This window comes from uncultured Veillonella sp. (assembly GCF_934230905.1).
In the GTDB taxonomy this organism is placed as follows: Bacteria; Bacillota; Negativicutes; order Veillonellales; family Veillonellaceae; genus Veillonella.
This window is the reverse complement of record NZ_CAKQFJ010000015.1, coordinates 1-54,034: the sequence shown is the minus strand read 5'-3', so window position 1 is coordinate 54,034 and position 54,034 is coordinate 1. Positions and strand designations below refer to the sequence as shown.

Genomic DNA, 54,034 nt, shown 5'->3' with positions numbered 1-54,034 from the left:
CATCAAATTGTACATAATGGTATTTCTTTAGTACCAGAAGGACGTCAAATTCTTCAAGATATGAGCGTTTATGAAAATCTTGAAATGGGTGCTTATATACGTAATGATAATGAGATTGAAGCGGATATTAAAAAGGTATTTAAACGCTTCCCAATTCTTGATGAACGTAGTTATCAATTAGGTGGTACATTATCTGGTGGTCAACAACAAATGCTTGCTATTGGTCGTGCTCTTATGGCACGCCCTAAGTTATTGTTATTAGATGAACCATCTATGGGTCTTGCACCATTAGTGGTTAATGAAATTTTTGAAACTATTAAAGAAATTAGTGCAGAAGGTACTACCGTTCTTTTGGTAGAACAAAATGTTCGTCAAGCTTTGAAAATTGCTGATTATGCATACGTATTAGAAACAGGCAAAATGGTATTGTCTGGACCAGCAGATGAAGTACGCCATGATCCTCGTGTTATGGAAGCTTATTTGGGTGGCCGTGTAGAATAATAAATAATATAAACTATAAATTTATTTGGATGTATATATCTGTTAGCTAATGGATATATACATCTATTTTTTTGTAATGATTTAATAAATTAAGCGATTCATCTTTTATATACGTGATCATATTATAATTACAGTGAAAATATGTGTAGAAAAATACACATAATAAATATGTTAATAAATATAGATGTTTTCAGTGGTTTTAGCACTTCATGAAATTTATATAAATAAGATTCATCTTGAATATATAGTAGTTATATTGAAACAATGATAAAATATATGTATAATAATTAATTAAATATTAAATTTATTTAAATATCGGTAGTATATATTTTTATAGAAATAATTTATGTGAGGTGTCTTTATGAAACGGAAATGGATTGCTTTATCTCTTGTTATAGGAACAATAGCAACTACAGGCTTAGCAAAAGATAGTTCACCTGTAGCAATTACAACTAACCTTATGGATACATCAGCTTCAACTGTTAGTTCCGATCAAGTGTATCGATTACGACAAGGAGATGAACTTACAATTGATGTAGTGCAACAAGCGGACTTGGGTGCTAATAAAACATTCACTATTCGACCAGATGGGTATGTATCGTTTCCTATGGTTGGTAATATCAGAGCTGATGGTATGACCGTAGAGGAATTTGCACAAAGCTTATCTAATTCGCTAGCTACTTACATTATAAATCCTGATGTGTCAGTTAATGTTACAAAATTAGGTGGTGTTCGTGTTTATGTATTTGGTGAAATTAATAAACCTGGTGCTTATACATTAACCAAATCAAGTACTGTTATTGATGCCATTGGCGCTGCGGGAAGTTTCAACTGGGATACAGCTAAGAAAAAAATATTCTTAATTCATCAAAATAATCCTACAAAACCTATTGAAATTAATTTAAATAATATTTTGAAAACAGGTGATATGTCACAAAATTATATTATGCGTGAAGGGGATATCTTGTACTTAACTAAAAATAGTAAAATTAATTTTTCGAGAGATATTGCTCCTATTTTGACAGGTGCCTACATGGTATCTCGTATAGGTAAAGACTAATTATAAGCTAGTAGTATCATATGTGATTCCTATAAGGGGGGGCTTTCATTGCGTTCTTATTTATTACCGGGCCTATTACTTATTGTAGACGTTATCACTATCATTGGGGTGGCATTAATTAGTTTACTTATTCGATTTGATGGTTATATAACTCCACAGTATATGCATCAGATTATAGACGCATTACCTATAATGGTTGTTTCCTATATTGTTATGCTATTATCTATGCATTTATATACTCGTATATGGCGTTATGCAGGCATGAGAGAAATGGTTGCCGTATTGATTGCCACAACATTAGGTGCAGGTTTATTTTATACAGGTATGTATGTATTTGATAAATCTTTACCTAGATCTATTTATTTAATTAGTTGGTTACTTAGTACTGGTGTTATTGGAATTGGTAGGATGGCATTACATTATGTTGCGATGCGTTATGGCGGAAAACAAAGTGATGACACTGATAAAATAAATACCTTGATTATTGGTGCTGGGGATGCGGGTGCGACAATTGCTCGTGAGATTGAAAGATACCATAAACGTTCACGTAAAGTAATTGGCTTTGTTGATGATGATGAATCAAAATTTAATCATTTAATGGGTGGTATTCGTATACTTGGTAATCGTCATGATATTCCTAGTATTGTTAACGAAAATAGGGTAGAAGAGATTATTATTGCTATGCCCTCTGTTAGACGTAATGAAATTAGAAACATAATGGAAATTTGTTCACCTCTTAAATGTAAGGTGAATACATTACCTGGTATGTATCAATTATTAGATGATGAGGTACTTGTCTCTCATTTGCATCCTGTATCTATAGAAGATTTATTAGAACGAGATGAGGTTCGCCTCGATATGGATATTGTAGAGCATTATATTCATGATAAGGTCGTTCTTGTAACTGGTGCCGGAGGGTCTATCGGCTCTGAAATTTGTCGACAGATTATGAGAGTGGGGCCGAAAAAGCTTTTATTATTAGGACATGGTGAAAATAGTATATATCTTATTAATCAGGAGTTAAAACACTTATATAAAAATAATAGTATTGTTCCTATTATTGCCGATATTAGAGATCGACAACAGTTGAATCAAATTTTTTCACAATATAAGCCTCAAGTAGTATTTCATGCGGCAGCTCATAAGCATGTACCACTAATGGAGATACAACCGATGGCTGCTGTTTTAAATAATATTTATGGCACAAGAAATGTGGCCGACGTAGCTGGTATTCATGGTGTAGAACGTTTTGTTATGATTTCTACTGATAAAGCTGTAAATCCGACTAGTGTGATGGGTGCCACTAAACGTGTAGCAGAGAAGGTCATCATATCTATGAACGATACATATGATACGAAATATATTACAGTTCGGTTTGGTAATGTACTTGGTAGTCGTGGTTCTGTGATTCCATTATTCAAAAAACAAATTGAAGCTGGTGGTCCAGTGACTGTTACAGATCCAGAAATGACACGTTACTTTATGACTATACCAGAGGCTAGTCAACTTGTATTACAGGCTGGTGCCATGGGTAAAGGGGGAGAAGTATTTTTGCTTGATATGGGGGAACCTGTAAAAATTATTGAATTGGCAAGAAATATGATTCGTCTATCTGGATTGGAACCAGATAAAGATATTCATATTAAGATTACAGGCCTTAGACCTGGTGAGAAGAAATATGAAGAATTACTTACCTCTGAAGAAGGGACTAATCGAACAAACCATACAAAGATTTTTGAAGCTGCATTAGATACAGTTGATCGTGATTGGTTGATGGAAAAAATTGGTTCTTTTGATTCATGTAAAACAGATATGGATGTGATTAGAGTATTACAGGATATTATTCCGACATATACACCTAATCATAATATATAAACGGAAAGAGAGACCGTGGTGTTGTATGCCTATTGAAAGGGGTATTGGGATGGAACAAATTATAGATATAAAAGATATTGCTAAGATTCTTATCAGAAAACGGCGAACTATTATAAATGTTACAGGTATTTGTATTCTTTTAGGTGGTGCGTATCTAGTTGTTACACCATCTACTTATCAATCGACAGCAGTGTTGCGAATTAAACAGACACAGGGTTTAGGAAATTCTGTACTATCTACTGATCCTGGATATTCAGATACGATGGCTCGTCAATTAATGAATACAGATGCGGAGATTTTAAAAAGTCGTAATGTTGTAGAACCAGTTATCAATGAAATTAATGGAGATAGTGGTAAATCACCAACGTACGAAGAGTTTGTTAAAAATCGTATTGAAACGAAACCATATAAAGAAACTCAGTTATTACAAGTGAGTGTCATCGGTAATTCACCTGAAGAAGCACAAGAAGCAAATCAGTTATTAATTGATACATTTTTGAAACGGCTAACAGAATTATCACAAGTTGAACAAAAAGCAACTCGCGAGTTCCTACAAAAAAGAGTAGTAACAGCAAAATCTGAGCTATCTGAAGCAGAACAAAAGTTACAACAGTTTCAAGTAGATAATAAAATTTACTCTACTAATGATCAAATGAAGGGCCTTACTGATAAGATTACTTTAATTGATCGTGAAAAAGCACAAAATAAACTCGATTTGGAAACTGCTCAAGCCGCATTAGGAAGTATTAATGCTGATTTAGGTTCTGCAGGTGCTAGTATTGCTGATAGTTCAACAGTTCAAGCTTATAAATCTCAATTGGCTGATTTAGAAGCTCGTAAGGCTAGTTATGCAGGTAAATATACAGATTCCCATCCTGCAATGAAGGAAGTAAATGATCAGATTACTAAAGCACAAGCTGGTTTGCAGCAGGAAATTAATGCTATTGTTTCACAACAAGCACCATCTAGTAATTCTGCTCAACAAGGTTTATTGGCTGATAAGTTTAAAAACGAAGCTGCATTAGCAGTAGCTCAAAGTAAAGAAGCTGCATTGGCTAACTTGGATAAGGATAACGAAGAGGCTATGAAAGCACTTCCTGAAAAAGAACGGGGCTATATTCAAGCTAAGCGGGATGTAGATGTAGCACAAGATATTTATGAAATGCTTTCCAAACGGTTAGAGGAAGCTAAGGTTGCAGAAGTAATGGTACCGAATGAGGTACAAATCGTCGATGCTCCTACGTTACCAGAAAAATCAATAGCACCACGACGTGTACTTGTTATGGTTGCTAGTGCGATTATCGGTTTAATTTTGGGCTGTTTGTATACATTAGTTCAATCCTTGCGAAATCGTAGAGTACAAACTGCAAAAGATGTTGAAGATATGTTACAGGTGCCAATGTTAGGTGTTATTCCTAATCACAGCAAATTAGTAACAGAAGAGCCTAAGAATAAGCTGTTGCGTTGGTTATATAAGATAAGAGGTTAAGATGGATACGATACGATTAATTTCAAATGAATGTGGTGATACTCCTCTTGTAGAATCATATCGAACATTGCGTAGTAATTTACAATATCGTTGTAATGCAGAGAACAGAAAGGTACTTTGTGTGACATCTACCACGACTGGAGAAGGTGTATCAGAGGTAGCTGCTAATTTAGCTATTTCATTATCTAAAAATAATGATAAGGTTTTGCTCATTGATGGTAATTTGCGAGAACCAGTGCTACATATATTATTTGATGTAACAAATCAAGGATTAACTAATCATATTATTATGGATGAAGACTTGACAATTCATCGTCATGTGATGCCTCATTTAGATTTAATTACTAGTGGAACTGCAGTGGAATCTCCATCGGAGGCTGTTGATTCTCATCGATTATCAACAGTTTTTGAATATATCCGAGATGAGTACGATGTAATCATCGTGGATACACCATCAGTGCTAAGTGTTACTGATGCTTTAGTTATAGCGGAGAAAACAGATGGTGTACTATTTGTTGTAAAAGGTAATTATGTACAGCATGATGATATGGCTTTAGCTAAACAACGATTAGAACAAATTGGAGTACCTATTATCGGATCAGTCTTTATTGATATGGAATAAATGGAAAGTATAGGTGAAAGCTATGAAAATTAATTTCTCTCCTCCAGATATTACAGAATTAGAAATTAATGAGGTGGTAGAAGCATTAAAAAGTGGTTGGATTACGACTGGACCACGAACTAAGGAGTTAGAACGACGTATTGCCATCTATTTAGGCACGCCAAAGGCTGTGTGTTTAAATTCAGCGACTGCAGCTCTAGAAATGATTCTGCGCATATTAGGTATTGGACCAGGTGATGAAGTTATAACTAGTGCTTACTCCTATACGGCTAGTGCAAGTCCCGTAGTTCATGTAGGGGCAAAGCTGGTATTAGTTGATACTGCTCCTGATTCTTATGAAATGGATTATGATAAGGTAGCTGCTGCTATAACAGATAAGACAAAGGCAATTATTCCTGTCGATATCGGTGGCGTACCTTGTAATTATGATCGTTTATTTACCATTGTAAATAATGCTAAATTTTTGTTTACACCAAGCAATGATATACAACGTGCGTTGGGGAGAATTCCAATTGTTGCAGACTGTGCTCATTCATTTGGAGCAACCTATAAAGGGCGGCATACAGGAGATATAGCTGATTTTAGTAGTTTTTCCTTTCATGCAGTAAAAAATTTTACTACTGCTGAGGGCGGTTGTGCTACGTGGAAAGCTATACCTGGCATTGATGATGAAGTTTTGTATAAACAATTCCAATTGCTATCTCTTCATGGTCAGGATAAAGATGCGCTGGCCAAAACTAAGATGGGGGCCTGGGAATATGATATTAAAGGTACCTATTATAAATGTAATATGACAGATATTATGGCGGCTATTGGGTTAGCGCAATTAGAACGATATCCTAGCTTGCTAGAACGGCGTAAAGATATTATTAATCGATATAATAAAGCCTTCGAAGATAGTCCAGTATCTGTAGTATCTCATTATACGGATGAGCATACGAGTAGTGGCCATTTATATTTAGTCCGTATCAATGATGCAACCTTAGAACAACGAAATGAATTAATTGAACGAATGGCTGAAAAAGGTGTTGCTACAAACGTGCACTATAAGCCGATTCCAATGCATACTGCCTATAAGAATTTGGGCTTTTCTATCGACGATTATCCCAATGCGTACAATCAATTTAAGAATGAAATAACATTGCCACTTCATACTAATTTAACAGATGAAGAGGTGGAATATGTCATCGCTACCTTTAAAGAATGTTTAGGTGCATTATGATTTGGAAAGCATGGCATGATTTGCCCAATGATATGCGCTGTGAATCAGTTCGTCCTTATTATGAAATCTTAGCATCTAAGCGCAGTGATTTACTAATTAAGTTTATATTTGATCGCTTAATGGCAATCATTCTACTATTTGCTTTAAGCCCTATCTTTCTAGTGTTAGCAGTATGGATAAAGGTTGATAGTGACGGACCTGTATTCTTTAGACAAGAACGGGTTACTCAGTATGGTAAAACTTTTAAAATTTATAAGTTTAGAACTATGGTACAAAATGCAGAACAGATTGGTGCTCAGGTTACATCTAAAGGTGATATGCGTGTCACGACCGTGGGGAAAGCTCTACGTAAGTGCCGGCTTGATGAATTGCCTCAATTAATCAATATATTGGAAGGTACTATGAGTTTTGTAGGTACTCGTCCAGAAGTTCCTAAATATGTGGCATCTTATACAGATGAAATGAAAGCAACGTTATTACTTCCTGCAGGTGTAACGAGTATAGCTAGCATTCAGTATAAGGATGAGGATACTTTATTAGACGCAGCAGATGATGTGGATAAATGTTATGTTCAGAATGTTTTACCTGCAAAAATGGAGTGGAATTTACGTAGTATTGTAGAATTTTCATTTTTTAGAGAGTTGAAAGTTATGGTGGAAACGGTATTGGCCGTTATACGTTAGAAAGGTAGTATGGCAGAAACAACAGCTCATGATATACAAGCTAAAGAATTGAATATGCTATTAATATTTAAAGAATTTTGTGATGCTCATAATCTACGATTCTATTTATGTGGTGGTGGTCTAATTGGTGCTATTCGACATAAGGGCTTTATTCCTTGGGATGATGATTTAGATATTTTTATGCCTCGTCCTGACTATGAAAGGTTGGCTGATCTCTGGCCTATATATGGTGATAAACGTTATACCTATTGCCGGACAACGAGAGATAAGATTTATCATGATGCGGGAGCATCTATTCGAGATGAAGAAACGACTTTCATCAATCGACATAGTGTGAATGAAGATATTTGTCATGGATTAGCCCTAGAAATTATGCCCATCGATGGTTGCCCAAAGGGTACTGTTAAACGATTCTTTCAATTAATATGGGCCATGACCTTTGCCTTGTTTAATGCGCAACGATTGCCTGATAACAAGGGCAAGGTGTTTCGCATGTTGGCAGGGTGCATTTATAAGGTGATTTCAAAACCATCCTGGCGATATTACATGTGGCGCTTTGCAGAAAAGCAAATGAGTCAATATGATTTTGAAACATCTGATGAAGTAACGGAACTGATTGGTAGCTTAAAAGGTATGAAGCTACGTCATCCGCGCCAAGATTTTGATCACGTTGTATATAAGGAATTTGAAGGCTATCAAATTCCCGTTATGGCTGGTTATGAACGATATTTACGTTTGATTTGGGGCGATTATATGCAATTGCCACCAGTGGAACAGCGTGTAGCGAAGCATGATGCCGTATATATCGATATGGATCGTAGTTATACTAATTATAGGGGCATACATTACTTAGTAAATAGTAAATAAACATTGTTAAACGTTAAGGGAGGTTCTATGAAAAGAATAGCAGTTATCTTTGCTGGTGGCGTAGGATCCCGTATGAAAAATGATAAAATGCCAAAGCAATTCCTTGAATGGAACGGCAAGCCTATACTGATACAAACATTATCTATCTTTGAAGAAGAACCATTTATCGATGGCATCGTGTTAGTATGTAAGGCGGACTGGATGGATTATGCAAAGGCATTGATTGCAAAGGAAGGCCTTCAAAAAATTGTATCCATTGTTTCTGGTGGCGAAACTGCATTAGACTCTCAATATAATGGTTTGCTTGAAGTGAAACGATTATATGGTGTTGATGATATAACAGTACTTATCCATGATGGTGTCCGACCTTTGGTTGATCGGTCTACCATTGTTAGAAATATACGATCTGTTGAAACAAAGGGAAGTGCTATTACGGTAACACCTGCTATTGAAACGGTTATGGTTACTGATGATGGAGAAATCAAAACGATTTTAAATCGCCAACAATGTCTGATGGCAAAAGCTCCACAAAGCTTTAGGCTTGTTGATATTCTTTCTGTCCATGATACATCCATAGCAGAGGGCATTCATAATTTTATCGATTCTGCGTCGATGATGATGCATTATGGGTATCCTTTATATCCCGTATGGGGGGAACCTGAAAATATTAAGATTACGACTCCATCAGATTATTATATGTTCACAGGTATATTAAAAAATAGAGAAAGTGGAGGTGAGGGCAATTAATACGGTTGTTGAACGAGACATACAAGAAATTATAGGTGATTCTCATATATTTAAGGATTTTCGAGGTAAGACAATACTTGTAACAGGTGCTACAGGTTTGATCGGATCCATGGTGGCTCGTTCATTAGTAGCCGCCAATGAAGCCTACCATCTTTCATTACATGTCATATGCCATGTGCGTAATATAGAAAAGGCACATCATATGTTTGGGGATATTTTAACTTCAGATGCAATCACATTTGTTGATGTGCCATTAGAATCTTTAGATATAGCCTGTGATTATATTATGCATGGTGCAGCTCCTACGAAATCAAAATATTTTGTGGAACATCCTGTGGATACAATTCGTACATCAATTCATGGTACAGAGCGTATGTTAGAACTTGGAAAAGAGCAGCATATTATAGGTATGGTATATCTTTCTAGTATGGAACAATATGGAGTGCCTTATGAATCGGGACAAGTTATGACAGAGGATTGCATAGGTATCTTAGATCATCTTAATGTTCGGAGTTCTTATTCTGAAAGTAAGCGTTTATGTGAGTGTTACTGTAAATCTTATGCTGTGGAATTTGGCGTTCCTGTAAAAATTGCACGGTTAGCTCAAACCTTTGGTGCTGGTGTACCATTAGATGATAATCGCGTTTTTATGCAGTTCACACAAAACGCCTTAGAAAAAAACGATATAATCCTTCATACGAAGGGGGATTCTATGTCTAATTTCTGTTATATTACTGATGCAGTAAGAGCCATCCTTATTTTGATGAGTCAAGGTGAAGCAGGTGAAGCTTATAATGTGTGCCACGATGAGGAAACTCGCAGTATTGCTAGTATTGCTAATTTAGTAGCATGCCATGTGGGGGGCGATAAAATTTCTGTCGTTTTTGACATACCTGACAATGTGTCCTCCTATGGTTATGCACCTACAGTTCATATGTTTTTGAATTCTAGGAAGATGCGCAATCTATTGTGGGAACCACAGGTAACTATGAAAGAAGCTTATATACGACTGTCTGAATATATTAAAGAGGAGCGCCATCATGAGTAAAGAAATTATTATTGTTACTATCTCTTTGGGCAATGATGGTGCTGAACGTATTCTGACTGAATTGGCTCGACAATGGTATCATGATGGTCATAAGATTACTGTTATTCAAACGAGTCCTAATCGGTATGGTACAGAATATACTTTGCCTGAAGGTATAGAGCAAATTCAAATACATACGACTAGCTCAAATAAGATTCTTAGGTTTTTACAAGAAATCAAAGCACTTATTGGCATATTGAAGCAACGGCCGAATGCAACGTGTTTATCATTTTTGAGCGCTTCTAGTTTTATATTAGCTATCAGTTCGTGGTTTGTAAAAAATCGTATGGTGTTTTCTGAACGAAATAATCCCCGTAAGGTGCCTGTCGGCAAACATCAACAAATGCTTCGAGACTTTGCATTTCGATTTGCTGACGCCATTGTATTTCAAACGGAGGATGCAAAATCATATTTTTCTAAGTCCATACAAAGTCGAGGGCATATCATTCCCAATCCGATTAATGGTAATTTACCAGAACCTTACGAAGGAGAACGTCAAAAAATTATTGTAACCGCTTGTCGGTTACACCCACAAAAAAATTTATCTATGATGATCAATGCATTTAGCATGCTGGCTAATGAGTTTAAAGAGTATAAGCTTGTCATATATGGACAAGGTGTTTTAGAAAATGAGTTACGACAACACATAGCTAGCTTGGGATTAACAGATCGCATTCTTTTGCCAGGTTTTGCATCTAATATTTTAGAGAAGGAATGGCCTTGTGCTATGTTTGTTTCGTCATCTGACTTTGAAGGAATATCTAACTCCATGTTAGAAGCTATGGGAATGGGGTTGCCTGTTGTTGTTACAGATTGCCCTGTAGGTGGAGCACGAATGGTTATTCAAGATGGAATTAATGGTCTGCTTGTTCCAGTAGGCGATACAAAAACTATGTATGAAAAAATGAAATCCATCTTAGTAAATCCAGAATTAGCTAAACGAATATCTAAAGAAGCTATTAAGGTGAGAGATACTTTCCCACTCAGTAAAATTGCTAAGCGTTGGATTGATATCTTTTAGTATAAGCTTGTGTTGTGATTACATATATTGAGAGAAGAGGGACAGTATTGAAAATAAATATTACGGCCATATCTGATCGTCTTATATGGTTTATAACATTAGTTTTTCTTGTACTTTCATTGACCATATCATTCGCTCTTGGTGATGCAGATTATGGTGCGTATGTGTTGTTCGTATGTTTGTTTGGATTAATAGTATGTTATCTCGTAAGAGACCAAGGACGAATTACACTGTCATTTACATGGATGCATATGTATATGCTTCTATTCATAGGCGTTTGCTATCTCAGTTCTCTGAATGCTCTTGATCCATCTGTAGCGCTGAGCCGAAGTTTTGATATTGTAAAAATATTTTGTATGCTCATAGTTTTGTATATGTGTTTTCAGCGAGAAAAATCAGTTGATTCCTTATTGAAAATCGGTATGTGGACAGGGTATATTGTCTGTTTCTATACGGTGTATTACTATGGGCTCGATTATTTTATTAATGTTCTTTCATCATCGGCTCGTATAGCCAATGACGCATTAAATGCTAATACAGTAGGACTATTAGGTGCTAATGCTATCGTTATGACTGTGTACTATATGATGTACAAAAAACCACAATGGTGGAATCTTATAGCGTTACCAACATTAGGTATTTTAGCAGCTACAGGTAGTCGAAAGGCCTTGGTATTCGTTGTTATAGGTATCGTTTTATTATTCGTATTCAAAAGTTTTCGCAGTAAAAACATTGTTAATTCCTTAGCTAAATTGGCAGTATATTTAGGTATAGTCATCATCACTTTTATTGGTATTTTACAATTACCTATCTTTAGTGAAGTGCTAGAACGTATGAGTTCCATGGTAGATGCTTTTACAGGAACTGGTGGCGATTCATCAGCTATTATTCGTATGGCTTTAGTTGATATTGGATGGGATTTGTTTCATCAATCGCCTCTTATTGGTGTAGGTATTAATAATCCATCAGTATATACATATTCTATTTTTGGTCGTGAAAATTATTATCTTCATAATAACTATATTGAATTGTTAGCTGGTACTGGAATTGTTGGAGTAATCACGTATTATTCTATGTATGTATATCTTGTGTATAACATGATTCGATATCATGACTTTCATAGCAATGAATATGTCATGGTATTTATATTGCTTATATCACAATTAGTTATGGATATGGGCTTAGTTTCCTATGAAAGTAAAAGTACTTATTTTTATATGATGTTATTCTTTATGGAAACTAAGATTTTACGTACTAAAAGGGGGACATTACATGAACATACAGACAGTATTGAACAAAGGGAAACGGTTCATCTCTGACCCTCTATATCGCCTACGCGTGATGATAAAAATGGGTGCCTATAATTCTTTAAGTGATGAAGCATTTTTAAAAAAAATGTTTCCTAAATACATGGGGTACGCGTTGAATTTAGATAATCCACAAACTTTTAGTGAAAAGTTACAATGGATGAAATTATATGATCGGAAGCCTATATATACTAATATAGTGGATAAATATCAGGCTAAACAGTTTTTAGCAGATAAAATAGATTCTAAGTATATTATTCCTAATTTAGGTGTTTGGGACAACTTTGATGAAATTGATTTTGACACACTACCCAATCAGTTTGTATTGAAATGCACACATGATAGTGGTGGAATTGTAATTTGTAAAGATAAATCTGCATTTGATAAAGAAAGTGCACGTCGGATTATTAATAGGTCATTAAAACGTGATTATTACCTGATAGCTCGTGAGTGGCCATATAAAAATGTACCACGTCGTATTCTAGCAGAAGAGTATATAGATGAGTTAGGTAGTATAGATTTATTAGATTATAAAATGTATTCCTTTCATGGAGAACCAAAATTAACTGTAGTTTGTTCTAATCGGTTTTCTATGGGTGGAACACGAATGGATTATTATGATCTAGACTGGAATTTTATAAATATTTCTATCTTGCATTATAAGCCGTCCAATAAACATTACGTAAAACCACCTCATTATGATGAAATGAAAATGTTATGCAAGCAGTTATCTAAAGACTTCCCCTTTTTACGGGTTGATTTTTACGATGTAAATAATCATTTATATGTTGGAGAACTAACATTGTATCCTGGTGCAGGATTTATAAAGATAGAACCAAGTGAATTTGATTACAAAATGGGAGAGTGGTTACGTCTTGAAAGTGTACATCGGAGCTGATTTTGTTCCTACGGACATAAATCGCATTTTATTTGAAAATGGTGATATAGAATCTATAATTGGAACTCAACTTTATAAAATGTTATGTGAGGCTGATTTAAATGTGTTTAATTTAGAGGTTCCTTTAACAGATACTAATACAGCAATAGATAAATTTGGACATAATTTAAAATCTCCTACGAAAACAATTAATGGATTTAAAGCAATCCCATCTTTATTACTTGGATTAGCTAACAATCATTCCTATGATCAAGGTAATGAAGGTTTACGCTCCACCATGAATGTTCTAACACAAGCTAATATAGCGTATAGTGGTGCTGGTAATACTGTTAACGAAGCAAGAAAACCATATATCTTTACTAAAGATGGAATACGTTTAGGTATTTATATGTGTACAGAACATGAGTTTTCTTGTGCGACTATACATCATGCAGGGGCTAATCCTTTTGATGTGCTAGAAAGTTTTGATCATGTACAAGCATTAAAAAAACAATGTGATCATGTGATTGTCCTTTATCATGGGGGAAAGGAATTTTATCGCTATCCTTCTCCGATGTTGCAACGGTACTGTCGTAAGTTCGTTGAAAAAGGGGCTTCCTTGGTACTTTGTCAACATAGTCATTGTATTGGTGCACGAGAGGATTACAAACAAGGTACTATTATTTATGGACAAGGTAGTTTTGTATTTCATACCGAATATTTTGATAATTTACAAGATATAGTTGCCGATTCTATAGTAATAAAAGTAGATATTGATACTGATGGTTTTCACGTTCATGAAGTTCCCATTACTCGTACAAATGTAGGGATTACATTACCATCGGTAGAACATGCTCAAATTATTATAGATAAGTATAATCAATTGAGTGAAGATATTAAAGATCCTCATTTTGTACATGAAAGTTATAAAAACTTTGCTAATACACATATTAATCGTTATTTACGTGAGTTTTTAGGGCGTATATGGGCTGTGAAAGCATTCAATCTTTTGTGTAATAGAAAGTTAATTCGATTGTTATTAGGAAAGACAAGTTATTTAGCAATACAAAATTATCTATCATGTGAAGCTCATCATGAATTATTTCTACAAGGTTTAAAGAATATTAATCGGAAGTAAGTGGATATCAATTTCTATGGATACTAAAGTTGTAGCTGCTGCTAAGTGGTCTCTTATAACAGAGGTTTTAGCAAAGCTTATTACACCAATTACAAATATCATATTGGCACATATATTGGCACCTACAGCATTTGGTATTTTAGCTACTATAATGATGGTTATCTCCTTTGCGGAAATGCTAGCAGATGCAGGATTTCAAAAATTTCTTGTTCAATATGAATTTGAAAATGAAGAGGATAAACAGAGGAGTGTTAGTGTTGCTTTTATTTCTAATATAGTTTTGGCAAGTTTACTATGGTTTTCTATCATTATCTGGCGTGACGATTTAGCATCCTTGGTTGGTAATGAAGGATTAGGTATTCCTTTAGCCGTCATGGGAGGTATGTTGCCTTTAAGTGCATTTAGTAGTATTCAAATGGCTATGTATAGGCGAAGTTTTAATTTTAAATTTCTCTTGAGCATACGAATGATCACTATTATTACTCCTTTGTTTGTATCTATACCCATGGCATTATTGGGATTTGATTATTGGTCTTTAATATCAGGTTTATTAGTAGCACAACTATTTACGGCGATTGCATTATGTGTGCGGCAAAAAAAATTTATATCAATTTATTTTTCTTATCGTGTGTTTCGTAATATGTTTAGCTTTAGTGCTTGGTCTTTAGCGGAAGCTTTCTCTATATGGCTTACTGCATGGGTAGATACGTTTATTATTAGCCATTTTTTGAATGCATATTATCTTGGTGTTTATAAAATGCCAACAGCTATAGTAACCACTGTTATGGCTATTGCTACATCTTCGATGGCTCCAGTTTTATTCTCTGCTTTATCACGGCATCAACATAATAAGGTTGAATTTGAAAGAACCTTTTTAATCTTTCAAAGATATATGGCTTTATTCCTTGTACCTTTGGGGGTGGGAATGTTTGTATACCAAGATTTTATTGTACAAATTTTATTGGGCCCTCAGTGGCAGTTAGCGGGGATAGTGCTGGGATCATGGGCATTAAGCTCATCGCTTGTGACTGCTATATCTTATTTAATTTCTGAAGCATTTCGCGCTAAGGGATTGCCTAATATTTCATTTCTTGCACAGATGTTACATCTCATCGTACTAATACCGGTCATATATATATGTGTTCAATATGATTTCACTACATTTGTATATGCTCGATCTATTGTGCGCGTTCAGATGATTGCTGTACTTTTAATTCTTTTATCTATACATGTTGATATGAATGCATGGCATGTTATTCGAAATATAAAATCCTATATCATTGCTTCGGCTATAGTGGGTACGGGTTCATATGTTTTATTACATTTACATAATAGTATGATTTGGACGATTTTTTGTATATGTATCAGTCTTATTTCGTATCTTGTGGTGTTGTATCTATTTCCAACGGAGAGAGTTGTACTTACTAAAATATGGGAAAGCGCCTTGGTTAGACTAAGACGATCCTAAAGGAAAGGACAAAGTATGCTTTTACAAAATGTATCATTACATAACAAGGTAATTATAGTTACTGGAGCTGCCGGATTTGTGGGGGCCAATCTTGTTATATCTCTTCTAAAAACAATAAAAGGTAGTCATATTATTGGCATTGACTCTGTAAATGATTATTATGATGTAAGTTTAAAGGAGTATAGACTGAAACAAATTAATTTGTCAATTGGACACGGTAATCAATGGAGTTTTAAAAAAGGGAATATAGCTGATAAGGAATTTCTACAAGCTATTTTTGATGAGTATAAACCTGATATCGTTGTAAACCTTGCTGCACAGGCTGGAGTACGTTACTCTATTACAAACCCAGATGCTTACATAGAATCAAATATTATTGGGTTTTACAACATATTAGAATGTTGTCGTCATTCTTATGATAAGGGGGCAAAGGGGGTTGAACATCTTGTATATGCATCCTCATCTTCTGTTTATGGATCTAATAAAAAGATTCCTTATTCAACAGATGATCAAGTAGATAATCCTGTGTCTCTATATGCAGCTACAAAGAAATCTAATGAATTATTAGCCTATTCTTATGCGAAGTTATACAACATTCCATGTACAGGTCTCCGTTTCTTTACTGTATATGGTCCGGCAGGACGTCCTGATATGGCGTACTTTGGCTTTACTAATACATTGCGTAAGGGTGAAGTTATTAAAATATTTAATTATGGAAATTGTAAGCGAGATTTTACCTATATAGATGATATTGTTGAAGGTGTCTATAAAGTTATGCAAGTAGCTCCTGAACGAAGAAATGGTGCAGATGGACTGCCAGTACCTCCGTATGCTATTTACAACATTGGCAATAATAGTCCTGAGAATTTATTAGATTTTGTGACCATTTTAGGTGAAGAATTAATAGCTGCAGGCGTGTTACCAGCTGACTTTAACATGGAGCGTCATAAGGAACTCGTACCGATGCAACCTGGCGATGTACCGATTACGTATGCTGACACATCTGCTTTGGAAGATGATTTTGGATTTAAACCAAGTACAACCCTTAGAGAAGGGTTACAACATTTTGCAACATGGTATAAAGATTTCTATATGAAGGATGGTAAATAAATGAAGATAGCAATAGCTGGTACAGGTTACGTAGGACTTTCAAATGGTGTATTATTAGCACAACATAATGAAGTAGTTGCTTTAGATATCATTCCTGAAAAGGTTGATATGATTAATCGAAAAGAATCTCCTATTGTTGATGCAGAATTATCAGATTATTTAAAAAATAAATCATTAAATTTTCGTGCTACATTAGATCCTAAAGAAGCTTTTATAGATGCTAATTATATTATTATTTCTACACCAACAAATTATGATCCACAAAAGAATTTCTTTGATACATCATCTGTAGAGATTGTTGTTAAAACAGTTTTAGATATTAATCCTGATGCGGTTATGATTGTTAAATCAACGGTTCCTGTAGGTTATACAGAACAGATGCGAGAACAGTTTAATACGAAGAATATAATCTTCTCTCCTGAGTTTTTGCGTGAAGGAAAAGCGTTATATGATAATTTGTATCCTTCTCGTATTGTAGTTGGTGAAGATTCCGAGCGAGCTCATACATTTGCTCACTTATTAGCAGAGGGGGCTCTTAAGAAAGATATACCTTTGTGTTTTACTGGTTCTACGGAGGCAGAGGCAATTAAATTGTTTGCTAATACTTATTTAGCATTGCGTGTAGCTTATTTTAATGAATTAGATTCCTATGCAGAGGTACGTGGATTAAATACAAGCGAGATTATTCATGGTGTATGTCTAGATCCTCGTATTGGGGATTTCTATAATAATCCTTCCTTTGGATATGGTGGTTATTGTTTGCCAAAGGATACAAAGCAGCTACTTGCAAATTACAATGATGTACCACAAAACCTCATATCTGCCATTGTTGATGCGAATCGGACCCGAAAAGATCACATTGCGGATGCCATCATTGGAAAAGATCCTAAGATTGTTGGTATTTATCGATTGACAATGAAAACAAATTCCGATAATTTTAGAGCTTCTGCGGTACAAGGTATTATGAAGCGTATAAAGGCAAAGGGGATTGCCGTTGTTGTTTATGAACCAACACTAGATGCTGATGATTTTTTCCATTCACCAGTCATTAGAAACTTCGATGATTTTAAACGGGTTAGTGATGTGATTGTAGCCAATCGTTGGGATGAATCACTAGCTGATGTAAAAGATAAAGTTTACACTAGAGATATTTTTGACCGAGATTAGTGGCGGTGATAATAGATGTTAAAGAAACACTGGATAAGTTTTATATTAGTAATTCTTGTTATTTTCTTTATATGGGATAATTCACTACAAAATGACATTTCTTCAGATAGTTTGAGTTTAATGATAACTCAACAAGTAAGTCCTATTCTTTATAAATTAGGTATTACAGGTGATATATGGTCATTAAATCGCATCGTTCGTAAAATGGCTCATGTATTTGAATTTGCCATACTAGGTGGATGTTTATACGTGGCATTACATCAATTTAATCGAGAATATGCTGGACTTAAAGTAATCGCTATAGGATTTTTTATTGCATTTTTTGATGAATGTTTACAATTAACTAGTATTGGGCGAAATGCTTCGATACGGGATGTAGCAATTGATACAGCTGGCGTTATTATTGGTGTTGCCATAGTTCAAGTGATTTTATCTATTTATCGATGTATCCGTCATAAGTGATAAAATGATTTAGTTACTAATATTATAAATAATTATATATAATAAGTGGTACATAATAAGACTTCTATGAGTAATTTCTAGAAGTCTTATTTTTATGAATGTTAAATGAAAATATAAAATAACCTTTAATTTTAAACAATCGAATGTTATCAAAAGTTTAGGTATATGTACTTTTCAAGACATCAAATTATTGCTATAATATGAATATAAAATGAACTTGAGAAATTAAGAGATTTATATCGAGGTAAGGGGCGATATAATGATTAGAATGGGGAAGAACATGAAACGTTTATTAGATTTGCATGCATATATTTTGCCAGCTATGGAAGAGGGAAAAGGACCTCAAACAATGGCAGAATCAGTACAAATGGTCAAGGATTTAGTTGAATCTGGTATTACAGATGTTTTTTGTACACCTAAAGTGACTGAACAGAATGTTTATTCACTCGTTGAGTCGATGAATGTGCAGTTAGAAAGCATAAAATATGCTGTATATGAACAAGATGTAAAGGTTACATTACATAGTGGTGCAGTTGTTGAGTTGAGTGATACTATGATTGAGTATATTCGTACTCATAAAGAGCTACTTGTATTAGGTAACAGCCATTTTATGTTAGTGACAATACCCGAAAATTGTAAGTTATATCATGTAGATGCATGGTTAAATACTTTGTGTAATTTAGGTATTATACCTATTATAAGTGAAGTAGAACGTTATAGCCTTTTCTTTGACGAACCAGAGCAATTGTTAGAGTGGGTAGATAAAGGCATTTTACTTGAATGTAATATTATGTCTTTTAAGCATCATTCTAAGCATTATATGAGGGCCATTGAACTATATACCAATGGTTTAGTACATTTCTTTGGTACCGGTTATGATGTGATGCCTCACAAATATGAAAGTTATGTAGAAATAATTTCTAAATTAGATGTAGAGTATAAGAAGGATTTGCTTAGTGATGTCCGTTTAAATGAGCGCGATTTATTAGCAGATCGAGTGTTTTATCCAACTGTACCAGATCATTGGGCTGGAAAAAGACCTAATTTTTGGACTCGTCTTTTATCATTTGCTTTATAAAATAAGGAGTTCTTTTGGTATGCTATTTTTGCATAGTAAAAGAACTCTTTTTCACATCATGTTGTATTGATTGTTGCAAACGAGCACAAGATATAGTATACTATGAAAGCAATATAATATATTCAAGTATGGGTATTCCATACTTTTTTATACGTAAGGAATGAGGATTGAAAACGGGGGCTCGTGATGTTGCAGGTCATTAAACGGGATGGTACAAAGGTACCTTTCGATAAACATAAAATTGCAGTAGCTATTGAAAAGGCAGAACATAGTAGTACGGGGTTATATGAATCTGGTTTGGCTGAACGCATTGCCGATGAAATAGAAGCATATGCTATCAAACTTCAAAAAGATATGACAATCTATGCCATTGAAGATCAAGTATACTATAAGTTGATTGAGTATCATAATCCTGCAACTGCTCGTGCCTACGAAGGTTATAAAGCAGTACAAGCTTTTAAACGTCGTCAAAACACAACTGACGAAGATGTAATCGGTTTATTGGATCGTAGTAATGTGAGTGTTCTTGACGAGAACTCTAATAAGGATGCCGCCATTGTATCTACACAACGTGATCTGATTGCTGGTGAAGTGTCTAAGGATATTGCTCGTCGTAAATTAATTCCTACAGATATTCTTGAGGCCCATGATAGTGGAGCTATTCATTTCCATGATATGGATTATATTATTCAACCAATGTTTAACTGTTGTTTGATTAATTTAGAGGATATGTTAACAAATGGTACAGTTATCAATGGCAAGCGTATTGATACGCCAAAATCCTTTCAAGTAGCATGTACTGTAACTACTCAAATTATTGCTCAAGTTGCATCTGGCCAATATGGCGGTCAAAGCATTAATGGTATCGACCGTATTTTGGCACCATTCGTGCGTAAATCCTACGAAAAGATTCTCAACAATGTAATTGAAGAACAAGTTGAGATTTATGGTATGGAACCAAATATGGAAAAAGCTCGTGAAATTGCTTGGAAGCGTACGCGCAAAGAGGTAAAGGATGGTATTCAAACCATTCAATACCAAATCAATACATTGATGACTACAAATGGTCAATCTCCATTTGTTACATTGTTTATGTATTTTCAACCTGATTATGAGTATGCTAAAGAAGCAGCTCTTATTACAGAGGAAATTTTACGCCAACGTATCAAAGGTGTTAAAAATGAAGCCGATGTATATATTACACCAGCGTTCCCAAAACTTATTTATGTACTTGATGAGCATAATGTAACACCTGATAGCCCTTATTACTATCTCACTGAATTAGCTGCACAATGTACGGCTAAGCGCATGTATCCTGATTATATTTCTGCGAAGAAAATGAAGGAAAACTATGAAGGTAATGTATTCAGTCCTATGGGATGTCGTTCCTTCTTATCCCCTTGGAAGGATGCAGAAGGCAATTATAAATTTGATGGCCGATTTAATATGGGCGTAGTTAGTTTGAATTTGCCACAAATTGGTATTTTAGCACGCGGTAGTGAAGAGAAGTATTTTGAAATCTTAGATAAGCGTCTTGAGTTGGCTGAAAAGGCATTAATGTTACGATACAATCTATTAAAGGATGTAGTCAGTGATGTATCTCCAATCCATTGGCAACATGGTGCCATTGCTCGTCTAAAAAAAGGTGAAAAAATCGCTCCATTCTTAACTGGTGGATATGCTACAATTTCTCTTGGTTATATTGGTATTTATGAAGCGTGTCGCTTGATTACTGGTGAATCTAATACAGGGGAACATGGCCGTGTATTTGCCATGAAAATTATGGATCGTTTAAACCAGGCTATTAATGAATGGCGTGAAAAACATAATTTAGGTTTTGGTCTTTATGGTACACCTGCTGAAAGTTTAACCAATCGTTTCTCTTCTTTGGATCGAGCTCGTTTTGGTATTATAGAAGATGTAACAGATAAAGGTTACTATACGAATAGTTACCATGTTAGCGTTCGTGAAGAAATTAACGTATTCGATAAATTTGCCTTTGAATCTGAATTTCAAAAGAAATCAACTGGCGGGTGCATTTCCTATGCGGAAATTCCGAATATGACAAATAATATTCCTGCTGTTTTAACTATGATTAAATATATTTATGACAATATTTCTTATGCTGAGTTCAATACTAAATCTGACTATTGTCATGAATGTGGATTTGATGGTGAAATCAAGGTTAATGAGGACAATCAATGGGAGTGTCCACGCTGCCATAATACAAATCGCGATAAATTAACAGTTATCCGTCGTACGTGTGGATATCTTGGTGAAAACTTCTGGAATGAAGGTCGTACAAAAGAAATTAAAGATCGTGTAATGCATATTTAATTTTATTAATTGTAAACATGTTAAAAGCTGTGCCTATGGCACAGCTTTTACTATATACATAATAAATAGAAATATATCTATATGTTTGAACAGGTTAAAGTTAATCAGAGTCAAATATGGGGGTTCTTATGAGATATGGACAGATTCGACAATATGATATCGCCAATGGGGAAGGTATACGCACATCTATATTTGTAACTGGTTGTACCCATTGCTGTTATAATTGTTTTAATGAGGAGTATCAGGATTTTAATGCTGGTCAAGAGTGGACTGATAAAGAAACACAGTTGGTAGTGTCTTATGTGAAAAATCCTAATTGTGCAGGCCTTACCTTGCTAGGTGGTGAACCATTTCAAAATATTGATGGTATGCTGGCTATAGTAAAAGCTGTGCGTGAAGCAGCGCCTGAAAAATCTATTTGGGCTTACTCTGGCTATGTGTGGGATGATATTATATCTGATCTATCTCGTCGAAGCTTAGTGGAACAAATCGATATTCTAGTTGATGGTCGATTTGTAGATGAGCTAAAAGATCCATCCTTACGATTTAGAGGATCCTCTAATCAACGAATTATTGATGTACAATCTTCGTTGAAACAGGGGGAAGTAGTACTGGCTATGGAGTGATATAGAAAGTATGTTAGATAAACGTTTACTTGGTTTAGTTATAATCGTTGGCCTGGTGGCGGGCTTAATCGGTTCTTTTTATACCTATTTGTTACATTATATCCAGCATTTTATATATGCTTATTCTACATCAGAGGGTTTATCATTTGGCCAAGCCGTAGCCCGTGTATCGCCTGAACATCGATTGTTAGCTTTGCTGGCCTGTGGTCTAGTTGGTGGTATAGGTTGGGTTCTTATTCATCGATATGGAGAGCCGCTTATTGATATTAAAAAGGTGGTTCAAGATTCTACGAAAGAAATGCCTCCATTGACGACGTTTATTCATGCCACATTACAAATCATAACTGTTGGCATGGGTTCTCCTTTAGGCCGAGAAGTGGCACCGCGTGAAGCTAGTGCTGGTATTATGACTGGGCTATTGCGTTATGTTGATATGCGTCCAGAAGATAAGTCCTTAATTATTGCATGTGCCGCTGGTGCAGGTTTAGCCGCTGTATATAATTCTCCTTTGTCAGCAGCAATTTTTACGTTAGAAACATTGCTCATTACATGGAATGTGCGTTCCATGAGTGCAGCTCTTTTATCATGTGGACTAGCCACACTAGTTGTACGGCATGCAGGAATCGGGGATCTTGTTCAGTATACAATGCCACAACCACCGTTATATGGTAGTTATCAAGAATTTGCCATTGTACTTGGCGCTGTTATTGCTATAGGCGTTTTATTGTTTGATAAAACGCAATCCTTATTACCTAAATTTGATAGAAAAAGTCCTAAAATGATTATAGTCGCTCTTTTGTCATTTTTTATTATTGGTGGTATGGCTATGTATTTCCCAGAAATTCTTGGTAATGGCAAGGCTGGGAATCAGTTGACCTTTACGGATTTGGTAGGGTGGGATTATGCACTAGGCCTATTAGGCACTAAATGGATTGCTGTATTACTTGCTTTGATGGCTGGTGCTTATGGTGGTCGCATTACGCCATCCATGATGCTGGGGAGTACATTGGCATTAGCCTTTGCAGCCTTATGGAGCATTATGGTTAGCCCTGTTCATTTAGGTTTTGCTGCATTTATAGGGGCCGTCATATTCCTAGGTCTAGCACAAAAGATGCCTCTTACATCCTGCGTATTTATGTTAGAGCTTTCACGGTTTTCCGTAGAAATGTATTTTCCGATGGCCTTGGCTATGGGGTCTGCATTAATAACACAACAGATTGTTAAAGCTAGATTCCAAATACAATAAACTAAATACTGTATTAGAACATGTTTTGATGATAAAGAAAATAGCGACTAGTTGATATTTAATAATCAACTAGTCGCTATTTTGTGTATTAAGGTTTCTTTAGAAGTCCTAATTTTATATATTATGGTTATACAATTTTAGCGTTTTTATCGTATTCTTCTCCACCACAATCTGGTAACATACCATATTCAACGGTCCACAAATGTTTATATTTCAATGCTTGATTATGGATTCGTTCAACTTGAGATTCGTCGGTACGTACAATATGAGCAGGGATACCAACAACTAAAGAATAGGGTGGAATTGTAGTATTTTCTTTTACTACGGCACCGGCTGCAATGATAGAACCAGTGCCAATATGACAACCACTAAGTACGATAGCACCCATGCCTACGAGTACATTATCTTCGATAGTAGAAGCGTGTACGATAGCGCCATGTCCGATAGTTACATAGTCACCAAGTATGCAAGCCTCATCATCATCAACGTGTAGTACAGAATTGTCTTGTACGTTGGAATAACGGCCTACAACGATTTTGTTAACATCGCCACGAAGTGCGCAATTTTGCCAGATGGAGGCAAACTCTTTTAGCTCTACATCACCGGCTAGTTCGGCACCAGGCATGACACAAGATTTTGGATCTAATTTTGGATATTTTCCATGATAAGGTAACATAAGACCCTCCTATTAAATTACTTCAATTAAACGTTGGGCTTTACGAATAGCCATAATAGCTTCGTTAATAACAGAATGTACGATTGTTTGGGCTGGCTCAATTTGGTTAAGTCTATTAAGAGCTTGTCCTACTTGTACAGCACCATTGACCACATCACCATCAATAGCAGCTAATTTATTAGTGCCTTGGGACATTTTGCTGCGTTCTTCTTTTGTTGTAACACCATCAGCTTCAGCTGCAATATAACGATCTGTAAAGTCACTACGTAAGCTACGCACACCACCGTGACCAGAGAGAAGACCTGTTACAACAGAATCAGTATCAGTTGCTTTAATAATAGCTTCTTTCATATTCTGATGAGCTTTACATTCTTCTGCAAGTAAGAAACGAGATCCCATTTGAACACCTTCAGCACCCATAAGCAATGCAGCAGCCAAGCCACGGCCATCAACAATAGAACCTGCTACAATAACAGGAATATTGATTTCAGGCAAAATATTTTCCATTAAGGACATGGTTGTTTGAGAACCAATGTGACCACCAGCTTCCATACCTTCTACCACAATAGCATCAGCACCTGCATCTTCGATCCGTTTTGCCAATTTTAAGGAAGGCACAACTGGGATAACTTTGATGCCTGCTTCTTGGAACGGTTTTATATATGGTGTAGGATTACCGGCGCCAAGTGTAACAAATGCAGGTTTTTCATCGATAATAACATCTACTAATTCATCCTTGTTGGGTGCCATAAGCATTAAATTAACACCAAAAGGTTTATCTGTTAACTGTTTACATGCACGAATCTCGTTGCGAGTCCATTCTGCATCGCGTCCGCCTAAGGCGATTACACCTGTAGCACCAGCATTAGCAACTGCAGCAACAAGTGTTGCTTCAGATACCCAGGCCATAGCACCTTGAATAATAGGATATTCAATATTTAATAGTTCAGTTAATTTTGTTCTCATGGAACCTCCTATAATATAGTTATATAAAAGATAGATTAAAATCTATATTATGGTGAACTAATTATAGATATCACCATTCCATCTAGATAATAGTATAACATAAAAATTTAATTGATAATATATTTCATTAAAATAATTACTTATAAACGTAATCATAATGGGGGTAATAATATATTGAAAAATTTATAAAAAAATGGAAAATGAGTATTGAAAAGTTTCGATGCCTTTGCTATACTATATTACAGATAAAGTATCTTAATGATATGAACACACTAATATAATCTCAAGTGAAGGAGGAAATAGACATGGAAAAATACGTATGCGTAGTATGCGGTTGGGTTTATGATGAAGCTGTAGAAGGCGTTAAATTTGAAGATCAACCAGCTGATTATGTTTGCCCAATCTGTGGTGTTGGTAAAGATCAATTCGAAAAAATGTAATTGATACATTCAAAAGGCTATCTTAAGCATTATTGAGATAGCCTTTTTTATTTGACAAAGCACACTCTCATGTTTATAATATTATAAGTCGAGGTAAGATTATGAAACTGCAAGTAGAGCAAGCAAAAGAACATATAGGAAAGAAATTTCCTTATAGCTATACGATGCCGAGTGAAGAACTTGGTAGTGACGTAGTTGCTTTTCCTTGGAGCCGTCATGATATAACTATTAGTGGTGAGTTTTGGTTTGATGGTCAAAACTACATTGTTCAAGGTTCGATTCAATCTAAAGGTGATTACGATTGTTCGCGTTGTCTTACAACTACAGAATATGAGCGTAATGATTCCTTTGAGGAAATCTTTAGTGATTCTCGTGATACCGATGAAGATGTGATTCCTTTCGATGGAGAGGAAATTGACTTGACCGAACTGATTCGGGATACATTAATCATCAATGAGCCCTCTCAAGTGTTATGTCAGGATGATTGCAAAGGATTGTGCGTTCATTGCGGAGCAAATTTGAATGTTTCACCGTGTTCTTGTGAATCCTTTGTGGTGGATCCTCGATTTGCAGAGTTACGTGCTTTGCTTGATGAGAAAGATGATAGATTATCCTAATGATTGTACTAAGGAGGTGCAGATAATGGCAGTACCTAAGCGTAGATTATCCAAATGTCGTCGCGATCGTCGTCGTGCGAATTGGAAATTAGAAGCTCCTGGTTATGTAGCATGTCCACAATGCCACGAACCTATGATGCCTCATCGTGTTTGCCCTACATGTGGTCACTATAAAGGTGAACAAGTAGTTGCAAAAGCCTAATTGAGCGTGTGAAACACCTACACTATGTGTAGGTGTTTTTTACTATGTAAAATAAGCTAATGCAATGACTTGATGTTTAATATAAGAATTAACAAATTTTAAAATAAAAACAATATTTAGTATATTATCGTAAAATATAGCACTATATATATGAAAAACCTTGCCAATACGGGGATTATTTTATATACTTGAGATGTAATATTAATACTAGGTCATAAAAGGTGGTCCCATGAGTAGGTTGAAGAAGCAAGAAAGACAAAAACAGTTAACTGAAAAACTGAATATTACGCCTTTTCTTACTGATGAAGAGTTGGCATCCCATTTTGGTGTCAGTGTACCTACAATTCGACTTGATCGATTAGAGTTGGGAATTCCTGAATTGCGTGAACGAATTAAAGCTATGGCTACAGAACATGCGCAGGATGAACAGCCGGAACCAATACAACATGAAATTGTAGGTGAACTTATAGATGTAACGGAAGGGAAACAGGCTTTGTCTATGTTACATACAACGCCAGATATGGAAGATCGGTTTGGTTATATTGATCCACAGTATTTGTATGCTCAAGCAAATTCCTTAGCGAAGCTTGTAATGGGTACAACAGTTTGCTCTGCGGAGATAGGGAATATTAAATATAAAAATCCAGTAGAGTCTGGTACTAATTTGGTGGCGAAAGCAGAAATTGTTCGTCGTCGTGGAGATAAATACTTTATTTGGGTTATAATTAGAGATAAAATAAAAGAAGTATTTAGAGCTAAATTTATCATGGAGTCTGTGGAGAATCGGGTGTAGTATATGAAAATTGCAATTGACGCCATGGGTGGTGACTTTGCTCCCTTGGAAATCGTCTTAGGCGCCTTGGAAGCAGTGCGAGAAACCAAGCATATAGATGTTGTTCTCGTAGGCGATAAAACTCAAATATTCAAAATTTTAGAAGACAATAATGAAACGAATAATCCTCGCATATCTGTGTATCATGCGAGTGAAGTAATCGGAATGGACGAACATCCTGGTCAAGCATTACGTAAGAAGAAGGATGCTTCCGTTGTTGTAGCTACATCTTTAGTTAGAAGTAAAGAGTGTGAAGCAGTTATTGCACCTGGTAGTACAGGGGCGGCTGTTGCAGCAGCATTGTTCGGATTAGGACGTATTAAAGGTATTGATAGACCCGTTATTGCTACGCCAATGCCAACTGTAAATGGTATTACCGTTATGTTGGATTCTGGTGCGAATTCTAATAGCAAGCCAAAACATCTTGTACAAGGTGCTTTGATGGGATCTGAATATGCAAAGCTTTTACTCGGTAAAGAGAATCCTACCGTAGGACTTCTTAATATTGGTGAAGAAGCGACTAAGGGAAATGAAGTTGTGCTTGCTACATATCCTATTTTAGAAAAGATGAAAACTATTAATTTTAAGGGAAATGTAGAAGGTCGAGATATTCCTAAAGGGGCCGTAGATGTTGTTGTTTGTGATGGCTTTGTAGGCAATGTTATTCTTAAGTTTGCAGAAGGCTTGGTAACTGGATTAACACAACTTATAAAGGATAGCATTATGAATGGCGGCCTTTTAGCTAAAATTGGTGCTTTACTTATAAAGCCAGCATTGAAGCCAATGGCTAAGAAAGTTGATCATACCGAAAATGGTGGTGCTCCATTACTTGGTGTAAATGGAGTATTTATGATTGCTCATGGTAGTTCAAAAGCTAAAGAAATAAAGACTGCTATTACTATTGCAGCTGATTTAGTGGAACGTAAAATTATTGAACATATTCGAGAAACAATGGAAATTGAAGGAGCCGTAAAATATGAGTATGATGAATAAACCTGTCGGTATTATTGGTACAGGTAGCTTCCTTCCTGATAATGTAGTAACAAACGTTGATTTAGAAAAAATGGTCGATACAAGCGACCAATGGATTAGAGAACGTACAGGCATTGAAGAAAGACGAATTGCTCCAGAAGGCATGAATACATCTTATATGGCTACTGAAGCAGCCAAAAAAGCACTTCAAATGGCTAAACTAAAAGCTGAAGATATTGATATGATTATTTTTGCTACATTAACACCGGATATGGTGATTCCTTCAGCGGCATGTATGTTACAAGCAAATCTTGGTGCTAAAAATGCGGCTGCTTATGACTTACAAGCGGCATGCTCAGGTTTTGTATATGCTTTAATTACTGCGCAAAGTTATGTCGCATCAGGATTATGTAAAAATGTTCTCGTAGTAGGCGCAGAAATTTTATCTCGTCGCGTTAACTGGAAAGATCGTGGTACTTGTATTCTTTTTGGCGATGGTGCTGGGGCAGCTATTGTTTCCGAAGTTCCTGAAGGCTATGGTATTAAGGGTGTTGATTTAGGTGCCGATGGTACAGGTGGATCTGCCTTGTGTATACCGGCTGGTGGTACAGCTGTTGTTGCTAATGATCAACGCATTGAAGAAGGTTTGACGTTTATACATATGGATGGACCAGAGGTATATAAATTTGCTGTTAAAACAATGGGGAAAACAGCGTTGAAATCTTTAGAACGCGCTAATATGAACTTAGAGGAGTTAGATTATTTTATTCCTCATCAAGCTAATATTCGCATTATTGATTCGGCGGCTAAAAGGTTGCATATGCCAAAAGAGAAGGTATTTGTAAATTTGCATAAGTATGGTAATACATCTGCTGCATCGGTCGCAATTGCGTTGGACGAAGCAAACAGGGAAGGTTGTTTAAAACGTGGTGATAATGTAGCACTTGCAGGATTTGGAGCTGGTCTTACTTGGGCTAGTCTTGTCTTGAAATGGTATTAAGGAGGAAACATCAAGATGATTAAGACTGATATTTGTGATTTGTTACAGATTGAATATCCTATCTTTCAAGGTGGTATGGCTTGGTTAGGAACAGCAGAACTTGCATCGGCTGTATCTGAGGCTGGTGGCCTTGGCATTATTGGTGCTGGTCATATGCCACCAGATGTTTTCCGTAATGAAATTCATAAAGTCAAAGAACGAACTAATAAACCATTTGGCTGTAATATTATGTTAATGTCTCCTTTTGTTAAAGAAGTTATGGAAGTTGTTGTTGAAGAACGCGTTCCTGTCATTACAACTGGTGCAGGTAATCCGGGTATATATATTCCGGCTTTAAAAGAGATAGGAACAAAGGTTATTCCTGTTGTTGCATCTGTTCTTTTAGCGAAACGTTTACTTCGTGGTGGTATTGATGCGATTATTGCAGAAGGTACAGAATCAGGTGGCCATGTTGGGGATATTACAACAATGTCCTTGTTACCACAAGTTGTAGATGCAGTAAACGTACCTGTAATTGCCGCTGGTGGTATTGCTGATGGCCGTGGCGTAGTGGCTGCTTTTGCATTAGGTGCACATGCTGTACAAATGGGGACACGTTTTGTATTATCTGAAGAATGTATTGCTCATGAAAATTATAAAAATGCTGTTTTGAAAGCAAAAGATCGTTCTACAGTTATGACTGGTCTTACAACAGGGCATCCAGTTCGCATTATCGATAATCAACTAGCACATAAATATAAGAATCTTGAATTCAGTGGTGGCTCTAAGGAAGAGTTGGAAAATCTTGGTGCAGGTACACTTCGTAAAGCCGCTATTGACGGTGATGTAAAAGAAGGTTCCGTTATGATTGGTCAAATCGCAGGTATGCTACACGATGTGAAACCTTGTAAAGAAATCATTACAGACATTATGACAGAAGCTGAAACAGTGATTAAAAATCTACAAACTTTTGGTAAATAAGGAGGCCATCCTATGAAAACTGCATTCGTATTTCCAGGTCAAGGATCCCAAAAAGTAGGCATGTTACAAGATTTGTATAATGCATACCCAATCGTTAAACAACGTTTTGAAGAAGCTGATGAAGCATTGGGCTATTCTATTTCTAAATTATGCTTCGAAGGCCCTGATACAGAATTGGTTAAGACTGCTAATACACAACCGGCTATTTTAACTGCTTCCGTAGCTTGCTATGAAGTGTTGAAAGAACAAGGCTTTACACCAGATATCGTAGGTGGTCATAGCTTAGGTGAATATAGTGCGTTAGTCGCTGCCGGTGTTCTTGATTTTAAGGATGCTGTGTATGTAGTTCATAAACGTGGTGAATATATGCAAGAAGCTGTACCATTGGGCAAGGGTGCTATGGCGGCTATTCTAGCATTGCCAAGAGAACAAGTTGTTGAAATTTGCCAACAAGTTAATGATACAGTTGGTTCTGTACAAGCTGTAAACTTTAACTGCCCTGGTCAAATCGTAATCGCTGGTGAAACAGCTGCCGTAGAAACAGCAGCTGAAAAAATGAAAGAAGCCGGTGCAAAACGTGCAGTAATGCTTCCTGTAAGTGCTCCATTCCATAGTCGTCTTATGGAACCTGCAGCGCTTCGTTTAAAAGAAGAATTAGATAAGATCCAAGTTAACGATGCTAAGATTCCAGTAGTAGCTAATGTAACTGGCAAAATTTTGACAAATGCTAGTGACATTAAAGAATCTTTAGTAACACAAGCAGCTAATCCTGTATTGTGGGAAGATTGTGTTGTAGAAATGGTTAATTTTGGCGTAACAAGATTTGTTGAAGTTGGCCCAGGTAAAGTTTTAACAGGTTTCACTAAAAAAATTAACAAAGAAATGGAATTAGCTAATGTAGAAGACATTCCATCCTTAGAGAAAACGCTTGAATTTTTAAAGGGGGTTCGATAAAATGCACTTAGAGGGTAAAGTAGCTCTCGTAACTGGCGCCTCTCGTGGTATCGGTCGCGCCGTTGCTATTCAGCTTGCACAATCTGGTGCTGATGTTGCTGTTAACTATAGTGGCAGTGAAGCTGCTGCTCAAGAAACAGTGGACGCTATCTTAGCATTGGGGCGCAAAGCGATTAAAATTAAAGCTAATGTTGCAAATGCTGAAGAAGTTGCAGCAATGGTTGAAGAAACGCATAAAACATTTGGTCACATCGATATCTTGGTAAATAATGCAGGTATCACACGTGATGGTTTACTTATGCGTATGAAAGATGAAGACTTTGATGCCGTTATCGATATCAACCTCAAAGGTGTATATTTGGTAACAAAAGCAGTATCCAAAATCATGATGAAACAACGTGCTGGTCATATTATTAACATGACTTCTGTTGTGGGTTTGATGGGTAATGCTGGTCAAGCTAACTATGCAGCTTCTAAAGCTGGTGTAATCGGTTTTACTAAATCTTGTGCAAAAGAGTTAGCTAGCCGTGGTATCACAGTTAATGCAATCGCACCTGGTTTTATCAATACTGATATGACAGATGTATTGCCTGAAAAGGTAAAAGAAGCTATGGTAACACAAATTCCGTTGGGCCGTATGGCTAAAGCTGAAGAAGTGGCTGCCGTAACAACATTCCTTGCTAGTGATTTTGCTAGCTATATTACAGGTCAAGTCATCAATGTAGATGGTGGCATGGTAATGTAGTTACAAAATTAGACTATATATAAATCTCATTTGAAAGGAGGTGAACCACTAATGAGCACTTTCGATAAAGTTAAAGCAATCGTTGTGGAACAATTAGGCGTTGATGAAGCTGAAGTTACCATTGATTCTACATTCATCGACGACTTAGGCGCTGACTCCTTGGATATCGTTGAATTGATCATGGCATTTGAAGAAGAATTCAATGTTGAAATCCCTGACGACGTTGCAGAAAAAATCAAAACCGTTAAGGATACAGTAGAATATATTGATTCTGCTAAATAAGCTGTATAGCTGACAATTCAGCCGTGCGGGGAGCCGAGTGGCTCCCCAAAGCGGTTTTGTTTACAGGAGGAATTGATAGTGAAGCTCCCTGAACTTCGCATTGGGAATCTAGTGGCCAAAGTACCTATTATTCAAGGTGGTATGGCGATTAGATTGTCTACAGCTCGGTTGGCATCAGCCGTTGCAAATGAAGGCGGTATTGGTCTTATTGCAGCATCTGGATTGCCTTTTGATGAATTAAGATATGAAATACAATTAGCTAGAAAATTATCACCTACGGGTATTATTGGTATAAATGCGATGGTTGCGGCTACGCAATTCGCGGGTCTTGTTAAAACAGCCATCGAAGAAGGCATTGATCTTGTTGTGGCAGGTGCCGGTTTCTCAAGAGATATGTTCGCAATGGGTAAGGAGTCTGGTACTCCTATCGTACCTATTGTTTCATCTGCAAAATTAGCTCGAATTTCTGAAAGCTTGGGTGCCGCTGCGGTTATCGTAGAAGGTAGTGAGGCGGGTGGTCACTTGGGAACAGATCGTTCTGCTCGTGACATTGTACCAGAAGTAGTAGCAGCCGTAAAAAATATCCCAGTTATTGGTGCTGGTGGTGTATTGGATGGTAAAGATATTGTAGATATGTTTAAATTAGGTGCTAGTGGTGTTCAAATGGGCAGCCGTTTTGCTGCATCTGATGAATGTAATGCATCTGATGAATTAAAAAAAATGTACGTACGTGCTACAAAGACAGAAGATATTGTTCTAATTGATAGTCCGGTAGGATTACCGGGGCAAGCAATTAAAAATAAATTTGCTGAATCTGTTCTAGATGGTACGGTAGCACCGCCAACAGAATGTGACAATTGTTTAAAACATTGCTCCCATAAATTCTGCCTTATTAAAGCTCTTTGTAGGGCTCAACAAGGTGATGTGGAAACGGGGTTAGTATTCTCTGGCAATAATATGAAAAAAGTCGATAAGATTATGCCAGTTAAAGATATTTTTGCACAGTTAAAACAACAAGTAGCAGAAATCGATTAATTTAAGGAGCTATATAGCTATAAGAGGTGGAATAATTGGAAAAACGTGTAGTAATTACTGGCTTAGGAGCGATTACTCCGGTAGGTATCGGTAAAGAGAATTTCTACAATGCGTTGTTAGAGGGTAAATCTGGTATTGGCCCAATTACACGCTTTGATGCATCTGACTATGCAACACGCATTGCAGGGGAAGTAAAAGATTTTGATGTAACTCAATATGGCGTAGATAAAAAAGAAGCTCGTCGTATGGACCGTTCCGTTGAATTTGCTATTGGTGCAGCTGTTTTGGCAGCTGATGATGCAAAATTAGCACTTGATGAAGAAGATTTAGATCGTTGTGGTACTGTTGTTGGTACTGGTATTGGCGGTATTGATTCTATTCATGATGTATATACAACATTATTTGACAAAGGTCCTGGTCGTGTAAGTCCGTTTGCGGTGCCTATGATGATTGCAAATATGTCTTCTGCACGTGTATCTATTCGCCTTGGCTTAAAAGGTCCTGTTATTACAGACGTAACAGCATGTACATCTGGTACCAATGCGATTGGTGATGCATTCCGTATTATCCAACGTGGCGATGCAGATATTATGTTTGCTGGTGGTACTGAGGCAGCTGTTTCTCCTGCTGCTGTAGCTGGTTTTGCTGCTATGAAAGCTATGTCTACACGTAATGATGAACCTACGAAAGCTTCTCGCCCATTTGATAAAGACCGTGATGGTTTTGTAATGGGTGAAGGTGCAGGGATTGTTGTACTTGAAGAATTAGAACATGCTAAAGCTCGTGGTGCTCATATCTATGCTGAAGTTGTAGGTTATGGTACTAATGGTGATGCTTATCACATCACAGCTCCAGCTCCTGGTGGTGTACAAGCTCGTAAATGTATGGAATTAGCAATTAAAGATGCAGGTATTAATCCTAAAGATATTAACTACATCAATGCTCATGGTACATCTACAGGTTTAAATGATAAAAATGAAACTTTGGCTATTAAAGAGCTGTTTGGTGAGCATGCAAAAGATATCGCTGTTAACTCTACAAAATCTATGACAGGTCACTTGTTGGGTGCTGCTGGTGCTATTGAAACTATTGTAATGGCAATGGCTATTGAAACGGGTAAAGTTCATCCAACTATTAACTGTGATAATCCAGATGAAGGTTTAGATCTTGATTATGTACGTGAAGGTGCTCGTGATTTACATATTACGGCTGCTCTTTCCAATTCCTTTGGCTTTGGTGGTCATAACGGTACACTTTGTGTTCGCCGTTATGAAGACTAATGGGGCGTCACGTATCGCATAAGAATACTATAATGACACAAGCTCGTGAAGATTCTCTTCATGAGCTTGTTAGTCGTTTACATATACCGAATATTGATATTTCAATTTTAGATTGTGCTTTTACTCATACATCTTATGCGAATGAACATAAATCTAAGCATATTCATCATAATCAACGCTTAGAATTCCTAGGTGATGCTGTATTGGACTTAATTATTGGCGAATATTTATTTAAAACACATCCAGAGATGTCAGAAGGTAATTTAACTAAGATTAAGGCGGCAACAGTTTGCGAGGATTCATTAGCTACAGTTAGTCGTACATTGCATTTAGGTGACTATTTATTACTGGGCCATGGAGAAAAGTCCTCTGGTGGTAGTGATAGAAAATCTATATTGGCTGACACCTTTGAATCCTTAATTGGTGCATTATATATTACAACAGACTATACAACAGTAATGGAATTTGTTTTACATTATTTAGCCCCTAATCTTAAACAAGCATTAGAAGGTAAGCGTGGAAAAGATTATAAGACATTGTTACAAGAATTTGTACAACGTGATGGTGACAAACATATTGTATATAATCTTATTAGCGAATCGGGACCTGATCATGCTAAAACATTTATGATGGAAGTATCCATTGATGGTGTAACCTATGAGGCAGGTACTGGTAAAAGTAAAAAAATTGCAGAACAACATGCGGCACAATTGACATTAGAACGGTTAATGGCTGCTATATAATAAGCGCCGAAAGGCGCTTTTTATATAGGAACTATTAATATGAAGCGTTTTAAATACGATACCATGAAACGTAAAGCGTAGAGTAGTAATAGGAGGGAGGTATATTTATGAAATATGGCATGATTCCATTTTTTATTCCTCATGTAGGCTGTCCTCATGTGTGTACATTTTGCAATCAGTCTAGGATTACAGAAGTATCAGGAATAGGATATTTAACTCCAGAGTATATTACATCTACTATAAAAGATTATGTAGACGCGTTTAGAGATGATAAATATTGGGAGGTTTGTTTTTATGGTGGATCTTTCTCGGCTATTAATCCAAATTTACAAAGACAATTACTATTACCCGCTTATGAAGCTCTACAAGAGGGGCTTATAGATAGTATTCGATGTTCTACGAGACCTGATGCCGTAAATGATGCACAATTAGAGCTACTACGGTCATTTGGTGTGAAAACAATAGAGCTCGGTGTACAATCAATGGATGATATTGTGCTATCCTTAGCTAAACGCGGTCATACCTCTAATGATGTAACATTAGCTGTTAAGCAATTAAGAAAGTTTGGATTTACTGTAGGCCTACAACTATTACCAGGACTTTTAGGGGAGTCTTGGCATACGATTATAAAAACAGCAGTCGAAATTTCTAGATTACAGCCTGATTTTGTGCGTATTTATCCGGTTCTTGTTATAGAAAATACAGAACTAGCAGAACAATATAAAGCGGGGATATATGAGCCCTTATCGTTGAATCGTGCTTTGCAATATTGTTCATTTTTAAAGACTTGGTTTGAATCTCATCATATCACTGTTATTCGCACCGGTCTACAAAGTACAGAAGAACTTGATACAGGACATAGTGTATTGGCTGGTCCTTATGAACCCGCCATGGGGGAATTGGTGACAAATGGACAATGGAGACAACGTATAGAACATTGCGTAGATGAGCATACAGAGTACTTCAATAATGCTATACACTCCATTGTTATCGATTACCCACGGAATCTTACGTCTAAGGTAAGAGGCTTGAAAAAATGCAATATAAGATATTTTGAAAAAATATACAACGATATAACTTTTACATGGCGAGAAAATAATGATATTGCTACAGTACAATGCAGTATAGATGGTATGGTATATGTGGTATAATTAAAGATATGATTTAATGGGGTTATACTAAGAAAGGAGGCAGTCATGCAATTACTGCGGTTAGAATTGAAAGGATTTAAATCCTTTGCTGATAAAACAGTTGTAAAATTCTCCCCAGGGATGACTGCCGTTATTGGTCCTAACGGGAGTGGTAAAAGTAATATTACGGATGCTATGAAATGGGTTTTAGGGGAATCCAATGTGCGTAATTTACGTGGACAACGTGCGGAGGATATCATTTTCTCTGGTACAGAAAAGCGAAAACCGATGAGTGCTGCTGAGGTTACTCTCGTATTTGATAATGCAGATGGTCAACTTGATGTGGATATGCAAGAAGTAGCCATTACACGTCGTATTTATCGGACCGGTGAAAGTGAGTTTCTTATCAATAAACGGACATGCCGATTAAAGGATATTCATTTATTGCTTGCTGACACAGGCCTTGGCAAAGACTCAATGGCTATTATTGGGCAAAATCGTATTGATGCAATTCTTAATAGTAAACCTGAAGAACGTCGACTTATTTTTGAAGATGTGGCCGGTATTTCTCGCTTTAAAATTAATAAAGAAGATGCATTGCGACGTATTGCTAGTACAGATCGTAATATGGAACGTATTCGTGATATTATGGCAACCATTGAGGAACAATTAGAACCTCTTGCAGAAAAAGCGGAAACAACAAAAAAATATATGGCACTAAGTCGTAGTAAACGCGAATATGATGGTGTTATTGGCTTTCATAATTATAAGACGGCTGATCGTTTATTAACTCGTGCCGAGAATGATAATATTGCGTTGAAGGATGAGGATATTGAGTTACAAACTCAATTATCTACATTGGATGCTCGTCGTCATACATTACAGGCTGAAAATACTAAGGATCAAGAACAATTAAAATCTTGGGAAGCACAGTTTAGCGAAAAACAGAGGGAAGAAGAACGTATCAATGGTACTGTAACACTTCTAGAAGAACAGCTGCGTACAACTAAGCGTGAAGTAGAGGATACTTCATTTCGTATTAGTGAAGCAGAGGCATCTAAAAAGGGCGAAGAGCAACAGTTGCTCATTTTAGAACGTCTTATTGAGGATGAAATAGCACAATTAGAATCTGAACGTACTCAATTTATAACCTTAGAAGATAATTACAATCAAGCGGTTATTCAATTAGATGCAGAACAATCATCATGGAAGTCCTTAGAGAACGATAGACAAGCGTATCAACAACGCCAATTAGATTTAGTGGCAAACATTGAAACGGCTAAGGCCACATTAAGAAATTTAGAGGGGCGTAAGTCAGAAGCTACTAATCAAGTTCAAACTTTAGAAGTGGAAATTAAAGAGGTTCAATCTAATTTAGCAGTAGCAAAATCTGAATATGAATCATTAGAGGCTCAATTTAATGAGTTATCTAATAAACGGAAGTCCTTAGTTGATGAAGAGCGCTCTGCATTAGAGCAATTGCGAGAAGCACGGAAATCCTTGAACCGTATGAGTAGTGATGCACAGAAGGCTCAGGGTCGATTAGAGTTATTGACACAATGGGCAGAGCAGCATGAAGGTTATTTAGAAGGTACTAAAAATATCCTTAATGGTAAGGGTCCTTGGCGTGAAGCAATTAAAGGGGCGGTAGGTGATTTATTTACTGTAGATAATCGCTTTACTGTTGCTATTGAAATCGCATTAGGTGGTAGTGTTAACCATGTTGTGACAACGACAGCTAAAGCCGCATCAGAAGGCGTTCAATTCCTTAAATCAATTCAAGGAGGACGTGTTACTTTCTTACCTATGGATTCTGTAAAAGGTCGTCCTTATGATACGCCTGCATTGTCGGAAGATGGTGTCATTGGTACAGCTGTCAATTGTATTGAATTTGATGCTGCTTACAATCATATCTTTCAATATTTGTTGGGCCGTACATTAATTGTAGAAACAATGGAACGGGCTATTGCGTTACAAAAGAAATATAATCAGCAGTTGCGTATCGTTACATTGACAGGTGAACAATTCCAACCAGGTGGTTCTTTAACTGGTGGTGCAACGAAGAAAAAACGGAGTTCTTTGTTAAGTCGTCGTGAAGAGGCGGCTCGTTTAGAAGCCGAATTAGCCTCTGTGGAAGAGCGTACAGCCAATCTTGAACAACAGATTAAGGATGAAGAAAATCGTATTGAACGGGCGCAACAAGAGAGAAGTGCATTGGATGAACATTATCAACATACCAATCTTTTGTTCTCCGCAAGTCAAACGAAGATTCAGAATATTGAAAACCAATTAGAACGTAAAAAGCGTGTGCTTCATGATGAACAGGAACGTATCATTCAAATTGATGTAGACATGGGGCAAACGAAACATGTGCTTTCACAATCTGAATCCGAATTGGCAGCGTTACATAATTCACCTGAACAACAAGGTGATCAATCGGCGATTATGGAACGATTAAATGTGTTGCAAAAGGCGCAGCAAGAGGCATATGAAGCATTTACTGCATCTAGATTGCTTTGTGAACGATTAGAAAGCACCATAGAAGAACGTAAGGTACAACAAGAGCAACGAAAGCAAAATTTGGAAACTATAGCATCTCGCTTACATCCTCTCATGGAGTTATTACATTCTAGTGAAGAGCGTTTGAATGGTGTGATTCCTGAACAAATTCGAGTTGCTAACGAGTCGCTTGCAGTGATTCGTGGAGAGGTGGAAAAACTTCGCGCTTTACGCGATGAAGCGTATCAATCGACTGCTGGTGCACGAGAAGAGATTGAATCAATTTTAGCTGAACAAGATCGACTCAATCAGAGATACAAGGTGGTTCAAAATCGTCTAGTGGAAGCAGAAGGTAAATTGACGCGTTATCGCATGGATTGTGATCGTGCTGTAGAGGATTTGAATACATTAGGTTATTCATTAGAGGATGCACAACATATTAATATTGCCGGTTCTGTGAATGATTGGAAAATGGAACAAGCTCGTTTAATGGCGGACATTGCTGAACTTGGTTCTGTTAATCCTAACGCTATTGAAGAATATGAAGAGACAAAAAATCGGTATGAGTTCTTATCAAATCAATTAACAGATCTCGATACGGCAAAAGAACAACTACAGGCGGTTATCGCTGAAATGGATAAGGCCATGAGCACGCAACTCTACGATGTATTAGAGGTGGTTGGTAAGCAGTTCCAACATGTATTCAGTCAATTATTTGGTGGTGGTACGGCTCAAATCGTACTTACCGACCCAGAAAATATCTTGACTGGTGGTATTGATTTTTACATCCAACCACCAGGGAAAAAGCGTCAGCAATTGACGTTACTATCTGGTGGAGAACGAGCACTCACAGTTATTGCCTTATTGTTCTCGTTCCTCGACTATCGTCCGGCTCCATTCTGTGTGCTTGACGAAGTTGATGCTGCTTTGGATGAAGCAAATGTAGAGCGATTTAGTTCTTATTTGAATCGGGTAAATAAGGAAACACAGTTTATCGTCGTATCACATCGTAAGAAAACGATGGAAGCTGCCGAAGTATTACAAGGGGTTACCATGGTGGAACGCGGTGTATCTCGATTGTTAACGGTTTCATTTGAAGATGTGAAGGAGGATCTAGCATAATGGCATTTGGATTCTTTAATAAAATTAAAGAGGGCTTAGAAAAAACTCGTAAGTCCTTTGTAAAAAATGTAGAAACAGTGATCATTGGTTATGCAGAAATCGATGATGATTTTCTTGATGATTTAGAAGCGGTCATGCTCACTAGCGATTTAGGTCCTAAGACTACAGAGTATTTGATGAAGGAAATCCGCCGTGGTGTTACGGAAGGTATTATTAACAATACTGGTGATGTAATGCCATTCATGGAAGACCGCATCACAGAAATGTTAGTTGACCAAGAGGATGAAATCACACTTCACCACCCAGAGGTTATTCTGGTTGTTGGTGTTAATGGTGTGGGTAAGACTACAACTATTGCTAAATTGGCAAACTACTATACTAAAGAAGGTAAAAAGGTTATCATCGCTGCTGGAGATACATTCCGTGCGGCGGCGGCTGACCAATTATCTATCTGGGCTGATCGTGTAGGTGTGCCTATTGTTAAACATAAAGAAGGGGCCGACCCTGCAGCTGTTGTATACGATGCAATGGAAGCAGCAAAGGCTCGTAATGCAGATATGGTGATTGTTGATACGGCTGGTCGCCTTCATACAAAGGTGAATCTTATGGAAGAACTTAAAAAGATGGGCCGTGTAGCAAATAATCATGTTGAAGGCGCTCCACATCAAACATTGCTTGTTCTAGATGGTACTACAGGTCAAAACGCAGTAAGTCAAGCTAAACTATTTGGTCAAGCAGTACCAGTAAATGGTATTGTTGTAACTAAACTTGATGGTACAGCAAAAGGTGGCGTAGTTATTTCTATTAAAGAAGAACTAGGCGTACCTGTACGCTGGATTGGCGTTGGTGAAGGTATGGATGACTTGCGTCCATTTAATGCGAAAGAATTTGCTAATGCACTATTTAATAAAGGAATGATTCAAGGTGACAAATAAATATAACCGGGAATTCTTACTTGAGTATGTAGAATCTGAAAATAAAAAAAATGAATGTAATGTTAGCCTAGAAAATATGGAAAAGATTGTTAGTTTAATCGAGTATTTTGGCATTGAGTTATATCGTCCTATTACAAGATTACTACTTTCAAATTGGGAAGAAATTACTGAACGTATTAATAACTATACTGAATTAGATTGGATGATGGCTGATGAAATTCAAAAGACAACGCCCACATTAGATCGCTTTTCTATTGCTATGCTTATCGAAGTATTAGAAGGTGAGGATACATTGAACCAAGCAGAAAATGCAGGCCGCCGTCTTTCAGAGGAAGAACTTAAGGCTATCCGCAAACATCAGGATGAACAGTAATGAAACATAATACATATAATTATGAAGGGGGTCAACCATTTAAAGTGGAGGCGCCCTTTACACCTACAGGGGACCAACCAAATGCAATTCAATCCTTAACAGAGGGGGTTGAACGTGGTGAATGGGCTCAAGTCTTGCTTGGTGCTACTGGTACAGGTAAGACTTTTACAATGGCTAAGGTTATCGAAGCGGTTCAAAAACCGACGTTGATTATTGCTCACAATAAGACATTGGCTGCACAATTATGTAGTGAGTTTAAAAGTTTTTTCCCTAATAATGCAGTCGAATACTTTGTATCTTACTATGATTTCTATCAACCCGAGGCGTATATCCCTTCTAGTGATACGTACATCGAAAAGGATGCTTCCATTAATGATGAAATTGATAAGTTACGCCATAGTGCTACTATGAGTCTCTTTGAGCGTCGCGATGTTATCATCGTTGCCTCTGTTAGCTGTATTTACGGCTTAGGTGACCCTGAGGATTACTCTGAACTCGTATTATCGTTGCGCTTAGGTCAGACGAAATCTCGTGATGAAATTCTATCTAAACTTGTAGATATTCAGTATACGAGAAATGATATGAACTTTATCCGCGGTACATTCCGTGTGCAAGGTGATACCATAGAAATTTTCCCTGCTGCCTATAGTGAAAGAGCTATTCGGGTAGAACTCTTCGGTGATGAAATTGATCGGCTTGTAGAGGTGGATGCTTTGACGGGCGAAGTCATTGCCGAGCGTAAGCACGTTGCAGTATATCCGGCATCTCACTATGTCACAACGAAAGAAAAGATGAAAGTTGCGGTAGAACGAATTGAAGCCGAATTAGATGAACAGTTAGCTAAGTTAAAAGCTGCTGACCGTTTACTTGAGGCGCAACGACTTGAACAGCGCACTCGTTACGATATAGAAATGATGCAAGAAATGGGCTACTGCTCAGGTATCGAAAACTACTCACGCCATATGTCTGAACGTAAGGCGGGAGAGGCTCCGTATACATTAATAGACTATTTCCCAGATGATTTTCTTATTATGGTGGACGAGTCTCATGTAACGATACCCCAAGTACGTGCCATGTACAATGGTGACCGTGCTCGTAAGGAATCCCTTATTGAATATGGGTTCCGGCTGCCTTCTGCACTTGATAATAGACCGCTTCAATTTGATGAATTCGTGGAACGTATCAATCAAATCGTGTATGTTTCGGCAACACCTGGTCCTTATGAAATGGAAGTAGAAACGAATATTGCAGAGCAAATTATTCGTCCTACAGGTCTATTGGATCCATCTATTGAAATTCGCCCTATTAAGGGACAAATGGATGACCTGCTTGGTGAAATACATAAGCGTGCTGCTAAGAATGAGCGTGTCCTCGTTACGACCTTAACAAAGAAAATGGCGGAGGACTTAACAGAATTCTTGAAAAAAATGGGCGTCCGTGTTCGTTACCTTCATTCGGATATTGTCACCATCGAGCGTGCTGAAATCATTCGCGATTTGCGAGCTGGTGTATTCGATGTACTGGTGGGGATAAACTTGCTTCGTGAAGGCCTCGATATGCCAGAGGTTTCTCTCGTAGCAATATTAGATGCAGATAAGGAAGGTTTTTTACGTTCCGATACAGCCATGATACAAACAATTGGTCGTGCCGCACGAAACGTGAATGGTCATGTTATCATGTACGCAGATCGTGTGACAGGATCTATGCAACGTGCCATTGATGAAACAGATCGTCGCCGTGCTGTGCAAGAAACGTATAATATTGAACACCATATTACGCCAAAATCTGTATCTAAAGATGTGAAAGAGCTTATTGAGCTCACCAAAATCGAAGAAGATATGGTGACCGATGGCAAGGGGCTTTCACCAAAGAAGGGAAAAAAGAAATCCTCTTCATCTGGCATGGACCATGGACACGAACCATATACTCAAGATGTATCTACACCTAAGGTGGCAGATATAACTCCAGAAGAGTTGTTTAATAAGATTGAAGAGCTTGATCGTCAAATGAAGGCCTCTGCAAAGCAACTTGAATTTGAAAAGGCGGCGAAGCTGCGTGATCAATTGGGCGTATTACGTCAACAATGGTCCGATATGCATAGCGCAGGTGAAAGCAAATTAAAAAAAACTGCATCATCTAAAGGTAGAAAGCGGACTAGTCCAAAGAGTAAATAGATTGTAAGAAAACACATAGATTATACAGAGTCGTTTTGAGAAGCTCTTATTGAGTATTAGTGTGGGACTGTTGGATAATAGTACTATTTACGGTTACAATATTTAGTTTTGAAAAGATATGGTGCCTAGAGGGTATCATTTTTTATATAGGTACATAGATGAAAGATCAATTGATTGTAAAGGGTGCGCGTCAGCATAACCTTAAAAATATAGATATTTCACTACCGCGAGACAAGTTTATTGTCTTAACTGGTTTAAGTGGATCCGGTAAATCGTCTCTTGCATTCGATACGATTTACGCAGAAGGGCAACGTCGCTATGTAGAGTCTTTATCTGCTTATGCACGTCAATTCTTGGGACAAATGGATAAGCCTGATGTAGATTATATTGAAGGTTTATCTCCAGCTATTTCTATCGATCAAAAGACCACAAGCCGTAACCCTCGTTCTACAGTTGGTACTGTAACGGAGATTTACGATTACTTGCGTCTATTATTTGCTCGCGTAGGTCATGCTCATTGTCCAGACTGTGGTAAGCCTATTACACAGCAAACCATACAACAAATGACAGATGACGTAATGAGTTTCCCAGAAGGTACTAAGATTTTAGTATTAGCGCCTATGATTCAAGGGAAAAAAGGGGAACATAAATCCGTCTTTGAACAACTTCGCAAGGAAGGTTTTGTTCGTGCTCGCGTAGATGGCGTTGTATGTACATTGGATGAAGATATTGTATTAGAGAAAAATAAAAAGCATTCCATTGATATCGTAGTTGACCGCCTTGTAGTCAAAGAAGGTATTGAATCCCGGTTAGCTGATTCCATGGAAACTGCTTCCAAATGGGCAGAAGGCATTGTTATTGTTCAAGAAGTAGATGGCCCAGAGCATATGTATAGTCAAAACTTTGCTTGCCCTGATTGTCATATTTCATTGCCTAAAATTGAGCCACGAATGTTTTCTTTTAACAGTCCATTTGGTGCATGCCCTTCATGTTTAGGTATTGGCTCTACTATGGAGGTTGATGAGGAGAGAGTGATTCCTGATGGCTCTATTAGTTTTGCCGATGGTTGCGTGCAAGCGTTGAGTTCTAATCCTAACGCGTGGTTTATGCGTCAGTTAGAAGGTCTATTGAAAGCCAATGGATACTCCTTAGATTCTACCTATGATGAATTGCCAAAAGCATTACAGAAGAAGGTCATGTATGGTACAACAGATAAGGTGGCTTTCACCTATGAAAATATGCGTGGTGAAGAAAAGGAATTTTTTACCGAGTATGAAGGCATTTTGCCGATGGTGAAACGTCGCCATAGTGAAGCATCTACCGATTCTATGCGTGAAGAATTTGAAAAATTTATGTCCATCAAACCATGTACTACATGTCATGGGGCTCGTTTAAAACCTGAGGTATTAGCGATTACTGTAGGGGATAAGAATATTAATGAAGTAACCCAATTAACGATTAAAGAAGCGTTAGATTTTTTTAGCAGTTTACAGTTAACCGAACGGGAAGAAGTAATTGGAGCTCAAATTTTAAAAGAAATTAATGCTCGTCTTGGATTTCTTAATAATGTAGGCTTAGACTATCTAACAATGAACCGAAGTGCAGGCACATTATCTGGTGGTGAAGCACAGCGTATTCGGTTAGCAACGCAAATAGGCTCTGGCCTTGTGGGTGTATTATACATTCTTGATGAACCATCTATCGGTTTACATCAACGGGATAATGATCGACTCATTGATACTCTAAAAGGGTTACGTGATTTAGGTAATACTTTACTTGTCGTAGAACATGATGAAGATACGATGCGCGCTGCAGATTACCTTGTAGATATCGGTCCTGGTGCGGGTGAACATGGTGGTCAAATTATTGCAGCTGGCACAGTCGGTGAGGTTATGCAGGTGAAAGAGTCCATTACAGGGCAATATTTGAGTGGACGCAAGTTTATAGCTCTTCCTGAAGAGCGCCGTAAACCTGGTAAGAACTGTATTGAAATACGTGGTGCTAAAGAAAATAACTTACAAAATATTAATGTAAAATTTCCAATAGGCTTGTTTACCGTAGTTACAGGTGTCAGCGGTTCCGGTAAGTCTACCTTGATAAATGAAATCCTTTATAAAGGATTGGCAAATCAATTGTATCGTTCGTATCATAAGGTGGGAGCTCATAAAGAAATTCGGGGCCTAGAGTATGTAGATAAAATTATTAATATTGATCAAAGTCCGATAGGTCGAACACCACGTTCTAATCCTGCTACGTATACCGGTGTTTTTGATGCGATTCGTGAACTATATAGCCAAACACCAGAGGCTAAGATGCGCGGATATAAACAAGGTCGCTTTAGCTTTAATGTAAAAGGCGGCCGATGTGAAGCTTGTCGTGGTGATGGTATCATCAAAATTGAGATGCATTTTTTACCGGATGTGTACGTACCTTGTGAAGTCTGCAAAGGGGAACGCTATAATCGCGAAACATTGGAGGTTAAATACAAGGGCAAATCTATTGCAGATGTTCTAGATATGACCGTAGATGATGCGGTAGAATTCTTTAGTGCTATTCCTAAAATTTATAAAAAAATGGTAACGTTGCAAGAGGTAGGTCTTGGCTATATTCGTTTAGGCCAAGCGGCTACTACATTATCTGGTGGTGAAGCACAACGTGTTAAATTGGCTACAGAACTAGCGCGTCGTAGTACAGGTAAAACATTATATATTCTTGATGAGCCCACAACTGGACTTCATGCTGAAGATATTCGTAAACTGTTAGATGTACTACAGAAACTTGTAGATGGTGGCGACACAGTTATCGTTATTGAACATAATCTCGATGTTATCAAAGTGGCGGATCATATTATAGATCTCGGTCCTGAAGGTGGTAATCGAGGTGGTACCATCGTGGCTACCGGTACACCGGAACAGATTGCAAAGGTGAAAGAAAGCTATACTGGAAAATTCTTAGGTCCTGTATTAGAACAGACTAAGAAATTCATGAATGCTGCAAAGAAAAAGAAATAATTTGTATCGCATTGCCTTGCATGGTTTCGACGATGAAATATTAATCTAATAGTATGGAGAATCAATAAAGAAAGGAGGCTATATGGCGTCTGAAGAGTTATTAGAAAAGGTTAGCCATTTACCGACCACACCGGGGGTCTACTTATGGCGTGATCAATATAACCGCATCATCTATGTGGGGAAAGCAATTAACTTACGCAATCGCGTGCGGTCCTATGTGCGTAATGATGCGAATCGAGCGCCTAAGGTAACGGCGATGATGAAGCGTGCCGTTGATGTAGAGATTATTCAAACAAAGACGGAAATGGAAGCCCTTATATTAGAAAATACACTTATCAAAGAACATAAGCCGAAATACAATATTTCCCTTAAGGACGATAAGACGTATCCTTATGTTAAAATCTCTGTTCAAGAAGACTATCCTCGCGTATATATGACACGTCGCCTTGAGCGTGATGGGGCTAAATATTTTGGGCCCTTTACCGATGTGACAGCCGTTCATATAGTCCTCAAGTTGATTCGTCAGTATTTTCCATTGCGTACCTGTAAATCTATGAAGGTAGAACGCCCTTGTTTGCAGTATCATATGCACTATTGTGAAGCGCCATGCTTTCATAAGATATCAGTACCGGATTATCGTAAATATATCGATGAAATTATAGAACTCTTTGAGGGAAAACCAATCCCATTGCTTAAAGAAATTAAGGAAAAGATGGAAGAAGCTGCGGAAGAGCTTCGATTTGAAGATGCAGCACGCTATCGAGATCAATTGACGAGCATTGAGAAAATTCAAGAAAAACAGCGGATGGTAACGCAACGTGGTGATCTAGATGTACTGGGGATAGCTGTAGATGGTCAATTGGCATGTGTACAATTACTCTTTATTCGAGGTGGCCGTCTATTAGGCCGAGAAAATTACTTTGTGCAAAATGAAGGTGACTCGGAAGAAACCATTATGACTGATTTCATTAAGCAGTATTATGGGGATACTACCTTTATTCCTAAAGAGTTATTATTGCCTATGGAAAGCTCGGAGCAACATCTATTTAAGGATTGGTTTAGTGAAATGAAGGGCCAACAGGTAGACGTTCTCGTGCCTCAGCGGGGCTATAAGATGGACATGATTAAAATGGCTCATGAAAATGCTGAAACATTTCTTGAAGAACGTCGTCGCCAATGGCAATACCAAATCGATAAGAGTGGCGGTGCCGTCAAGAAATTGGCGGAGGTCCTAGACTTGCCAAGATTACCAGAGCGTATGGAGTGTTTCGATATCTCCCATACACAAGGCTCTGAAACAGTCGCCTCTATGGTTGTCTTTGAAGGTGGTAAGCCGGCTAAGAAGGAATACCGTCGGTTTAAATTAAAGACCACACAGGGCAAGCCCGATGACTTTAAATCGATGGCAGAAATTATGGAACGCCGTTATGGTAATGAAACGGATTGGCCTATGCCAGATCTCATCATTATCGATGGTGGTAAGGGGCAGCTCAATGCATCCATACCGCTTATACGCGCTGTAGGTGTTACAGATGTGCCTGTTATATCCTTGGCAAAACGGATAGAAGAGGTCTTTGTAGAGGGACAATCTGAAAGTATTATTTTGAGTCATCATTCACCAGAGTTGCAATTATTGCAACAAATTCGTGATGAAGCCCATCGATTTGCTATTACTTATCATCGTAAATTACGGGGCAAACGTAATTTAGAATCCGTGCTCGATCACATTGATGGCATTGGTCCTAAACGACGTAAGGCTTTATGGGCTCATTTCAATAGCTTAGAAGCTATGAAACAAGCCAGTATAGATGAATTGGCTAAGGTGGATTCTATGAACTATAAGACGGCGGAAACCTTATATAATTTTTTTCGCATGTCCAAGGTCGAAAAACAAGATGTATTACAAGGAAATAAAATGTAATACGAATATAATTAGTTGCACCTTATACTAGAAAAGCAGCACTGCTGAGTATGACTCGCAGTGCTGCTTTTGTACGTTATGCTTTAATAGGTACTTGTTTGTGTTGAATATACCATGTTCGAATGGTGAATAGTATGCCTGCTACAATTACGCTAGATAATAGGCCTATCCATACACCAAATGGACCGTAGTCGGGATTATTGGCGAGAATGTACGCGATAGGGAAGCAAACACCCCAATAGGAAATGAGCGAAATGTAGAACACAATCTTTACATCCTTGTAGCCACGTAGAATACCTTGTAACGGTGTACCGATGGCATCGACGGCAGAAAAGAAAACGCCATATCCAAGGAATCTATAAATAAGATTATATACCTCTTCATCATTTGTAAATAATGCGGATATGCTTTCCATATGAGTAAATGTGAAAGCACAAATTAAAACCGCAATGACAATGGCTAGAACACGGGAAATATAGGAGTACTGAATAGCTTCCTTATGTCGATCTGCACCAACTTCATAGCCTACGGCAATGGTAGATGCCATGGCAATACTAAGTGGTAAGCAATAGAACACGTTGGTAAAGGAAATGACCGATTGGTGAGCCGCTACAACAGCGGAACCAAAGTGTACCATCAATAGACCGGCAATACTGAAAATGCTGGCTTCGAAAAAGATGGAGGAACCGATTGGCAAGCCGATTTGCAATTGCTCACGTATGTATTGCCATTTTGGGCCCACCCAATCTTTATAGATACGATATCCTTTTAATTTAGGATGGAAGAGCACCATCGCACTAAATAAAATAAAGTTTGTCCAACAGGCTCCGGCAATGCCAAAACCAGCACCTACACCGCCGATTTCAGGCAATCCGAAGTGACCAAAAATCAAGGAGTAATTTAAGAATACATTCACTACAAAGCTTGTTACCACAATGGCCATAGAATAGTGTGTTAAACCGTGAGAATCAACGGTGTTACGCAATGTATTAACCCATAATAGAGGGAATAGGCCAAGTGCGAAAGCTTTCAAATAATTGATACAAACTGCTGTAGCAGCAGGTTCTAAGTTAAGGAAATTTAGTAATGGTACTAATCCGAAAACACCGAGTAGTAATATGATAAGTGCTAGGGCCGTTGCAATATACAACCCTTGGTAGACGATGGTAGATATGCTATTTGTTTTCTTGGCTCCTAATAACTGTGCAATAATCGGGGTGATGCCCATAAGCGTCCCTTGTGCAAAGATATAGAATAATAACCATAGATTGTACCCTGTAGCAACCCCGGCGAGATCAATTGTACTATATTGTCCCGTTAAGAAGATAGCAATAAATGTGCCCCCTACAAGCGAAAACTGGGTGATGCACATAGGAGTAAATAGTTTAATGAACAACCATAATTTTTGTAGTATAGAATATGTTTGATACATAATGACCTCCTAAATTGATGATATATTTTAACATAGTCTATCTATTATGGCTAGGTGTATAGAAAACTATAGAATATAGTTGCATATAAGGGTATTCGCATTAGGAATAGATGGATACATTACAGTATTGTACATGGTGCATCCTCTTTAGTATAATAAGTATATTAAATATTTTCGTTATAGGAGGTATGAATTGGACATTTTATCTGTTCAAGGTTTGTTGGCAATGTTACAAATCATTGTTATCGATATTCTATTGGCTGGTGATAATGCTATCGTAATTGGTATGGCTGCACGAAATTTACCAGCTCATTTACAAAAGAAAGCGATCTTCTGGGGCACAGCCGGTGCTATTATTCTTCGCCTAGTTATGGCGTTCCTCTTCGTTGAGGCGTTAAACACGATTCCAGCGCTTCGTTTGGTAGGCGGTATCCTTTTGTTATGGATTGGGTATAAGCTTGTTGCTGACGACGACAGTGAGCATAATATCGAGGCCAAGGATAGTTTGCGTGCTGCTATCATGACAATCGTCATTGCCGACGGCATCATGGGTATCGATAATGTTATCGGCGTAGTGGGCGCTGCAGGTGGACACATGACAATGGTTGCTATTGGTATGCTCATTACGGTGCCTATCATCGTGTATGGTAGTACATTGTTTGTGAAAGTTATCGAGCGTTTTCCAATTATTCTCTATGTTGGTGGCGGTATCCTAGGATGGGTTGGTGCTGGCATGAGTGTAGAAGATACATTGATTGCTCATACAGTTGAACCCTATGCATTATATATTAAGATAGCTGCAGTCATCCTTGTAGTAGGCGCATCGTTAGTAGCAAAACAACTAAAAAAATAATTAGAATTTAGAATATCTCTTCTCTTCTTTATAGGAGGAGAGATATTTTTTTGCAGTAGATTAGAAAGGATAGTAAAGCTCTTGTTTTAGATGAGAAAATACATGAAATATGGTATAGTTAAGGGATAGTTATAGAATTAATGATAGTTGAGGTACGTATAATGGAATTTTTAGAAGCGGCAACGTGGGTTACGATTGGCAAAATTATATTGATAGATATTTTATTAGCCGGAGATAATGCTGTAGTTATTGGTATGGCAGCCGGTAAATTGGCGCCAGAACTCCAAAAGAAAGCCGTTATATGGGGCACGGTAGGTGCCATCTTAATGCGCCTTGTCTTTGCTACCGTTTTGGTAGAAGCATTAACCTTGATTCCTCTCGTTCATTTAGGTGGTGGACTTGTGCTCATATGGATTGCCATTCAGCTTTTAAAAGGCGATGATGAAGAGGCTCATATTGAAGCTAAAAATTCCTTAATGGGCGCCATTTGGACGATTATTGTTGCCGACGCCATGATGAGTATCGATAATGTTATCGGTGTTGTGGGCGCGGCTAAAGGTCATTTAGAGCTTGTTATCGTAGGTATGTTGATTACGGTACCTATCATCGTATTTTGCTCTACATTATTTGCTCGTATTATCCACAAATTCCCAGCTATTCTTTGGGCTGGTGGTGCACTACTTGGATGGGTTGCCGGTGAAATGATCGTAGAAGATCCACTTCTTTTGCCATACATTCAAGGTGAAGAATTACTCGTTAAATTTGGTGCAGTATTCTTTGTACTCATCGTGACTGGTATCATTAAAATTTGGAAGAAAAGAGACGCGTAATGAACGGTACAGGTCGTACATCTCGTAATAAAAAATCTAAACAACAACATACAGGTGGTAAACTTTCAAAGAAACAACAAGCCATTCTAAATGCACCTGTTAAGCTTGGTGATGAGGTTTTGGTAATCATTCATGGCATTGGCAGTAGTGGGGAAGGTGTAGGTCGAGTCGATGATTTTACCGTCTTTGTTCCCTTTGCATTGCCTGGGGAAACTGTGAAAGTATCCATCAACATGGTGAAAAAGACATATGCGACAGGTAAATTGATTGACATTGTTACACCTGCTGATAACCGTATCGAACCAACTTGCGAACTCTATGGTGTATGCGGTGGTTGCCAATTGCAACATATTACCTACGATGGGCAACTTTCACTAAAAACACAAAAGGTGAAAGACGTTATAGAGCGCATCGGTCACCAAAATCCCAACCTTGTAAAACCAGCATTAGGACCTAAGGAACCTTGGGCATATCGTAACAAGATGCAAATGCCTGTCGGTGGTACTAGAGGCGACATTAAGATGGGATTCTATGCGATGGGTTCTCACGATATCGTACAAGGAACGAATTGCCCTATCCAAGATGACGGAAATAATACAATTGCTCAAGTGTGTTATGACATCGCTAAAGAACTTGATGTTGAGCCATACGATGAACATACAGGCAAAGGTGTATTACGCCATGTAATCGGTCGTATTGGACAATCTGGATGGATGGTTATTCTCGTAACTGCTACTGATTATCTATCACAGCACGAAGAATGGGTTAAGAACATAACAAATCGTATACCACAAGTGGAAACCATCGTTCATAATGTGAATAGTAAACGTACCAATGTCATCTTAGGACCTAAAAATAATATCCTCTATGGGGATGGGACGATTACAGATCACATAAAGGATTTACAGTTTACCTTATCTCCGCATTCCTTTTTCCAGGTTAATCCAGAACAAACTACAGTACTTTACGATCAAGCATTAACTTATGCGGACTTAAAAGGTGATGAAACCGTTATCGATGCGTACTGTGGTACGGGGACCATTTCATTGTTTTTAGCTCATAAGGCAAAACATGTAATAGGTATAGAAATCGTAGAACCAGCCATTATTAATGCTCGTGAAAATGCGAAACGCAATGGTTATGATAATACAGAATTTATCGTCGCTGATGCGGCCGTAGAAATGCCAAAACTCTATAAAGCTGGCGTACGACCAGACGTCATCGTATTCGATCCAATTCGAGCAGGCTGTAAAGAAGAAGTACTAACCTCTGCAGCTGGGATGGAACCAAAACGTATTGTTTACGTATCCTGTAACCCAGCAACTATGGCACGAGACATTGAAATCCTCACACACTACGGCTATGAACTAAAAGAAGTACAACCTGTAGACATGTTCCCTATGACCGCTCACGTTGAGTGCGTAAGTTTGTTGACTAAAGTACAGAATTAAAAGTGTGCCAAATCTTAGTAAACATAGGTCTTTCGAAGATTTGATGCGGCCAAAATTTGAGATGGGAAAATGGTCCGAAAACCGTATAAAGTCTGAAGCTTTTTGAAGGTTGTGTAGATAAAACTGTTGAGATACTTTTTAGACGATATTTAAGTGGGAAAATAACCTACTTAACATATAAATATAAGTGCAAAACATAGTAGACTATTTTAGCGGTAAACGATTATGCTGGTCAAGGTAAGAGAGATACCTGCTTATACAAATGAACCTATCAAATATGTCGTAATCTATGCTCGTGTGATATAGAGAATATTGAAAATATTAGAAAACTACTTCCTGAAAATGCCCTAGATACTTGCCGTGTAACATCCAGATTTTAAAGAAGCTGGTTAGCAGCCTGCAAAATGCAGGCTGTTATTTTATTGTTGTCTTTAGACTGGTTCGCGACGTAGTCGCGAATCATAAAACCACCCGCTATGCGGGTGCGGAAACGAAAGTTATACAAAAAAATCACCTTACTTATGTATAATGAAGGTGTTCAAGCCGCATTATATGCAAAAGAAAGGTGATTTTATATGGCAACAAAGACACAGAGCCTTGCGCACACAA

The 54,034-nt window shown here is 37.4% G+C and carries 48 protein-coding genes; 45 read left to right on the top strand and 3 right to left on the bottom strand.

Features of this window, described 5'->3' with window-relative positions:
• The 22 genes from Q0E20_RS05685 to Q0E20_RS05580 form a co-directional block, all read left to right on the top strand.
• Positions 1 to 501: ABC transporter ATP-binding protein (locus Q0E20_RS05685; RefSeq protein ID WP_295997533.1), on the top strand; the 501-nt coding region annotated here is incomplete at its 5' end.
• Between the two features lie 361 nt (positions 502 to 862).
• Positions 863 to 1,561, top strand: a complete 699-nt coding sequence (locus Q0E20_RS05680; protein WP_295997530.1) for a polysaccharide biosynthesis/export family protein — start codon at positions 863 to 865, stop codon at positions 1,559 to 1,561.
• A gap of 48 nt (positions 1,562 to 1,609) precedes the next feature.
• On the top strand, positions 1,610 to 3,436 hold the full coding sequence (locus tag Q0E20_RS05675; RefSeq protein WP_295997526.1) for a nucleoside-diphosphate sugar epimerase/dehydratase: 1,827 nt from the start codon (positions 1,610 to 1,612) through the stop codon (positions 3,434 to 3,436).
• A gap of 49 nt (positions 3,437 to 3,485) precedes the next feature.
• Positions 3,486 to 4,925 carry a GNVR domain-containing protein gene (locus Q0E20_RS05670; RefSeq protein ID WP_295997524.1) on the top strand — a complete coding sequence of 480 codons (1,440 nt, stop codon included), beginning with the start codon at positions 3,486 to 3,488 and terminating at the stop codon, positions 4,923 to 4,925.
• Position 4,926: 1 nt separating this feature from the next.
• Positions 4,927 to 5,547, top strand: a complete 621-nt coding sequence (locus tag Q0E20_RS05665; RefSeq protein WP_295997521.1) for a CpsD/CapB family tyrosine-protein kinase — start codon at positions 4,927 to 4,929, stop codon at positions 5,545 to 5,547.
• Between the two features lie 22 nt (positions 5,548 to 5,569).
• Positions 5,570 to 6,769 (top strand): DegT/DnrJ/EryC1/StrS aminotransferase family protein, encoded by a 1,200-nt coding sequence (locus Q0E20_RS05660; RefSeq protein ID WP_295997518.1) that lies wholly within the window; start codon positions 5,570 to 5,572, stop codon positions 6,767 to 6,769.
• Positions 6,766 to 7,452, top strand: a complete 687-nt coding sequence (locus Q0E20_RS05655; RefSeq protein ID WP_295997514.1) for a sugar transferase — start codon at positions 6,766 to 6,768, stop codon at positions 7,450 to 7,452. Before Q0E20_RS05660 ends, Q0E20_RS05655 begins: the two co-directional genes overlap by 4 nt.
• A gap of 9 nt (positions 7,453 to 7,461) precedes the next feature.
• On the top strand, positions 7,462 to 8,319 hold the full coding sequence (locus Q0E20_RS05650; protein ID WP_295997512.1) for a phosphorylcholine transferase LicD: 858 nt from the start codon (positions 7,462 to 7,464) through the stop codon (positions 8,317 to 8,319).
• Between the two features lie 27 nt (positions 8,320 to 8,346).
• Complete coding sequence (locus tag Q0E20_RS05645) at positions 8,347 to 9,066, top strand: 2-C-methyl-D-erythritol 4-phosphate cytidylyltransferase (RefSeq protein WP_295997509.1); 720 nt, start codon at positions 8,347 to 8,349, stop codon at positions 9,064 to 9,066.
• The gene (locus Q0E20_RS05640) at positions 9,047 to 10,114 is read left to right on the top strand and encodes an NAD(P)-dependent oxidoreductase (protein ID WP_366509613.1); all 1,068 of its coding nucleotides are present in this window, start codon (positions 9,047 to 9,049) and stop codon (positions 10,112 to 10,114) included. The genes Q0E20_RS05645 and Q0E20_RS05640 overlap by 20 nt, the downstream gene beginning before the upstream one ends.
• Complete coding sequence (locus tag Q0E20_RS05635) at positions 10,107 to 11,174, top strand: glycosyltransferase (RefSeq protein WP_295997503.1); 1,068 nt, start codon at positions 10,107 to 10,109, stop codon at positions 11,172 to 11,174. The genes Q0E20_RS05640 and Q0E20_RS05635 overlap by 8 nt, the downstream gene beginning before the upstream one ends.
• A 47-nt stretch (positions 11,175 to 11,221) precedes the next feature.
• The gene (locus Q0E20_RS05630; protein WP_295997500.1) at positions 11,222 to 12,493 is read left to right on the top strand and encodes an O-antigen ligase; all 1,272 of its coding nucleotides are present in this window, start codon (positions 11,222 to 11,224) and stop codon (positions 12,491 to 12,493) included.
• The gene (locus tag Q0E20_RS05625; RefSeq protein ID WP_295997498.1) at positions 12,447 to 13,379 is read left to right on the top strand and encodes an ATP-grasp fold amidoligase family protein; all 933 of its coding nucleotides are present in this window, start codon (positions 12,447 to 12,449) and stop codon (positions 13,377 to 13,379) included. The genes Q0E20_RS05630 and Q0E20_RS05625 overlap by 47 nt, the downstream gene beginning before the upstream one ends.
• On the top strand, positions 13,363 to 14,496 hold the full coding sequence (locus Q0E20_RS05620; RefSeq protein WP_295997535.1) for a CapA family protein: 1,134 nt from the start codon (positions 13,363 to 13,365) through the stop codon (positions 14,494 to 14,496). Before Q0E20_RS05625 ends, Q0E20_RS05620 begins: the two co-directional genes overlap by 17 nt.
• A 16-nt stretch (positions 14,497 to 14,512) precedes the next feature.
• Complete coding sequence (locus Q0E20_RS05615) at positions 14,513 to 15,964, top strand: lipopolysaccharide biosynthesis protein (protein WP_295997491.1); 1,452 nt, start codon at positions 14,513 to 14,515, stop codon at positions 15,962 to 15,964.
• Between the two features lie 15 nt (positions 15,965 to 15,979).
• Positions 15,980 to 17,074: an NAD-dependent epimerase/dehydratase family protein gene (locus tag Q0E20_RS05610; RefSeq protein ID WP_295997490.1), complete on the top strand. Its 1,095-nt coding sequence runs from the start codon at positions 15,980 to 15,982 to the stop codon at positions 17,072 to 17,074.
• A complete protein-coding gene (locus Q0E20_RS05605) occupies positions 17,075 to 18,241 on the top strand; it encodes a nucleotide sugar dehydrogenase (protein WP_295997487.1) in 1,167 nt (388 codons plus the stop codon).
• Positions 18,242 to 18,256: 15 nt separating this feature from the next.
• Entirely contained in the window at positions 18,257 to 18,703 is a 447-nt protein-coding gene (locus Q0E20_RS05600) for a VanZ family protein (protein ID WP_295997484.1), read from the top strand.
• Between the two features lie 280 nt (positions 18,704 to 18,983).
• On the top strand, positions 18,984 to 19,781 hold the full coding sequence (locus tag Q0E20_RS05595) for a CpsB/CapC family capsule biosynthesis tyrosine phosphatase (RefSeq protein ID WP_295997483.1): 798 nt from the start codon (positions 18,984 to 18,986) through the stop codon (positions 19,779 to 19,781).
• Between the two features lie 186 nt (positions 19,782 to 19,967).
• The gene (nrdD, locus tag Q0E20_RS05590; protein WP_295997478.1) at positions 19,968 to 22,118 is read left to right on the top strand and encodes an anaerobic ribonucleoside-triphosphate reductase; all 2,151 of its coding nucleotides are present in this window, start codon (positions 19,968 to 19,970) and stop codon (positions 22,116 to 22,118) included.
• Positions 22,119 to 22,246: 128 nt separating this feature from the next.
• On the top strand, positions 22,247 to 22,744 hold the full coding sequence (gene nrdG, locus Q0E20_RS05585) for an anaerobic ribonucleoside-triphosphate reductase activating protein (protein ID WP_295997475.1): 498 nt from the start codon (positions 22,247 to 22,249) through the stop codon (positions 22,742 to 22,744).
• A gap of 10 nt (positions 22,745 to 22,754) precedes the next feature.
• A complete protein-coding gene (locus Q0E20_RS05580) occupies positions 22,755 to 23,990 on the top strand; it encodes a chloride channel protein (RefSeq protein WP_295997472.1) in 1,236 nt (411 codons plus the stop codon).
• Between the two features lie 127 nt (positions 23,991 to 24,117).
• Here Q0E20_RS05580 and Q0E20_RS05575 read toward each other — a convergent pair whose 3' ends face one another.
• On the bottom strand, positions 24,118 to 24,666 hold the full coding sequence (locus tag Q0E20_RS05575; protein WP_295997469.1) for a gamma carbonic anhydrase family protein: 549 nt from the start codon (positions 24,664 to 24,666) through the stop codon (positions 24,118 to 24,120).
• 12 nt (positions 24,667 to 24,678) lie between these two features.
• Positions 24,679 to 25,632, bottom strand: coding sequence for a nitronate monooxygenase (locus Q0E20_RS05570; protein ID WP_295997467.1), 954 nt, complete (start codon positions 25,630 to 25,632; stop codon positions 24,679 to 24,681).
• Between the two features lie 305 nt (positions 25,633 to 25,937).
• Between Q0E20_RS05570 and Q0E20_RS05565 the strand changes: the two genes are divergently transcribed.
• The 20 genes from Q0E20_RS05565 (at position 25,938) to uvrC (ending at position 48,859) form a co-directional block, all read left to right on the top strand.
• Positions 25,938 to 26,072 (top strand): rubredoxin, encoded by a 135-nt coding sequence (locus Q0E20_RS05565; protein WP_004693422.1) that lies wholly within the window; start codon positions 25,938 to 25,940, stop codon positions 26,070 to 26,072.
• Positions 26,073 to 26,173: 101 nt separating this feature from the next.
• Positions 26,174 to 26,689: a DUF177 domain-containing protein gene (locus tag Q0E20_RS05560; RefSeq protein WP_295997464.1), complete on the top strand. Its 516-nt coding sequence runs from the start codon at positions 26,174 to 26,176 to the stop codon at positions 26,687 to 26,689.
• A gap of 25 nt (positions 26,690 to 26,714) precedes the next feature.
• A complete protein-coding gene (rpmF, locus tag Q0E20_RS05555; RefSeq protein WP_005376859.1) occupies positions 26,715 to 26,891 on the top strand; it encodes a 50S ribosomal protein L32 in 177 nt (58 codons plus the stop codon).
• 229 nt (positions 26,892 to 27,120) lie between these two features.
• Complete coding sequence (gene fapR / locus Q0E20_RS05550; RefSeq protein WP_295275550.1) at positions 27,121 to 27,684, top strand: transcription factor FapR; 564 nt, start codon at positions 27,121 to 27,123, stop codon at positions 27,682 to 27,684.
• Positions 27,685 to 27,687: 3 nt separating this feature from the next.
• Positions 27,688 to 28,716: a phosphate acyltransferase PlsX gene (plsX, locus tag Q0E20_RS05545; RefSeq protein ID WP_295275547.1), complete on the top strand. Its 1,029-nt coding sequence runs from the start codon at positions 27,688 to 27,690 to the stop codon at positions 28,714 to 28,716.
• Positions 28,700 to 29,695 carry a beta-ketoacyl-ACP synthase III gene (locus Q0E20_RS05540; protein ID WP_295997459.1) on the top strand — a complete coding sequence of 332 codons (996 nt, stop codon included), beginning with the start codon at positions 28,700 to 28,702 and terminating at the stop codon, positions 29,693 to 29,695. Before plsX ends, Q0E20_RS05540 begins: the two co-directional genes overlap by 17 nt.
• A 15-nt stretch (positions 29,696 to 29,710) precedes the next feature.
• Positions 29,711 to 30,655 carry an enoyl-[acyl-carrier-protein] reductase FabK gene (gene fabK / locus Q0E20_RS05535; RefSeq protein WP_295275542.1) on the top strand — a complete coding sequence of 315 codons (945 nt, stop codon included), beginning with the start codon at positions 29,711 to 29,713 and terminating at the stop codon, positions 30,653 to 30,655.
• A gap of 12 nt (positions 30,656 to 30,667) precedes the next feature.
• The gene (gene fabD / locus Q0E20_RS05530) at positions 30,668 to 31,609 is read left to right on the top strand and encodes an ACP S-malonyltransferase (RefSeq protein WP_295997454.1); all 942 of its coding nucleotides are present in this window, start codon (positions 30,668 to 30,670) and stop codon (positions 31,607 to 31,609) included.
• A 1-nt stretch (position 31,610) separates the two neighbouring features.
• Positions 31,611 to 32,354 (top strand): 3-oxoacyl-[acyl-carrier-protein] reductase, encoded by a 744-nt coding sequence (gene fabG / locus Q0E20_RS05525; RefSeq protein ID WP_005376748.1) that lies wholly within the window; start codon positions 31,611 to 31,613, stop codon positions 32,352 to 32,354.
• Between the two features lie 51 nt (positions 32,355 to 32,405).
• On the top strand, positions 32,406 to 32,636 hold the full coding sequence (locus Q0E20_RS05520) for an acyl carrier protein (RefSeq protein ID WP_005376767.1): 231 nt from the start codon (positions 32,406 to 32,408) through the stop codon (positions 32,634 to 32,636).
• A 78-nt stretch (positions 32,637 to 32,714) separates the two neighbouring features.
• Positions 32,715 to 33,671 carry a nitronate monooxygenase family protein gene (locus Q0E20_RS05515; protein ID WP_295997450.1) on the top strand — a complete coding sequence of 319 codons (957 nt, stop codon included), beginning with the start codon at positions 32,715 to 32,717 and terminating at the stop codon, positions 33,669 to 33,671.
• Between the two features lie 35 nt (positions 33,672 to 33,706).
• Positions 33,707 to 34,951: a beta-ketoacyl-ACP synthase II gene (gene fabF, locus Q0E20_RS05510; protein ID WP_295997446.1), complete on the top strand. Its 1,245-nt coding sequence runs from the start codon at positions 33,707 to 33,709 to the stop codon at positions 34,949 to 34,951.
• Entirely contained in the window at positions 34,951 to 35,694 is a 744-nt protein-coding gene (gene rnc, locus Q0E20_RS05505; protein ID WP_295997443.1) for a ribonuclease III, read from the top strand. The genes fabF and rnc overlap by 1 nt, the downstream gene beginning before the upstream one ends.
• Before the next feature lie 107 nt (positions 35,695 to 35,801).
• A complete protein-coding gene (locus tag Q0E20_RS05500; RefSeq protein ID WP_295997440.1) occupies positions 35,802 to 36,845 on the top strand; it encodes an elongator complex protein 3 in 1,044 nt (347 codons plus the stop codon).
• A 45-nt stretch (positions 36,846 to 36,890) separates the two neighbouring features.
• Positions 36,891 to 40,445, top strand: coding sequence for a chromosome segregation protein SMC (smc, locus tag Q0E20_RS05495; protein WP_295997437.1), 3,555 nt, complete (start codon positions 36,891 to 36,893; stop codon positions 40,443 to 40,445).
• A complete protein-coding gene (ftsY, locus tag Q0E20_RS05490; RefSeq protein ID WP_295229801.1) occupies positions 40,445 to 41,380 on the top strand; it encodes a signal recognition particle-docking protein FtsY in 936 nt (311 codons plus the stop codon). Before smc ends, ftsY begins: the two co-directional genes overlap by 1 nt.
• Positions 41,381 to 41,456: 76 nt before the next feature.
• Positions 41,457 to 41,753: a hypothetical protein gene (locus Q0E20_RS05485; protein ID WP_295204580.1), complete on the top strand. Its 297-nt coding sequence runs from the start codon at positions 41,457 to 41,459 to the stop codon at positions 41,751 to 41,753.
• Positions 41,753 to 43,927: an excinuclease ABC subunit UvrB gene (gene uvrB / locus Q0E20_RS05480; RefSeq protein ID WP_295997435.1), complete on the top strand. Its 2,175-nt coding sequence runs from the start codon at positions 41,753 to 41,755 to the stop codon at positions 43,925 to 43,927. The genes Q0E20_RS05485 and uvrB overlap by 1 nt, the downstream gene beginning before the upstream one ends.
• A 158-nt stretch (positions 43,928 to 44,085) precedes the next feature.
• Entirely contained in the window at positions 44,086 to 46,938 is a 2,853-nt protein-coding gene (gene uvrA / locus Q0E20_RS05475; protein ID WP_295997432.1) for an excinuclease ABC subunit UvrA, read from the top strand.
• A gap of 82 nt (positions 46,939 to 47,020) precedes the next feature.
• On the top strand, positions 47,021 to 48,859 hold the full coding sequence (gene uvrC, locus Q0E20_RS05470; RefSeq protein WP_295997431.1) for an excinuclease ABC subunit UvrC: 1,839 nt from the start codon (positions 47,021 to 47,023) through the stop codon (positions 48,857 to 48,859).
• A 76-nt stretch (positions 48,860 to 48,935) separates the two neighbouring features.
• On the opposite strand, the gene Q0E20_RS05465 is transcribed toward uvrC, so the two are convergent.
• Positions 48,936 to 50,291, bottom strand: a complete 1,356-nt coding sequence (locus tag Q0E20_RS05465; RefSeq protein WP_295997428.1) for an MATE family efflux transporter — start codon at positions 50,289 to 50,291, stop codon at positions 48,936 to 48,938.
• A 193-nt stretch (positions 50,292 to 50,484) separates the two neighbouring features.
• Between Q0E20_RS05465 and Q0E20_RS05460 the strand changes: the two genes are divergently transcribed.
• The 3 genes from Q0E20_RS05460 to rlmD all read left to right on the top strand — a co-directional run bounded on the left by Q0E20_RS05460 (position 50,485) and on the right by rlmD (position 53,425).
• A complete protein-coding gene (locus Q0E20_RS05460; RefSeq protein ID WP_287510291.1) occupies positions 50,485 to 51,144 on the top strand; it encodes a TerC family protein in 660 nt (219 codons plus the stop codon).
• Between the two features lie 161 nt (positions 51,145 to 51,305).
• Positions 51,306 to 51,974 (top strand): TerC family protein, encoded by a 669-nt coding sequence (locus Q0E20_RS05455; protein WP_295997420.1) that lies wholly within the window; start codon positions 51,306 to 51,308, stop codon positions 51,972 to 51,974.
• Positions 51,974 to 53,425, top strand: a complete 1,452-nt coding sequence (gene rlmD, locus Q0E20_RS05450; RefSeq protein WP_295997417.1) for a 23S rRNA (uracil(1939)-C(5))-methyltransferase RlmD — start codon at positions 51,974 to 51,976, stop codon at positions 53,423 to 53,425. The genes Q0E20_RS05455 and rlmD overlap by 1 nt, the downstream gene beginning before the upstream one ends.
• The last annotated feature ends 609 nt before the right edge of the window (positions 53,426 to 54,034 follow it).

Excerpts from the sequence above, each read along its gene's own strand:
- Q0E20_RS05650 (WP_295997512.1), top strand. The coding sequence starts at position 7,462 with ATGGCAGAAACAACAGCTCATGATATACAAGCTAAAGAATTGAATATG.
- Q0E20_RS05560 (WP_295997464.1), top strand. The coding sequence starts at position 26,174 with ATGAAACTGCAAGTAGAGCAAGCAAAAGAACATATAGGAAAGAAATTT.
- rnc (WP_295997443.1), top strand. The coding sequence starts at position 34,951 with ATGGGGCGTCACGTATCGCATAAGAATACTATAATGACACAAGCTCGT.
- Q0E20_RS05605 (WP_295997487.1), top strand. The coding sequence starts at position 17,075 with ATGAAGATAGCAATAGCTGGTACAGGTTACGTAGGACTTTCAAATGGT.
- Q0E20_RS05570 (WP_295997467.1), bottom strand. The coding sequence starts at position 25,632 with ATGAGAACAAAATTAACTGAACTATTAAATATTGAATATCCTATTATT.
- Q0E20_RS05670 (WP_295997524.1), top strand. The coding sequence starts at position 3,486 with ATGGAACAAATTATAGATATAAAAGATATTGCTAAGATTCTTATCAGA.
- Q0E20_RS05565 (WP_004693422.1), top strand. The coding sequence starts at position 25,938 with ATGGAAAAATACGTATGCGTAGTATGCGGTTGGGTTTATGATGAAGCT.
- Q0E20_RS05540 (WP_295997459.1), top strand. The coding sequence starts at position 28,700 with ATGAGTATGATGAATAAACCTGTCGGTATTATTGGTACAGGTAGCTTC.
- Q0E20_RS05600 (WP_295997484.1), top strand. The coding sequence starts at position 18,257 with ATGTTAAAGAAACACTGGATAAGTTTTATATTAGTAATTCTTGTTATT.
- ftsY (WP_295229801.1), top strand. The coding sequence starts at position 40,445 with ATGGCATTTGGATTCTTTAATAAAATTAAAGAGGGCTTAGAAAAAACT.
- plsX (WP_295275547.1), top strand. The coding sequence starts at position 27,688 with ATGAAAATTGCAATTGACGCCATGGGTGGTGACTTTGCTCCCTTGGAA.
- Q0E20_RS05455 (WP_295997420.1), top strand. The coding sequence starts at position 51,306 with ATGGAATTTTTAGAAGCGGCAACGTGGGTTACGATTGGCAAAATTATA.
- fabG (WP_005376748.1), top strand. The coding sequence starts at position 31,611 with ATGCACTTAGAGGGTAAAGTAGCTCTCGTAACTGGCGCCTCTCGTGGT.
- fabD (WP_295997454.1), top strand. The coding sequence starts at position 30,668 with ATGAAAACTGCATTCGTATTTCCAGGTCAAGGATCCCAAAAAGTAGGC.
- Q0E20_RS05595 (WP_295997483.1), top strand. The coding sequence starts at position 18,984 with ATGAAACGTTTATTAGATTTGCATGCATATATTTTGCCAGCTATGGAA.
- nrdD (WP_295997478.1), top strand. The coding sequence starts at position 19,968 with ATGTTGCAGGTCATTAAACGGGATGGTACAAAGGTACCTTTCGATAAA.
- uvrA (WP_295997432.1), top strand. The coding sequence starts at position 44,086 with ATGAAAGATCAATTGATTGTAAAGGGTGCGCGTCAGCATAACCTTAAA.
- smc (WP_295997437.1), top strand. The coding sequence starts at position 36,891 with ATGCAATTACTGCGGTTAGAATTGAAAGGATTTAAATCCTTTGCTGAT.
- Q0E20_RS05500 (WP_295997440.1), top strand. The coding sequence starts at position 35,802 with ATGAAATATGGCATGATTCCATTTTTTATTCCTCATGTAGGCTGTCCT.
- Q0E20_RS05655 (WP_295997514.1), top strand. The coding sequence starts at position 6,766 with ATGATTTGGAAAGCATGGCATGATTTGCCCAATGATATGCGCTGTGAA.
- rlmD (WP_295997417.1), top strand. The coding sequence starts at position 51,974 with ATGAACGGTACAGGTCGTACATCTCGTAATAAAAAATCTAAACAACAA.
- rpmF (WP_005376859.1), top strand. The coding sequence starts at position 26,715 with ATGGCAGTACCTAAGCGTAGATTATCCAAATGTCGTCGCGATCGTCGT.
- Q0E20_RS05680 (WP_295997530.1), top strand. The coding sequence starts at position 863 with ATGAAACGGAAATGGATTGCTTTATCTCTTGTTATAGGAACAATAGCA.
- Q0E20_RS05660 (WP_295997518.1), top strand. The coding sequence starts at position 5,570 with ATGAAAATTAATTTCTCTCCTCCAGATATTACAGAATTAGAAATTAAT.
- nrdG (WP_295997475.1), top strand. The coding sequence starts at position 22,247 with ATGAGATATGGACAGATTCGACAATATGATATCGCCAATGGGGAAGGT.
- Q0E20_RS05665 (WP_295997521.1), top strand. The coding sequence starts at position 4,927 with ATGGATACGATACGATTAATTTCAAATGAATGTGGTGATACTCCTCTT.
- Q0E20_RS05635 (WP_295997503.1), top strand. The coding sequence starts at position 10,107 with ATGAGTAAAGAAATTATTATTGTTACTATCTCTTTGGGCAATGATGGT.
- Q0E20_RS05580 (WP_295997472.1), top strand. The coding sequence starts at position 22,755 with ATGTTAGATAAACGTTTACTTGGTTTAGTTATAATCGTTGGCCTGGTG.
- Q0E20_RS05610 (WP_295997490.1), top strand. The coding sequence starts at position 15,980 with ATGCTTTTACAAAATGTATCATTACATAACAAGGTAATTATAGTTACT.
- fabK (WP_295275542.1), top strand. The coding sequence starts at position 29,711 with ATGATTAAGACTGATATTTGTGATTTGTTACAGATTGAATATCCTATC.
- Q0E20_RS05615 (WP_295997491.1), top strand. The coding sequence starts at position 14,513 with ATGGATACTAAAGTTGTAGCTGCTGCTAAGTGGTCTCTTATAACAGAG.
- Q0E20_RS05645 (WP_295997509.1), top strand. The coding sequence starts at position 8,347 with ATGAAAAGAATAGCAGTTATCTTTGCTGGTGGCGTAGGATCCCGTATG.
- fapR (WP_295275550.1), top strand. The coding sequence starts at position 27,121 with ATGAGTAGGTTGAAGAAGCAAGAAAGACAAAAACAGTTAACTGAAAAA.
- Q0E20_RS05520 (WP_005376767.1), top strand. The coding sequence starts at position 32,406 with ATGAGCACTTTCGATAAAGTTAAAGCAATCGTTGTGGAACAATTAGGC.
- uvrB (WP_295997435.1), top strand. The coding sequence starts at position 41,753 with ATGAAACATAATACATATAATTATGAAGGGGGTCAACCATTTAAAGTG.
- Q0E20_RS05465 (WP_295997428.1), bottom strand. The coding sequence starts at position 50,291 with ATGTATCAAACATATTCTATACTACAAAAATTATGGTTGTTCATTAAA.
- Q0E20_RS05575 (WP_295997469.1), bottom strand. The coding sequence starts at position 24,666 with ATGTTACCTTATCATGGAAAATATCCAAAATTAGATCCAAAATCTTGT.
- uvrC (WP_295997431.1), top strand. The coding sequence starts at position 47,021 with ATGGCGTCTGAAGAGTTATTAGAAAAGGTTAGCCATTTACCGACCACA.
- Q0E20_RS05625 (WP_295997498.1), top strand. The coding sequence starts at position 12,447 with ATGAACATACAGACAGTATTGAACAAAGGGAAACGGTTCATCTCTGAC.
- Q0E20_RS05485 (WP_295204580.1), top strand. The coding sequence starts at position 41,457 with ATGGAAAAGATTGTTAGTTTAATCGAGTATTTTGGCATTGAGTTATAT.